The 56,793-nt window shown below is 60.3% G+C and carries 52 protein-coding genes (1 of these 52 only partly in view); 28 read left to right on the forward strand and 24 right to left on the reverse strand.

Annotated elements, in window-relative coordinates; genetic code table 11:
• Positions 1-520 precede the first annotated feature (520 nt).
• Positions 521-2,776, forward strand: coding sequence for a M9 family metallopeptidase (locus AACQ95_RS00915; protein ID WP_241280266.1), 2,256 nt, complete (start codon positions 521-523; stop codon positions 2,774-2,776).
• A 30-nt stretch (positions 2,777-2,806) separates the two neighbouring features.
• On the opposite strand, the gene AACQ95_RS00920 is transcribed toward AACQ95_RS00915, so the two are convergent.
• Together AACQ95_RS00920 and dsdC are read right to left on the reverse strand one after the other, a co-directional pair.
• Positions 2,807-3,625 (reverse strand): AraC family transcriptional regulator, encoded by an 819-nt coding sequence (locus tag AACQ95_RS00920; RefSeq protein ID WP_241280268.1) that lies wholly within the window; start codon positions 3,623-3,625, stop codon positions 2,807-2,809.
• Positions 3,626-4,855: 1,230 nt separating this feature from the next.
• A complete protein-coding gene (gene dsdC / locus AACQ95_RS00925) occupies positions 4,856-5,800 on the reverse strand; it encodes a DNA-binding transcriptional regulator DsdC (RefSeq protein WP_241280270.1) in 945 nt (314 codons plus the stop codon).
• 255 nt (positions 5,801-6,055) lie between these two features.
• Here dsdC and dsdX point away from each other — a divergent pair, with 255 nt between their 5' ends.
• The 3 genes from dsdX (at position 6,056) to AACQ95_RS00940 (ending at position 9,259) form a co-directional block, all read left to right on the forward strand.
• Positions 6,056-7,393 (forward strand): D-serine transporter DsdX, encoded by a 1,338-nt coding sequence (gene dsdX, locus AACQ95_RS00930; RefSeq protein WP_241280272.1) that lies wholly within the window; start codon positions 6,056-6,058, stop codon positions 7,391-7,393.
• A 17-nt stretch (positions 7,394-7,410) separates the two neighbouring features.
• On the forward strand, positions 7,411-8,742 hold the full coding sequence (locus AACQ95_RS00935) for a D-serine ammonia-lyase (RefSeq protein WP_241280273.1): 1,332 nt from the start codon (positions 7,411-7,413) through the stop codon (positions 8,740-8,742).
• A 340-nt stretch (positions 8,743-9,082) separates the two neighbouring features.
• Entirely contained in the window at positions 9,083-9,259 is a 177-nt protein-coding gene (locus tag AACQ95_RS00940; protein ID WP_005328937.1) for a hypothetical protein, read from the forward strand.
• 86 nt (positions 9,260-9,345) lie between these two features.
• Here the strand turns inward: AACQ95_RS00940 and icd are convergent, their stop codons facing one another.
• Positions 9,346-10,599 (reverse strand): NADP-dependent isocitrate dehydrogenase, encoded by a 1,254-nt coding sequence (icd, locus tag AACQ95_RS00945; RefSeq protein ID WP_241280274.1) that lies wholly within the window; start codon positions 10,597-10,599, stop codon positions 9,346-9,348.
• 201 nt (positions 10,600-10,800) lie between these two features.
• Positions 10,801-11,676 (reverse strand): helix-turn-helix transcriptional regulator, encoded by an 876-nt coding sequence (locus AACQ95_RS00950; protein ID WP_241280276.1) that lies wholly within the window; start codon positions 11,674-11,676, stop codon positions 10,801-10,803.
• 129 nt (positions 11,677-11,805) lie between these two features.
• Here AACQ95_RS00950 and manA point away from each other — a divergent pair, with 129 nt between their 5' ends.
• Entirely contained in the window at positions 11,806-13,005 is a 1,200-nt protein-coding gene (manA, locus tag AACQ95_RS00955) for a mannose-6-phosphate isomerase, class I (protein ID WP_241280277.1), read from the forward strand.
• A gap of 223 nt (positions 13,006-13,228) precedes the next feature.
• On the opposite strand, the gene AACQ95_RS00960 is transcribed toward manA, so the two are convergent.
• Positions 13,229-13,384 carry a hypothetical protein gene (locus tag AACQ95_RS00960; protein WP_167336119.1) on the reverse strand — a complete coding sequence of 52 codons (156 nt, stop codon included), beginning with the start codon at positions 13,382-13,384 and terminating at the stop codon, positions 13,229-13,231.
• A gap of 693 nt (positions 13,385-14,077) precedes the next feature.
• Here AACQ95_RS00960 and AACQ95_RS00965 point away from each other — a divergent pair.
• The 3 genes from AACQ95_RS00965 to AACQ95_RS00975 all read left to right on the forward strand — a co-directional run bounded on the left by AACQ95_RS00965 (position 14,078) and on the right by AACQ95_RS00975 (position 17,306).
• A complete protein-coding gene (locus tag AACQ95_RS00965) occupies positions 14,078-15,985 on the forward strand; it encodes a PTS fructose transporter subunit EIIC (protein ID WP_241280279.1) in 1,908 nt (635 codons plus the stop codon).
• 214 nt (positions 15,986-16,199) lie between these two features.
• On the forward strand, positions 16,200-16,487 hold the full coding sequence (locus tag AACQ95_RS00970) for a hypothetical protein (RefSeq protein ID WP_241280281.1): 288 nt from the start codon (positions 16,200-16,202) through the stop codon (positions 16,485-16,487).
• Between the two features lie 39 nt (positions 16,488-16,526).
• Positions 16,527-17,306 carry a hypothetical protein gene (locus AACQ95_RS00975; RefSeq protein ID WP_240485574.1) on the forward strand — a complete coding sequence of 260 codons (780 nt, stop codon included), beginning with the start codon at positions 16,527-16,529 and terminating at the stop codon, positions 17,304-17,306.
• A 27-nt stretch (positions 17,307-17,333) separates the two neighbouring features.
• On the opposite strand, the gene AACQ95_RS00980 is transcribed toward AACQ95_RS00975, so the two are convergent.
• Entirely contained in the window at positions 17,334-18,536 is a 1,203-nt protein-coding gene (locus AACQ95_RS00980) for a MalY/PatB family protein (protein ID WP_241280283.1), read from the reverse strand.
• 82 nt (positions 18,537-18,618) lie between these two features.
• A complete protein-coding gene (gene malX, locus AACQ95_RS00985) occupies positions 18,619-20,190 on the reverse strand; it encodes a maltose/glucose-specific PTS transporter subunit IIBC (RefSeq protein WP_241280284.1) in 1,572 nt (523 codons plus the stop codon).
• Between the two features lie 35 nt (positions 20,191-20,225).
• Between malX and AACQ95_RS00990 the strand changes: the two genes are divergently transcribed.
• The 18 genes from AACQ95_RS00990 to AACQ95_RS01075 all read left to right on the forward strand — a co-directional run bounded on the left by AACQ95_RS00990 (position 20,226) and on the right by AACQ95_RS01075 (position 36,971).
• The gene (locus AACQ95_RS00990) at positions 20,226-20,402 is read left to right on the forward strand and encodes a hypothetical protein (protein ID WP_241280285.1); all 177 of its coding nucleotides are present in this window, start codon (positions 20,226-20,228) and stop codon (positions 20,400-20,402) included.
• A gap of 104 nt (positions 20,403-20,506) precedes the next feature.
• A complete protein-coding gene (locus AACQ95_RS00995; RefSeq protein ID WP_241280377.1) occupies positions 20,507-21,544 on the forward strand; it encodes a Mal regulon transcriptional regulator MalI in 1,038 nt (345 codons plus the stop codon).
• Positions 21,545-21,699: 155 nt separating this feature from the next.
• A complete protein-coding gene (locus tag AACQ95_RS01000) occupies positions 21,700-21,963 on the forward strand; it encodes a hypothetical protein (RefSeq protein WP_041217726.1) in 264 nt (87 codons plus the stop codon).
• Between the two features lie 63 nt (positions 21,964-22,026).
• Positions 22,027-22,485, forward strand: coding sequence for a GNAT family N-acetyltransferase (locus AACQ95_RS01005; RefSeq protein WP_241280286.1), 459 nt, complete (start codon positions 22,027-22,029; stop codon positions 22,483-22,485).
• A 135-nt stretch (positions 22,486-22,620) separates the two neighbouring features.
• Positions 22,621-23,079, forward strand: a complete 459-nt coding sequence (locus AACQ95_RS01010) for a GNAT family N-acetyltransferase (protein WP_241280287.1) — start codon at positions 22,621-22,623, stop codon at positions 23,077-23,079.
• A 206-nt stretch (positions 23,080-23,285) separates the two neighbouring features.
• On the forward strand, positions 23,286-23,585 hold the full coding sequence (locus AACQ95_RS01015; RefSeq protein ID WP_241280289.1) for a hypothetical protein: 300 nt from the start codon (positions 23,286-23,288) through the stop codon (positions 23,583-23,585).
• A gap of 11 nt (positions 23,586-23,596) precedes the next feature.
• The gene (locus tag AACQ95_RS01020) at positions 23,597-24,373 is read left to right on the forward strand and encodes a phosphotransferase (RefSeq protein WP_241280291.1); all 777 of its coding nucleotides are present in this window, start codon (positions 23,597-23,599) and stop codon (positions 24,371-24,373) included.
• Between the two features lie 466 nt (positions 24,374-24,839).
• Positions 24,840-26,744, forward strand: a complete 1,905-nt coding sequence (locus AACQ95_RS01025; protein WP_241280293.1) for a fructose-specific PTS transporter subunit EIIC — start codon at positions 24,840-24,842, stop codon at positions 26,742-26,744.
• Between the two features lie 465 nt (positions 26,745-27,209).
• Positions 27,210-28,616 carry a hexose-6-phosphate:phosphate antiporter gene (gene uhpT / locus AACQ95_RS01030; RefSeq protein WP_241280294.1) on the forward strand — a complete coding sequence of 469 codons (1,407 nt, stop codon included), beginning with the start codon at positions 27,210-27,212 and terminating at the stop codon, positions 28,614-28,616.
• A 214-nt stretch (positions 28,617-28,830) separates the two neighbouring features.
• Positions 28,831-29,136 (forward strand): PTS fructose transporter subunit IIB, encoded by a 306-nt coding sequence (locus AACQ95_RS01035; protein WP_241280296.1) that lies wholly within the window; start codon positions 28,831-28,833, stop codon positions 29,134-29,136.
• Positions 29,137-29,904: a PTS sugar transporter subunit IIA gene (locus AACQ95_RS01040; protein ID WP_043134731.1), complete on the forward strand. Its 768-nt coding sequence runs from the start codon at positions 29,137-29,139 to the stop codon at positions 29,902-29,904.
• A 137-nt stretch (positions 29,905-30,041) separates the two neighbouring features.
• Entirely contained in the window at positions 30,042-30,986 is a 945-nt protein-coding gene (locus AACQ95_RS01045; protein WP_445290525.1) for a pseudouridine synthase, read from the forward strand.
• Positions 30,986-31,465 (forward strand): NUDIX hydrolase, encoded by a 480-nt coding sequence (locus AACQ95_RS01050; protein WP_172955383.1) that lies wholly within the window; start codon positions 30,986-30,988, stop codon positions 31,463-31,465. The genes AACQ95_RS01045 and AACQ95_RS01050 overlap by 1 nt, the downstream gene beginning before the upstream one ends.
• 157 nt (positions 31,466-31,622) lie before the next feature.
• Entirely contained in the window at positions 31,623-32,729 is a 1,107-nt protein-coding gene (gene mnmA / locus AACQ95_RS01055; RefSeq protein WP_043134726.1) for a tRNA 2-thiouridine(34) synthase MnmA, read from the forward strand.
• A 174-nt stretch (positions 32,730-32,903) separates the two neighbouring features.
• Entirely contained in the window at positions 32,904-33,515 is a 612-nt protein-coding gene (gene hflD, locus AACQ95_RS01060; protein WP_241280300.1) for a high frequency lysogenization protein HflD, read from the forward strand.
• 190 nt (positions 33,516-33,705) lie between these two features.
• Positions 33,706-35,076, forward strand: coding sequence for an adenylosuccinate lyase (gene purB, locus AACQ95_RS01065; RefSeq protein ID WP_241280302.1), 1,371 nt, complete (start codon positions 33,706-33,708; stop codon positions 35,074-35,076).
• Positions 35,077-35,241: 165 nt separating this feature from the next.
• Positions 35,242-36,372: a ribosomal protein uL16 3-hydroxylase gene (locus AACQ95_RS01070; protein WP_241280304.1), complete on the forward strand. Its 1,131-nt coding sequence runs from the start codon at positions 35,242-35,244 to the stop codon at positions 36,370-36,372.
• Between the two features lie 185 nt (positions 36,373-36,557).
• Positions 36,558-36,971, forward strand: a complete 414-nt coding sequence (locus tag AACQ95_RS01075; protein WP_103472006.1) for a hypothetical protein — start codon at positions 36,558-36,560, stop codon at positions 36,969-36,971.
• Between the two features lie 149 nt (positions 36,972-37,120).
• On the opposite strand, the gene AACQ95_RS01080 is transcribed toward AACQ95_RS01075, so the two are convergent.
• The 7 genes from AACQ95_RS01080 to AACQ95_RS01110 all read right to left on the reverse strand — a co-directional run bounded on the left by AACQ95_RS01080 (position 37,121) and on the right by AACQ95_RS01110 (position 46,539).
• Positions 37,121-39,988: a hypothetical protein gene (locus tag AACQ95_RS01080; protein ID WP_241280306.1), complete on the reverse strand. Its 2,868-nt coding sequence runs from the start codon at positions 39,986-39,988 to the stop codon at positions 37,121-37,123.
• 621 nt (positions 39,989-40,609) lie between these two features.
• Positions 40,610-41,119, reverse strand: coding sequence for a GNAT family N-acetyltransferase (locus AACQ95_RS01085; RefSeq protein ID WP_016350073.1), 510 nt, complete (start codon positions 41,117-41,119; stop codon positions 40,610-40,612).
• A 32-nt stretch (positions 41,120-41,151) separates the two neighbouring features.
• Entirely contained in the window at positions 41,152-42,786 is a 1,635-nt protein-coding gene (locus AACQ95_RS01090) for a GNAT family N-acetyltransferase (protein ID WP_241280308.1), read from the reverse strand.
• Complete coding sequence (locus AACQ95_RS01095) at positions 42,786-43,400, reverse strand: glutathione S-transferase family protein (RefSeq protein WP_241280310.1); 615 nt, start codon at positions 43,398-43,400, stop codon at positions 42,786-42,788. Before AACQ95_RS01095 ends, AACQ95_RS01090 begins: the two co-directional genes overlap by 1 nt.
• Before the next feature lie 44 nt (positions 43,401-43,444).
• Entirely contained in the window at positions 43,445-44,083 is a 639-nt protein-coding gene (gene pdxH / locus AACQ95_RS01100) for a pyridoxamine 5'-phosphate oxidase (protein WP_043134720.1), read from the reverse strand.
• Positions 44,084-44,242: 159 nt separating this feature from the next.
• Positions 44,243-44,566: a hypothetical protein gene (locus AACQ95_RS01105; RefSeq protein WP_043134719.1), complete on the reverse strand. Its 324-nt coding sequence runs from the start codon at positions 44,564-44,566 to the stop codon at positions 44,243-44,245.
• The gene (locus AACQ95_RS01110; protein WP_241280312.1) at positions 44,563-46,539 is read right to left on the reverse strand and encodes a reprolysin-like metallopeptidase; all 1,977 of its coding nucleotides are present in this window, start codon (positions 46,537-46,539) and stop codon (positions 44,563-44,565) included. Before AACQ95_RS01110 ends, AACQ95_RS01105 begins: the two co-directional genes overlap by 4 nt.
• 209 nt (positions 46,540-46,748) lie before the next feature.
• Between AACQ95_RS01110 and AACQ95_RS01115 the strand changes: the two genes are divergently transcribed.
• A complete protein-coding gene (locus AACQ95_RS01115) occupies positions 46,749-47,960 on the forward strand; it encodes an RsmB/NOP family class I SAM-dependent RNA methyltransferase (RefSeq protein ID WP_241280314.1) in 1,212 nt (403 codons plus the stop codon).
• 65 nt (positions 47,961-48,025) lie between these two features.
• On the opposite strand, the gene AACQ95_RS01120 is transcribed toward AACQ95_RS01115, so the two are convergent.
• Complete coding sequence (locus tag AACQ95_RS01120) at positions 48,026-48,370, reverse strand: Grx4 family monothiol glutaredoxin (RefSeq protein WP_043134716.1); 345 nt, start codon at positions 48,368-48,370, stop codon at positions 48,026-48,028.
• A 286-nt stretch (positions 48,371-48,656) separates the two neighbouring features.
• Between AACQ95_RS01120 and sodB the strand changes: the two genes are divergently transcribed.
• Positions 48,657-49,241, forward strand: coding sequence for a superoxide dismutase [Fe] (sodB, locus tag AACQ95_RS01125; protein ID WP_005319233.1), 585 nt, complete (start codon positions 48,657-48,659; stop codon positions 49,239-49,241).
• Between the two features lie 114 nt (positions 49,242-49,355).
• Here the strand turns inward: sodB and AACQ95_RS01130 are convergent, their stop codons facing one another.
• The 9 genes from AACQ95_RS01130 to ccmB form a co-directional block, all read right to left on the reverse strand.
• Positions 49,356-50,168: an MlaA family lipoprotein gene (locus tag AACQ95_RS01130; protein ID WP_241280315.1), complete on the reverse strand. Its 813-nt coding sequence runs from the start codon at positions 50,166-50,168 to the stop codon at positions 49,356-49,358.
• Positions 50,169-50,248: 80 nt separating this feature from the next.
• Positions 50,249-51,529, reverse strand: coding sequence for a c-type cytochrome biogenesis protein CcmI (gene ccmI / locus AACQ95_RS01135; protein WP_241280317.1), 1,281 nt, complete (start codon positions 51,527-51,529; stop codon positions 50,249-50,251).
• A complete protein-coding gene (locus AACQ95_RS01140; protein WP_241280319.1) occupies positions 51,526-52,005 on the reverse strand; it encodes a cytochrome c-type biogenesis protein in 480 nt (159 codons plus the stop codon). Before AACQ95_RS01140 ends, ccmI begins: the two co-directional genes overlap by 4 nt.
• An 11-nt stretch (positions 52,006-52,016) precedes the next feature.
• The gene (locus AACQ95_RS01145) at positions 52,017-52,547 is read right to left on the reverse strand and encodes a DsbE family thiol:disulfide interchange protein (RefSeq protein WP_241280321.1); all 531 of its coding nucleotides are present in this window, start codon (positions 52,545-52,547) and stop codon (positions 52,017-52,019) included.
• Complete coding sequence (locus AACQ95_RS01150; protein WP_098984597.1) at positions 52,544-54,499, reverse strand: heme lyase CcmF/NrfE family subunit; 1,956 nt, start codon at positions 54,497-54,499, stop codon at positions 52,544-52,546. Before AACQ95_RS01150 ends, AACQ95_RS01145 begins: the two co-directional genes overlap by 4 nt.
• Positions 54,500-54,581: 82 nt before the next feature.
• Positions 54,582-55,073, reverse strand: a complete 492-nt coding sequence (ccmE, locus tag AACQ95_RS01155; protein ID WP_042872036.1) for a cytochrome c maturation protein CcmE — start codon at positions 55,071-55,073, stop codon at positions 54,582-54,584.
• The gene (ccmD, locus tag AACQ95_RS01160) at positions 55,070-55,276 is read right to left on the reverse strand and encodes a heme exporter protein CcmD (protein ID WP_042872035.1); all 207 of its coding nucleotides are present in this window, start codon (positions 55,274-55,276) and stop codon (positions 55,070-55,072) included. The genes ccmE and ccmD overlap by 4 nt, the downstream gene beginning before the upstream one ends.
• Positions 55,277-55,278: 2 nt before the next feature.
• Complete coding sequence (locus AACQ95_RS01165) at positions 55,279-56,019, reverse strand: heme ABC transporter permease (protein ID WP_043134710.1); 741 nt, start codon at positions 56,017-56,019, stop codon at positions 55,279-55,281.
• A gap of 162 nt (positions 56,020-56,181) precedes the next feature.
• Positions 56,182-56,793: the 3' portion of a heme exporter protein CcmB gene (gene ccmB, locus AACQ95_RS01170; RefSeq protein ID WP_042034081.1), read on the reverse strand. Its footprint extends 57 nt past the window's final position; the window shows 612 of its 669 coding nt (coding positions 58-669); the start codon falls outside the window, past its right edge — the gene reads right to left on this strand; its stop codon occupies positions 56,182-56,184.

The following is a 56,793-nucleotide window of genomic DNA, read 5'->3' on the forward strand; positions in this document are numbered from 1 at the left end:
GCTCAGTCACCTGCTTGACGGCGGCCAGTTTAAATTCTTCCGTGTAACGTTGCTGCTTGCTCATAACACCTCCTGAATGACCTCAGTTTGAGGCTCTTGAGGTGTCTAGGAAAGTAGGGGCGATTCACAAACCGTATCGAGTCTCATCTTGTGGTGCAAAACGATGCATTGCCAGGCTGATGCATTGCCAGGCTAATGGTGCGCATCAAGTTGAACTGGGAGATAGGTTTGGTAGCTCTGTTATGAACAATGCCTGTCCATGCTATTTCCTGATGGTGAAGGGGCGCCCAAATCGTCCTGCATCTGCGGATCCCAATGAGGGGGTGCTACCTGCCCACACCAGATGGCGAAGGCATGCCCGGGCGAAGCGTTTTTGGCAAATTGCGCCGTCAAGGCGCAGGGATATGCCAATACGGGCGGGGGGACTCTCTGCCACATTAGGTGTCCCGGACCGGCGCAGGGAGGCGCCAGCAGCGTGACTACACCGGCACGGGCATCTACCCCAACCATGGAGAGTCCTATGCTTGCACTAAAACCCCTGGCGTGTCTGTTGTTGGCTGGCTGGGCCACCGCCCTGGCCGCTACCGAGGCCCCCGTCTCCCTGCCCTCGCCCGCCATGGTGCCGGCAGATCTGGCCGGCGCCGAGCACGGCCAGTCCCTCACAACCCTGCCGGCGCCGCGGCTGCACCGCCTGCTGCCGCCGCCCGCCGCCCCCGAGCTGGCGCAAGATCCCCACGTCCAGCGCGACCGGGAGCCCGACTGGCGCGCTCAGGCCCAGAGCCTGCTGGCCGAGGGGGGCGATTGTCGCGATCCGGCCGGCTTCCTCGACAAATCCGGTGCTGCACTGGCCGACTACCTGGAGGGCCTGCCCGAGGTGTCGTGCACCTATGGCCTCTTCTCTCTCACGGCGGACGACGGCGCCCGCATCTATGACACCGCCAACCTGCTGGCGGTGGCCGAACGGTTGCAGGCGCGCGCCGCCGACTATCAGGGCAGTGGCCGTGGCCTCGCCAATCTGGTGCTCTATCTGCGCGCCGGCTATTACAATGCCATCGCCCGCGATCTCTATCCGGAGCCACCGCTTACGGTACGCGACGCGATCCGGGTCGGCCTCGATCGGCTGCTGGACAACCCGGCCCTGTTCATCCCCAATCCGGACGCGGGCAGCACGATCGGGGAGAGCTTCACCCTGATGACCAATCTCCGTGATGAGGCCTATTACATGCCGCGCCTCAAGCCCCTCATCGCTCGCTTCACCAATCGAGACGGACAGCCGAATGCCGCCGATGCCCTCAAGCACTGGGAGGTGGGGTCAGGTTACACCGGCCTGCTGACCGTCCTGTTCATGTCCCATTACCGCGCTGAGGGGCGCGCCCTGGCCGAGCAAGACGGCAGCTACGCCGAGGCCCTGTTCGCCTTCGTGCAGGGCAACCAGGCCGCTCTGCTCGGCACCAGCTACGCCTACCAGCTCACCGACAGCCTGAACGAGGCCCTGCGCTACATGCAGTATCCGGCCCACTTCGCCGCGTCTCGGGCCAGGATCGAGCAGATCCTGGAAAAGAGCAGTCTGGATGGCCCCGGCGCCGATCTCTGGTTAGCGGCCGCCAGTGCCGTGAAATACTATGACAATGCCCGCTGCGCCGAGTACGGCACCTGTGACTTCGAGCAGCGGCTGGCCGACATAGTGCTGCCGATCCGCCACGAGTGCGGGTCGACCCTGCGCATCCGAGCCCAGGATATGACAGAGCAGCAACTGACCGAGAGTTGCGCCGCCTTGGCCAACGAGGAGCAATACTTCCACCGCATGCTGAAGACCCAGAACCGGCCACTGCCGGGCGACGTCAACGACGCGCTGGAGGTGGTGGTGTTCGACGACTACGCCAACTACAGCCGCTATGCTGGCGTCATCTACGGCATCGCCACCGACAACGGCGGCATGTATCTGGAAGGGGATCCCGACCAACCCGGCAACCAGGCGCGTTTCATCGCCCACGAGGCTTCCTGGCTACGCCCCCGGTTCTCGGTGTGGAACCTGGAGCACGAGTATGTGCACTATCTGGATGGCCGTTTCAACATGGCCGGCGACTTCGCCCGAGCCATCAGCCAGCCCACCGTCTGGTGGATAGAAGGTCTGGCCGAGTATCTGTCCCTTGGCAACGACAACGCCAAGGCGATCGAGGCGGCCCAGGCCGGCACCTATCCCCTGTCGACCATCTTCGGCAACACCTATGACATGAACGACTATGGGACCCGCGCCTACCGCTGGGGCTATATGGCGGTGCGCTACATGTTCGAACACCACAGGGACAGGGTGGACGATACCGTGACCAGATTTCGCGCCGACGACTATGACGGCTACTGGTCGACCATGCAGGATCTGGCCTATGACGACGACTTCGCCGCCTGGGTGCAGACGGCCACCACGGCCGGCCAGCCGCCCGAGCCGGACTGCGGCTATCCCGACGATCAGGTCATCGACGCGACCTGTGCCCGCACCGGTATCGCGTCGGACGACATCCGCTACTTCTACGTCTTCGTGCCCCAGGGAACGACGCGGCTGACGGTGCAGACCCGAGGTGGCAGTGGCGACGCCAACCTCTATGTCATGCACCAGGGCTGGCCGAACCGGGGCAGCTACGATCAGGGCTCGGCCAATGGCGGTAACGATGAGGCAGTCACCATCCAGGCCCCCGAGGGCGGCACCTACTACCACATAGCGGTGGACGCCGGTGCACCCTACCGGGATCTGAGCCTCAGTGTGGGGCTGGCTCAATAGGTGAGTACGACGCGCCGCACCGGCGGCGCGTCAATTCCCCCGGCGCAGCAACTGCCGGTACTGGCGTGGAGACAGGCCTGTCAGGGCTCGAAACTGCCGCGACAGGGCGCTCTGATCGCAAAAACCGCACCGCAATGCGATGTCGGCAATGGCCATATCGCTGCCCTTTAGCCAGTTGATCGCGATGTCGATGCGAGTCTTGGTGATGAACTGACCGGCGGAGAGCTGGAAGATCCGCCTCATGCGCCGCTCAAACTGGGCGACTGATACCCCGGCCCGTCTTGCCAGCGATTCAATGCGCAAGGGGGTGGGATAATGAGTCAGGATGTGATCGACCGCCTCGACGAAGCGATCGTCGATGAAGCCGGCCCGGCTCGGCTCGTGCAGATCGCGTGACATGCATACCAGGCCTACAATGGCGCCACCGGCATCGCGCAGCGGCTCCTTGTTGGTCAGGCACCAGCCGGGGCTGCGGTCGTTAAACAGGGTCAGATCGAGATTGTCCACTACGGGCTCACCGGTGCCAAACAGACGATCGTCCTGGGCCTGGTAGCGCGCTGCCATGTGGGGTGGGAAGATCTCGTGGGCCGTCTTGCCGATGGCATCATGCCGGCTCGCCAGGCCACAGCGCTCAGTACAGGCCTCGCTGATGCTCACATAGCGGCCAGCCCTGTCCTTGATGGAGAAGACAATGTCCGGAGCCCGATCGAACAGGGCCTCGAAGCACCGCGCGTCGGGCAGCGCCCGAAAAAACTGCTGCCGCCAGGAATCCAGATCGGCGCGCAGATGCCCCGGACTGGGGGGTTGGGGGGGCAGCCACGCCGCGAGGGCGCAGGGAATCTCTCTCATCATCAACTTCCTTGTTGGTGTGTCCGTACGAATCTCTTCCGCCAGTGTAGCAGCCTCCGGTATGGGCTGTTCTGCCCTGTGCCATATCCGGCTCGCACACTCAGTTGCCACCGTCGTCCACGCTCTGTGGCATAGCAATCCACCCTGCGGCCCGAACGGGCCCACCGAGTGGGCGACCACGCCGTCGCCTGACCCGGTTAGGTCAAGGGTCAGCGGCTAGGCTCCACCCAAGGGGCTCAACATCACGGGCTTGGCAGTAAGCGTCAGGCCAGTACCGATGGCAAACTGGTGACCGAGTCATTCAAGGATGACACCCGTAAGACCCTGCTCAAGGAGTGTTCTACCCTTGATGCCTTCACTAGACGCTGCTGGTAGGCCGTTGAGCGCAAGCAGGCCATCATGGATGAGCTGGCCCGGGCTGGGGTGCAGTGAGACGTCCTAAGCGCCGAAGTGGGCCGATAACGTCAAAAAACACATGCTTTGCTCAACAGCATATCTGTGGCCAAGTTACGACTATGAGTCGCTCCCCCAATTGGCCAGTATCAAGTCATCTCAATCGTGCGCATTCGTGATTGCTCCATGGTAGAACGAGTTCTGTATGACCATCACTGGCACAGCGCACTACAAACTGCACAAAAACGAAACGCAACAAGTGGCCCAGTATTGGATGCTTCAGGTGTGGCAAAAGTTAAAGAGGAGGCTTGGATAGTGCGCAATTGCGCAGCCCTGTGAAAAACGAAATACATCGGCGCGAAGAACAACACGCTGAGTATGAATCGTAGGATCCGGGTCATAGGGATTTGAACCCGCATCCCGAGAAGTGCGTCGCGATCGCTCGAAGTAGCCGGCAACCTGACTGGCTTTTTCGCGGGGTAGACAGGTACGCCTCAATGGCAAAATGTGTGGTGGCTTATTTGCCAGTAACACCTAAGCTCTTTTCACTAAAAAAATTATATATAATCAATAACATGAGTTATTTATTCAGACTCACCCAGCCACGTTTGGAAGGGGCCACTTCGCAAGAAGTGGCCTTTTTTATTTGTGTCCGGTTTCCATCCTATGTCGAACGATTGAGCCTTTACTGACGGTGTATTCGTCTAACTCGCTCGGATGTCAGACGAATTCCCCGCTCTCCGGCGCCGCTCCTACCGTCTGCACCGCTTTTTGCCGGGTATTCGCCCTCCATCCTGCACCCCAGACGGGGAATAACACGGTGCTTGGCCCTGCCGCTTATTGTGTCTCCCCTGCCTGGGCGCAGATCCAGTCGACAAAGGCCTGGATCTTGGGGCACTGACGGTTGGGCAAGGTCGCTATGTAGTAACGCTGCTCGCAGCGCACCTCCATGCCAGGGAAGGGGGCCACCAGCTCATTTCTGACCAGCCGCTTGCTCACCAGGTTCTTGCGGCCCATGGCGACCCCGGCGTGGTTCATGGCGGCTATGATGGCGAGATCGGAGCGATCGAACCCCATGTTCGACTGGCAGGCGTCGAGAGAGATGCCGCACTGGCGGGCCCAGCTGCTCCACTCGTCGCTGTCCGAGTCATGGCCCCAGGCCTGCCTGTCGTGCAGCAGACGACAGCGAGACAAGTGGTCTGGATTGTCCAGCAACCCATGCTGCTCGGCATATTCGGGGCTGCAAACCGGCACCATGTACTCATCCATCAGCGGGTGGATGGCGAGCCGCTCCGGGGTCTTGTCATCGAAATAGATAGTCAGGTCTATGCCATAGCCGTGCAGATTGATGTTCTCGTTGCCTGTCATGACGTTGAGATCGATCTGGGGATGCAGGCGAGAAAAATCCGCGAGTCTGGGCACCAGCCAGCACTGGGCGATGGAGGGGCGGGAGTAGACGGTCAGGGAACCGGACAGTTCCTGATGCCTGATCTCCAGGATTTCCTGGTTGATGAACTCCAGCGAGGACTTGAGCGCCCAGAAGACTCTTTGCCCCTCTGCGGTCAGCATCACCTTGCGGTGAAAGCGCTGAAACAGCTTGAAACCGAGCTCCTCTTCCAGCGCACTGATCCTGTGGCTCACCGCACTCGGGCTGAGCGCCAGCTCATCCGCCGCCAGGGCAAAGGAGCTGTGACGGGCCGCCGCCTCGAAGGTATGCAACTTGGAGAGCTGATAACCGTTCAGCAGTTTGTTTCTCGATACGTAGTTGTCTTCGGTATACATCTGGCACGCCTCTTCGCCCCAAAAAACGCACAGATGATAGCCAGAAAACCGGCCTTTGGATGCAACCAAACAACCCAAATCCCATCAAATCCCATCAAATCCCATCAAATCCCATCAAATCCGATAAATGTGATGGATGTGGCACCTTTGCATCAACACAGATCATCCAAGACGCCATTTTCATCATTTGTCAGCCGCCCGTCATTTTCATTCAATAGGCGCCTAATCATCACTCATGACACATAGAGGCGCAGTATGAATTCTGAAGTGTGGGTCGTCGGTACCTTGCTGACTAGCATCATTCTGATTGTCTTCACCATAGTGAAGGGCAAGGTGCATCCTTTCCTGGCTTTGCTGCTGGCGAGCTTCTATGTGGGCACCATGATGGGGATGAACCCGGTCAAGATGGTCAACGCCATGGAGGAAGGCATAGGCGGCACCCTGGGCTTTCTGGCCGCCGTCATCGGCCTTGGCACCATACTCGGCAAGATGATGGAGGTATCGGGCGCGGCAGAGCGCATAGGTCTCGCCCTGCAGAAATGCCGCTGGCTCTCGCCTCAGGTGATCATGGTGCTGGTCGGTCTGGTGTGCGGCATCACGTTGTTTGTCGAAGTGGGAGTCGTGCTGCTCATTCCGCTGGCCTTCTCCATCGCCCGCAAGACCAGGACCTCGCTGCTGACCCTGGCCATCCCGCTCTGCACCGCCCTGATGGCCGTGCACTGCATAGTGCCGCCCCACCCGGCCGCGCTCTACGTCACCAATCAGCTGGGTGCCGACATAGGTTCCGTCATCGTCTATGGCCTCGCGGTCGGGCTGTTTGCCTCCCTGGTGGGCGGCCCGCTGTTTCTGAAGCTGCTGGGCAAGCGGGTGCCGTTCAAGGAGGTGCCTGCCGCCTTTGCGAATATAGAGGCGCGCGACGAGGCAAGCCTTCCAACCTTGAGCGCTTCGCTGTTCACCGTGCTGCTGCCCATACTGCTGATGCTGGCCAAGACGGTGGCCGAGCTCAACATGGATCACGCAAGCGGTCTCTATACCCTGCTGGAGTTCATCGGCAACCCCATCACCGCCATGTTCATCGCCGCCTTCACCGCCTACTACGTGCTGGGGATCCGTCAGCGCATGAAGATGGAAGGGCTGCTGAACCAGACCGAGCAGTGCTTCTCCTCCATTGCCAACATATTGCTGATCATAGGGGCAGGCGGCGCCTTCAACGGCGTGCTCAAGGCGAGCGGCCTGGGGGACAGCCTGGCGACCATTCTCTCCCAGCTGGACATGCATCCCATACTGCTGGCCTGGCTGGTGGCCATAGTGCTGCATGCGGCCGTCGGCTCCGCCACCGTCGCCATGATGGGTGCCACCGCCATCGTCTCCCCCATCATGGTGCACTACCCGAACATCAGCCCCGAGATCATGACGCTGGCCATCGGCTCCGGCGCCATCGGTTGCACCATGGTGACCGACTCCCTGTTCTGGCTGGTCAAGCAGTATTGCGGCGCAACCCTGAACGAAACGCTCAAGTACTACACTACCGCCACCTTTGTCGCCTCCCTGATGGCGCTGGCCGGTACTTTCCTGCTCTCCTATATCGTGTAACAAGACCGAGACATCCCATGAAAAACATCGACGTCCAACAACTCATTACCCAATTCCCACTGGTGCAATCCCTGATCGCACTCGAGCCCGTGACCTGGTTCAACCCCAAGGCCAGCACGCTGGCGGTTGGCCTGCCCCATGTGGGGCTGGATGGCAGCGATGTGGCGGATGCCTCCGCCCGGCTTGCCCGCTTCGCCCCCTACATGTGCGACGCCTTCCCCGAGACCCGTGCCAGCAAGGGCATTCTGGAGTCCGAGATCGCCGCCATCCCGGCCATGCAGACAACGCTCAATGCGCGTTACGGCGTCGAGGTAACCGGCAAGTTGCTGCTGAAAAAAGACAGCCATCTGCCCATCTCCGGCTCCATCAAGGCGCGCGGCGGCATCTACGAGGTGCTGACCCATGCCGAACGGCTGGCGATCAAGGCAGGGTTGCTCCGCGAGGAAGATGACTATCGCAAGCTGTTCACGGACGAGTTTCGCCAGTTCTTCGGCCAGTACAGCATTGCCGTGGGCTCGACCGGCAACCTCGGCATGTCCATCGGCATCATGAGCGCCAAGCTCGGTTTCACCGTCACAGTCCACATGTCCGCCGATGCGCGGGAGTGGAAGAAGCGCAAGTTGCGTGAACACGGGGTCATAGTCGTGGAATACGCCGAAGATTACGGTGTCGCAGTGGAGCAAGGGCGCAAGGAGGCCGAGCGCGATCCCAACTGCTTCTTCATCGATGACGAGAACTCCCGCACCCTGTTCCTCGGCTACTCGGTAGCGGGCGAGCGGGTGAAAAAGCAGTTCGATGATATGGGCATCAAGGTGGATGCCGAGCACCCGCTGTTCGTCTATCTGCCTTGCGGTGTCGGCGGCGGCCCCGGCGGCGTGGCCTTTGGCCTGAAACTCGCGTTCGGGGATAACGTCCACTGCCTGTTTGCCGAACCCACCCACTCCCCCTGCATGCTGCTGGGGGTCCACACCGGCCTGCACGACGGGATAGCGGTGCAGGATCTGGGGATAGACAACCTCACCGCCGCCGACGGTCTGGCGGTGGGGCGCGCCTCCGGCTTCGTCGGCCGCGCCATGGAGCGACTGCTCGATGGCTTCTTCACCCTGAGCGATCAGGAGATGTATGACCTGCTGGGGCTGCTGGCACGGGATGAGCAGATCAAACTCGAACCCTCGGCGCTGGCCGGCATGCCGGGTCCGTGGCGGGTCAGTGCCGATGGAGAGTGGCAGGCATCGCGCGGTCTGACTGCCCAACACATGGCACAGAGCACCCACCTGGTATGGGCCACCGGCGGCGGCATGGTGCCCGCCGAGGAGATGGAAAAATACCTGGCCACCGCCAAAATTTGATCTTTTTTCACCCAATAAACCCGCCACCCTGGCGGGTTTTTCTCTTCATGGATCAGCAAGATGGCACACCCTTTGCCCTGAGCGTGAGCACCTCACCTCTCCTCCTTCGGCCGCCAATCCCCCCAAGTTGGTTATTTTGTGATAGGATAGGGACCGTTTTTTGACATCTGCGCCCCGTTAGCGCCGTTATCCGGCGAGATCGCTACCCAATCCGGCGATAACAACGAACAGAGGTGCGCAGGAAAACAGTGACCTGGTTGAGTCAGGTCTGGCAGCGGTCGAGAGGCTTGTCTGCCAAACGGGCAACCACCAAGGGCACCTTAGATAAGGAGATCGGGCAATGAAACAATATCAAAGCTGGCTGGGACAATATCTGATGAGTCGCCGCGATGGAGATCACGCCATGGCATCCGAGCTCGCCAACTCCATCTGCGAGTTCTGGCAGACGCAGGGCGATGAAGCCGAAAGCAGCAAGTGGCAACAGCTCTATCAACAGCACGTGGAAAAGACCACCTGATCACAGGTGCACCTTCAGGCCAGCGGCCTGTAACCCATAAAAAAACCGGCGCTCATGGCGCCGGTTTTGCATTTCAGTCTCACCGCTTACATCTGATCAACCATGTCCTGGGCGAACTGGGAGCAGGAGCGCAGGGTGGCGCCTTCCATCAGTCGCTCGAAGTCATAAGTCACGGTCTTGTTGGCGATGGCCGCTTCCATGCCCTTGATGATGAGATCGGCCGCCTCGGTCCAACCCATGTGGCGCAGCATCATCTCGGCGGAGAGGATCAGCGAACCCGGGTTGACCTTGTCCTGACCGGCGTACTTGGGCGCGGTGCCATGAGTCGCCTCGAACAGGGCCACGCCGTCACCTATGTTGGCACCGGGCGCGATACCGATGCCACCCACCTGGGCGGCCAGGGCGTCGGAGATGTAGTCACCGTTGAGGTTCATACAGGCGATGACGTCGTACTCGGCCGGACGCAGCAGTATCTGTTGCAGGAAGGCGTCGGCGATGACGTCCTTGACCACGATGGTCTTGCCGGTTTTCGGGTTCTTGAAGGAGCACCAGGGGCCGCCGTCGATGAGCTGGGCATCGTACTCTTTCTGGGCCAGGGCATAGCCCCAATCCTTGAAGGCACCCTCGGTGAACTTCATGATGTTGCCCTTGTGCACCAGGGTCACGGAGTCGCGATCGTTGTCGATGGCATACTCGATGGCGGCACGTACCAGACGCTCGGTACCGGCCTTGGACATGGGCTTGATGCCGATGCCGCAGGACTCGGGGAAGCGAATTTTCTTAACGCCCATCTCGTTTTGCAGGAAGGCGATGACCTTCTTGGCTTCGTCGCTGTCCGCCTTCCACTCGATACCGGCGTAGATGTCTTCGGCGTTCTCGCGGAAGATCACCATGTCGGTCAGGTCAGGACGCTTGACCGGGCTCGGGGTGCCTTCGTAGTAACGGACCGGGCGCAGGCAGATGTAGAGATCCAGCTCCTGACGCAGGGCCACGTTGAGGGAGCGAATACCGCCACCGACCGGGGTGGTCAGCGGGCCCTTGATGGCCACGCAGTATTCACGAATGAAATCCAGGGTTTCGGCCGGCAGCCAGGCACCTTCGCCATAGATATGAGTCGACTTCTCGCCGGTATAGATCTCCATCCAGGCGATCTTGCGCTCGCCTTTGTAGGCTTTCTCGACCGCGGCATTGACCACATTCAACATGGCCGGGGTCACGTCCACACCTATGCCATCCCCTTCAATAAACGGAATGATCGGATGGTTGGGAACCTGCAGCTTGCCGTTGGCATCGACTGTGATTTTCTGGCCCTGGGTCGGGATAACTACTTTGCTTTCCATCGGCATCTCCTAACTTCCGTTTGTTATCAATCTGTAAGTTGCGCGCGGCCATCTTAGCCCATTCGTTTTCATAATCAAATGGCGAGCACGCATGTCAGACCATAGTCGAGTACTGGATCACAATGCGTCCAGCCTGCCCGCCCCGGATCCACAGCGGCCCAGCCAACGCCTGACTCTCGCAGGTTCCAGCGGCATCCCTGCTTATCCCACCAGCCCCTCGCCCTGCCCCTGTGGCTGGCTCAGGGAGCGGTACTGTGAAGGGGTCAGCCCGGTCTTTTGCTTGAACACCCGGCAAAAATAGTTCACATCGCCGTAACCGCAGCGGCTCGCCACCTCTTCCAGCCGAAACCGGTACTTTTTCAGCATGAACTTGGCCCTGTCGATCCGCACCCAGCTGATGTAATCGGCCAGGCGCATGTGGCCCTGCTCGCGAAACAGGTGGGAGAGATGGCTGGCCGAGACGTTGAAGCGGTGGGCGATGGAGTCGCGGGTGATGGGGCGGTGAAAATTCTCCTGGATATAGATGCAGATCCCGTGAAACAGGTCCGCCCCTCTTGGCCGCTCGGCGGCGGACTCCGCCAGCAGCTGGCGCACGCTGGTGAGCAGCGCCTGCAGCAGGTGATTGTCGGTGGGGGAGCGAGCGGGATCCTCGGTCAGCACGTTGAGCGCCGCCAATATGTGTTCGTTCACATGGCCGGCCCGGGCCATGATGCTGTGCTTTTGCACGTCAAAGAAATCGGGGTCTTCCCGCCGCTTGCTCACCAGACTGAAGCCCAGCTGACGCTTGCCGAACAGCAGGCTCAACACCGAGCAGTCGGTGGTCCAGAGCGGCTTGTTCCAGCCGTTGGGGGGGATGTAGAGCGCCTGCCCCGGGGCGATGCAGATTTCCTGGCAGCCCTGCTCCCTGTCCCAGATCTGGTTGCGATACTCGCCGCTGAACACCAGCTCGAGGCGGGGAAAGTTGACCTGATAGCTGAAACCGGGCGGCACCCCCTGATCCTGGGCAAACCAGATCTGGTCGAAGGGGGCCTGCTCGTGGAGGGCGCCATCGAGCAACTGGCTGAAGACAAGAGACATGCTGATCCTGATCAAGAGAGAGGCAAGCGGTTGCGGTGCCCGCGACCGCCCATGTTATAGTCCGGTCCACGGCAGCAATGCCACCCTTTTCTGCACCCGATTTTCTGCACACCAAATGAGGCATCCCTTATGAGCAGTCGCGATCTGCCCTCTTTTTTGTCAATGCAAAATCCGATTCAAGGCTACGACTGGGGCAGCCATGACGCCCTCACCACCCTGTTCGGCATCCCCAATCCGGCGGGCAAGCCCCAGGCCGAACTGTGGATGGGTGCCCACCCCAATGGCTGCTCCGAGGTAGTGCTGGCCGGGCAGGCGCAAAAGCTCTCAACCCTGATAGAGAGCGCCCCCGCCGCCGTGCTGGGCGAGGCCACCCAGGCCCGTTTCGGCAGCCTGCCGTTCCTGTTCAAGGTGCTGTGCGCCGAGAAGGCCCTCTCCATTCAGGTGCACCCGAGCAAGGCGCAGGCCGAAGCGGGCTTTGCCAAAGAAGAGGCCGCCGGCATTTCGCCCAAGGCCGCCAATCGCAACTACAAGGATCCCAACCACAAGCCCGAGCTGGTGTTTGCCCTCACCCCCTATCAGGCGATGAACGGCTTTCGCGCCATCCCGGCCATCCTGGCGCTATTCGAGCGGGTCAAGCTGCCCGCCATCGCCGATCTGGTCGCGGCCCTTGCCGCCAACCAGCAGGAAGCGGGCCTGCAGCACTTCTTCCATCAGCTGCTGATTTTACAAGGGGCGCGCAAGGAAGACGCCCTGGCGGGCCTGCTGGCCTATGCCACCGCGCACCAGGATGAGGAGACTTTTGCGCTGATCACCAGTCTGGCCGCCCAGTACCCTGGGGATGTGGGACTCTTCTCGCCGCTGCTCTTGAACGTGGTGACCCTGCAACCGGGTCAGGCCATGTTCCTCGATGCCTGCACCCCCCACGCCTATGTGCGCGGCACCGGCCTCGAGATCATGGCCAACTCGGACAACGTGCTGCGCGCGGGTCTCACCCCCAAATACATAGACGTGGCCGAGCTGCTGGACTGCACCCGCTGCCTACCCAAGCCGGACGACCAGATCCTGCTGGCCCCCCGCGTAGAGGGTGCGGTGCAGCACTTCGACGTGCCGGTGCCGGACTTCACCTTCAGCGTCTATCCGGCGGGCGAGCATACGCTCACCACCGCCAGCGCCGAGATCCTGTTTGCCATCGATGGCACTGTGACGCTCAAGCAGGGCGACGAGACGCTGCGCCTCGAGAAGGGCCAGTCCGCCTTTGTCCCTGCCGCCACCGGCCACTACCAGCTGCTGGCCGAAGGCCGGGTCGCCCGCGCCGGCAACCGCTGCTAAGGCGTGAACCCGGCACGGGTTCAATGACCTAATAAACGAGCAAGGGCCATCACTGATGGCCCTTGTTGTTCCCTGGCTGCGCCTTCGTTCGTCAGTCTGCGCCGCATGACGCCTTCAAGGGCGCCATCGCCCGGCCAATAAAAATCCCCACCTCCCTTGCGGGCCGTGGGGGTTTTTATTATCTGCTTGACCGATGGCCATCACGATAGTGGCCGTCGGCGGGCTAGTGTTCTGCCGCTTCCGGCTGGGGCGCTTCTGAACGCTCCCGTTCCCGTTGCAGTTCATCGACCCTGGCTTGCCATTTGTCGTGGGCCTGTTTCTGGCCTTGTGACTCAAACTCCTGGCGCATGGTGTCGATCTCTTGGTCAAGTTTTTCCATCAGGATGTCTCCTTACATCATAGGGTTACACACTGGCTGACGGCACTGTTGGCCAACCTGCTCCCTGATTGGACACCGATCCCGCCTGGATTGTCCAACTAAATAAACGATTGATTATGCAAAAGCTAATCTAAAAAGCAGCTAAAAGCCTCTTATGAAACCACGTTAAATCATCCGAAGCCGGCGTGATGAAATCATAAATTTCCTTTTATTATCAGCAAATTGAAATCAATTACACCGACTTTCACACCGCCATCATCGAGGGCTGCTGGTTATGCACATTTTTTTCACGCGGCTCGGCCAGGCCGGCCTATCTCCCCTTGCTGATGCGCACTTTGGCTCCCGGGCCGCACTTTTGCCAAGCGGCTCACATTTCAAGAGATGGCAAGGGCGCACAAATCTCCATCCATGCTTGCCGGTTCAGGGGGCTAATGTCCCGCCTTCTCTTTATTCTCATTTAGCTTCCAAACCCAACCATATGTTTTTAAACAGCTTTAATCAAACATTGGCCAATACCATGGCATAAACAAAAATGCGAACCGGCTCACAGGGTGAGGGGACTGACACAAAAATCCAGTAAAGGGCACATATATCCGATTTCGGTGACATGGCTTGGGAGAAACAATAGGCAGGTCAATCGTTTGCTCCATTCGTTACTCATATCACCAGGGCTCGCAGAGCCAGGAGACACCTATGCTCACCACCTTGATAGATGAAGGACTGATCTGCCTCGACATAGCGGCCAACGACAAGCAGGGACTGTTTGTCGAACTGGCCGCCCAGCTCAAAGCCTGCGGCAAGATAGGCAATCAGGATCAGTTCGTGCGCGACCTCTGGGCACGGGAAAACCTCGACAACACGGGTTTTGAACAGGGGGTTGCCCTGCCCCACGCCAAGAGCGAGACCGTGCTGCAGCCCGCCATCGTCATCGGTATCAGCCGCCAGGGGATCGACTACGGCGCCGAAGATGGACTGCCCTCCAAACTGTTCTTCATGATTGCCTCCCCGGCAGGCGGCGCCAACCACCATATCGAGGTGCTGGCCGAGCTCTCCACCAAGCTGCTGGAACCCGGCTTTATCCCCCGGATGCAGGCGGCCACCAGCAAGGCCGAAGTGCTCAAGCTGCTGGCAGCCACGGCGCCTGTCGGCCTAGCCGGCAAGCAGCCGGTGCGCGCCGAGGCAGCAGCTCAACCGAAAGCCAGTGCACCTGAACCCCAGGATCGCAGCATCAAGGCCCAGCTCAATACCCTCAAGCAACACCTGCTGTTTGGCACCTCCCACATGATCCCCTTCATAGTGGCAGGGGGCGTCTTGCTGTCGCTCTCCGTGATGATGAGCGGCAAGGGCGCCGTGCCCGAGGCGGGCGTGCTCAAGGACATGGCCGACATGGGGATAGCAGGGCTCACCCTGTTTACCGCCGTGCTCGGCGGCTATATCGCCTACTCAATGGCGGACAAACCGGGGCTGGCGCCCGGCATGATCGGCTCCTGGATAGCGGTGCAGCAGTTTCACACAGGTTTTCTCGGCGCCATCCTGGTGGGCTTTATCGCCGGGCTTATCGTCAATCAGCTCAAGCGAATAAAACTCCCGGATTCCATGAGTTCGCTCGGCTCCATCTTCATCTATCCGCTGATCGGCACCTTCCTGGTGTGCGGTATCGTCATGTGGGTGATAGGGGCGCCCATCGCCGCCATGATGGAGGGGATGAACCACTGGCTCTCCAGCATGGCGGGCTCCGGCAAGGTAATGCTGGGCGCCATCCTGGGTGGCATGACCGCCTTTGACATGGGCGGCCCGGTCAACAAGGTGGCGACCCTGTTCGCCCAGACCCAGGTCAACACCCAGCCCTGGCTGATGGGCGGGGTCGGCATCGCCATCTGCGTGCCACCGCTCGGCATGGCGCTGGCAACTTTGCTCTCACCACGTCGCTACAAGAAGGAAGAGCGTGAAGCGGGCAAGGCGGCCGCCATCATGGGCATGATCGGCATCAGCGAGGGGGCCATTCCCTTTGCCGCCGCCGATCCGGTGCGCGTCATTCCGGCAATCGTCGCGGGTGGGATCGTCGGCAACATCACCGGCTTCATGATGCACAGCATCAACCATGCCCCCTGGGGCGGCTGGATAGTGCTGCCTGTGGTGGAAGGCAAGATGGGTTATATCCTGGGAACCGTACTCGGCGCCCTGACCACGGCCCTTATCGTCAACCTGCTGAAAAAGCCGGTGACCGAGGATGAGACAGTGACGGCCGACGATAACGGCTATCAGATCATCGAAGCGGAAGGGGAAGCGGACGTGCTCGCCATCACCGCCTGCCCGTCCGGCGTGGCCCACACCTTCCTCGCCGCCAAGAGCCTGCAAAAGGCAGCTGCCAAGGCCGGGATCAAGCTGAAAGTGGAGACCCAAGGCGCCAACGGCATCATCAACCGCATCAGCGCCAAGGACGTAGCCAACGCTCGCTGTGTCATCCTGGCCCACGATGTGGCCATCAAGAACCGGGAGCGCTTCGCCAATATCGAGGTCATCGATGTGAAGACCAGGGAGGCCATCCACAACCCGGAAGGGCTGCTGGCCCGCACTCTGACGGGCAGCAAGGTAGCCTGACGAGGGCGTTTGATCCGATGTGCAACAGGAGGGGCCGAGGGCCCCTCCGTTTATTTCAACACCAGCTAAAGAGAGCAGAGCCAATCCGCCAGCCGTACCGGCCACCCAGGCGGGGATAACACACTCAGCCCACGGAAATATAAGATAGGAGCCATATTGTGCCTTCGCCTGCCAGCCGGCCTTGCGACCGCACATGGACGGAGCCTTGCACAACATGGAATTGACGGACGTACTGCTCACCCTGGCGGGTCTGGTGACCGCCGGCATCATCCTCAAGAACCGCTCTGTCACTCAGCCCGACTGGGACAAATTGCCCACCCTGCCTGAGTACCTCAACCTGCATCCCGAATGCGCCACCGAGGATGACGAGAACGCCAGCTGCTACGCCTGCGGTTCCCACAAGGTACTGTTCAGCCCGCTGACTGGCGCCGGGGATTACCGTCTGCGTCACACCTGTCTTGCCTGCGGCAAGGTACTGTTTCGCAGCCGCGCCATTCTCTGACAGATTCATATATCAACTAGATGAATGAAGGGCCGCCCAGTGAGTGACCAAACAGCCGCCGCCCGTTGGCGCTGGCTTCGCCAACATATAAAAAGATTGCGCAATTCTGAGCTGGAACCCGAAGAAAAGGAGACGACTTGGCGCTTTGCGGGATTGGTCGTGGCGGCCATTCCTGCCCTGACAGCAGCGACCTACCTCTTGGGTATGGCCTATCACTATGGCTATACCCTGGCGTTTGGGCTCGACTATGCCGAGTTTTCTCCGCCGGCAGATTATCTTCTGGCCTTTGGCCTCCTCTCTACTCTCAATATGCTTAAACCCTGGATGTGGCCTGTATTGGGTAGCATATTCACAATTTTTTCAGTGGCCATCGCCCTTATCATCTGCCCCCGCTGGCGAATTCATCTCACATGGCTGTGGCAAAGCTCAATGTTCTATCGTTGGCTGATCAAAAGAGCGAAAAAAATTGGGCGCTACCCAGCACCCTTTCTTTTCCGAACACTTGTCCGGCTAGGAAACAACTACAACAAGTTCGCCTTCCTGTTTTTAGCAGTGCTGTTGCCTATTTGGCTAGCTCTGGCCTTTTTCCTTCGAGGTGCCTCAGAAGCACAAAGCCAAATCACCCGCCTCGAACAAGGCAAGTGGCCGCAGACTGAGGCCCATAGTCAATCTCCCCTGCTGGGGGATGAGCCCCATATTCGCATCGCGTGCAACGCTTCCCACTGCGCCTATCGCCTCAAGGGGGGCGATACCCTGATCCTGCGCTTCGATCAGATAGAGCAGACCCGTTACAAACCTGAAAAGGCGGCCTCGAAATAACAACCGCCGCCCGAGGGCGGCGGTTCTCTATCCGGCAAGCAGCTCCTGCAGCGCCCCAATCAGGGCATCGAGGCCTTTATCTACTTTCGAGCGAGGGCAGCCGACATTAAGGCGGATATAGCCTTTGCCTTCGGGGCCGTAGGTATCGCCGCGCATGATGGCGACCCGGTATTTCTCCACCAGCAAGACTTGCAGCGCATCCATCCGCTCGGTGGAGTCGATGCCAAGGCCGCGCAGATCAATCCAGGCCAGATAGGTCCCCTCGGGCACCCGATAGTCGATGGCGGGGAAGGCGGCGTTGAGCCGCGCCGCCACCTGGGCGAGGTTGCCGTGCAGATAAGCTTTCAGGGCGTCGAGCCAGGCGCCGCCGTCCCGATAGGCGCTGATATGGGCCAGCACCCCGAGAATGGGTGGCGATGACAGGCCATGGGCCGCCTTGAGCCGCTGCAGATAGGCGGCCCGCGCATCCGCGTTGGCGATAAAGGCGTAGGCACCGCCAAGGGCCGGGATATTGAAGGATTTCGAGCCCGAGCTGACCAGTGCCCAGCCATCATCCACCGCCACCTCACTCCAGGGCAGGTAGGGGGCGAAGCTTATATCCATATGGATGTCGTCCGAGATCACCTTGACCCCGTGGCGTTGGCAGATGGCGGCCATCCGGCTCAATTCATCCCGCGTCCAGACCCGGCCTGTGGGGTTGTGGGGGCTGCACAGCAGCAGGATGCGGCAATCGGGGCGAGCAGCTTGTTGCTCGAAGCAAGCCCAGTCGATCTGGTAACTCCCCTGCGCCTTTATTAGCGGGCATGGCAACAGCCCCCTGCCATTGGCAGCCAGCATATTGCCGAAGGCGTCGTAGGCGGGGGTATGCACCAGCACCCCCTCGCCGGGGGCCGACCAGAGGCTCACCAGCTGGGCGATCACATAGATGACAGAAGGGCCGTAGACCAGAGTCTCGGGGTCGAGCTTGGCCCCGTAGCGGCGGGCAAACCAGTCGCTGACCGCCCCCTTGAAGTCGCCGTGATTCCAGCGGCTGTAGCCAAAGACCCCGTGCTCGAGGCGTGTTGCCAGGGTCTGGCGAATGCAGGGGGCTGTCTCGAAATCCATGTCGGAGATGGTAAAGGGGAGCAGGTCGGCGTGGCCGAAGCGGTCGGCCACATAGTCCCACTGGGTACAGTAGGTGCCGTGGCGATCGACCCGGCGGTCAAAATCAAACAATTCTGTGTTGGGCATCTCTTTTTCTCTCGCCAGCAAAAGCACGGATGAACAAGGGGGCATGGCGCCCCCGTAGGATCAAGGCAACAGGCGGGCCGGATCAGGCCCCCATCAGGCTCTGCAGCTGGTTTTTCACCAGATGCACCTGAGGGCCTATCACCACCTGCAGGTTGTGCTCGTCGAGCTTGATCACCCCGATGGCGCCGTTCGCCTTCAATACCTTGTCATCGACCCGGCTCATGTCCTGCACCGACATCCGCAGGCGGGTGATGCAGTTGTCCAGCGCCAGTATGTTGTCGGCACCGCCCAAGGCGTTAAGGATCACCTCACCGTTGTAACCGCTGTTGCCCGCCTTCTTGCCGACAACTTGGGCGGTCTCGCTCGTCTCAATCTCCCGACCCGGAGTTTTCAGGTTGAAGCGCACTATGGCGAAGCGGAACACGCCGTAGTAAATGGCAAACCAGATGGCCGCCGCCACCGGCACCAGATACCACTTGGTGGCGGTGCCTTGCAGCACGCCGAACACCAGAAAATCGATGAGGTTGCCGTCTGTGTTGCCTATGGTAACGCCGAGCAGCCCCATGGTCATGAAGCCCAGACCGGTCAGGATGGCGTGGATGACATAGAGCACGGGTGCCACGAACAGGAACAGAAACTCAAGCGGCTCAGTGATGCCGCCGATGACGCAGGCCACCACGCCGGAGACCAGCAGCGCCTTGATCTTGCCGCGATTTTCCGGACGGGCACAGTGATACATGGCGAGCGCCGCCCCCGGCAGGCCGCCGAGGAAGGCGGGCATCTTGCCCTGAGAGAGGAAGGAGGTGGCCGACACCGAGAACTGGGTAGTGTCGGCGCAGGATAGCTCGGCATAGAAGATATTGAGAGCGCCGCTTACCTCATTGCCGCACACAAGCGACGTGCCGCCCGCCTCGGTGAAGCGGATGAGCGCCACCAGAATGTGGTGCAGGCCGAGCGGCAGCAGCAGCCGCTCGCCGGTACCAAACAGGAAGGGGCCGAAGGGACCGGCGTGGGAGATAAGCGTACCTATGCCGTTGATGCCGGCCGCAAACCAGGGCCAGACCAGGGGCACCACCAGGCCGACTACTCCCAGCACCAGCGCCGTGATGATGGGCACGAAGCGGGCGCCGCCGAAGAAGGCCAGCGCATCCGGCATCTTGTAGGTGTAAAAACGGGCGTGCAGTTTGGCGACTATCACCCCGACTATGATGGCCCCCAGAATGCCGGTGTCGATGGAGCTGATGCCGAGGATGGATTTTACCCCGTAGGCCTTCTCCTGCGCCCCGTCACCGATGACGTTGGCCACGGTGAGGTAGAAGTTGATGGAGAGGTTGAGCGCCGCATAGCCGACGAAACCGGCAAAGGCGGCCACCCCCTTCTCTTCACGGGCCAGCCCCAGCGGAATGGCGACCGCAAACATCACCGGCAGGTAGATAAAGGCCACCAGCCCCACCTTGGTCATCCAGAGGAAGAGCAGTTGCAGCACCATGTTGTCGAGGAAGGGCATGCTCTGCTTGACCGCATCGCTGGTGAGCGAACTGCCAACACCGAGCAGGATACCGGAGAAAGCCAGCAGGGCGACCGGCAGCATAAAGGTCTTGCCGAGGCTCTGCAGAAACTCCCATATCGTGGATTTGGCGGGGGACTTGGCCATGTGTCTGATCCTTGTGAAGTGAAGGTCGCGTCTCGATGCCGATCTCCCGCACTGCGCTCGGCGAGGGCAAACAGCGGAGAGAGCCTGCATCAGGTTTTTCGGATGATAAAACGTTTTATCAACTCGCAAGTGCCGACAGGATCACAGAATGGCTGGCCCGAATGGCAAGAGGATCAAAATCTGTGAGCCAGATCGGCGCCGCCGTGATGTAACGTTTCACTTGGGTATACGAGGGGGTATGCTGTGGTTCTCCGGTCTCTTTGCCCATGGCTGCAGCACTCGCCCTATGTCGTCACAACCCATGCCGTCCAAACCTATGTCGCCCAAACCGCTTGTACCGAAAAACGCCAAGATCACCGATGTCGCCCAGCTGGCGGGGGTCTCGGTCACTACCGTCTCCATGGTATTGCGCGGCAAGGGACGCATCTCGCCGGCCACCGCCGAGCGGGTGCAGCAGGCGATCAAACAGCTCGATTACGTGCCCAACAGCGCCGCCGCCAACCTGCGCAGCCAGCAGTCCAACCTGGTGGGCCTGATCCTGCGGGACATCACGGATCCCTTCTATACCGAGGTCACGGCAGGGGTGAGCGAGGTGCTGGAGCAGCAGGGCTATCTGCTGTTTCTGACCCAGTGCGGCCACAGCCCGGAGCGGTTGCAGCAGAGCATACAGTCGCTGTCGCGGCAGGGGGTGGCAGGCATCATCTTCAATCCGGTGCGCGGCGCGGCGGCCAAAACCCTGGAGACCCTGCTGGGCTCACAGCTGCCGGTGGTGTGTGCCGCCCGCTCCTACTACCGCGATGACGTGGACTTTATCGGCCCCGACAACACCCATGCCGCCCAGCAGGCCACCACCTATCTCATCGAGCAGGGCCACCGCCATATCGCCTACGTCGGCGGGCGGGCCGATTCCCTCACCCGCGCCGAGCGCATCGGCGGCTACTGCGCCAGCCTGCTGCAATACGGCCTCCCCTTCAAACCCGAGTGGGTGCTCGAGTGCGAACGCACCCAGCGCAGCGCAGCCGACACAATCGCCCAGTTGCTGCACCAGCACCCCAAGGTGACCGCAGTGCTCTGCCACTACCCGGAGGTGGCCCTTGGCGCCATCTACGGCGTCGAGGCGAGCGGGCGCAGCGTAGGCAAGGACAACTACGTCGGCCAGCAAGTTGCCCTGCTCGGCTTTGACGATGTGGCGGAAGCCGAGCTCACCTCCCCCGCCCTCACCTTCGTCAGCTCACCGGCCCGCGAAATTGGCCGCCAGGCCGCCCAGCGGCTGCTGACCCGGATGCAGCAACCGGAACTTGCCCCCAAGCGCCATATCATCACCCCCAATCTGCAAAAACGAGAGTCGGCCTGAGGCGCCCTGTTGCGGCGCCAGGCAAGCGACAGTTGTGGTCAAGCAGAAAAGCGCGAGCGCCAAAACGTGAGCCTGCTCACTGCGTTGGCAAGGAGAGATTGAGAGCCAAGTGGAGAGGAATATGATGGGCGCCCACTCTCTTCACGAGCCCCTTTATGAGCAACCCGCACGACCAGAACCCGCCGAGTGAAATCCATCGCTGTGACAAATGCCGGGAGCGCACCCGCCATATCGTGGTGCTGGTCGCCCGCGATCACACTCAGGACATCATGCCCAAGGATCCGCGCAAAGCCTTCTGGCAAGCCTTTACTTCCAGCAGCATCACCAACTGGGCGTTTGGCGAAACGCTGGCTTACCAGACCACCCATGTAAAGCACCTGATCTGCGAGCGCTGCGGGGAGAAGTTTCTGGAGTATTGAGGCCCAGAGGACGGCGCGCCCCGGATAATCACTAACACAGAGCAAGATAAAAGCGAGATAAAGATGACGTTTGTCGAGATGGACCCCGGTCAACTGCCGCTGGCGCTGCTGCTGGAGGCGGATCCCGCTGAGCAGCGCATTGCCGCCTATCTGCCCGGATCCTGGGGCTTTGCCGCCCTGGCGGGCAACAATGGCAACGAGGTAGTGGGAGCCTGCGTGGCCGGTCTGGTGGGGGAGCAAACGGCCGAAATCTTCAATATCGCCGTTGCCCCCAACCGCCAGCAGCAAGGCATCGGCTCCGGCCTGCTGCGCTTCGTACTGACGAGCCTGGCCGAGAAAGGGGTATGCCGCGTCGAGCTCGGTACCGGCAGCTTCGGCCACCAGCTCACCTACTACCAACGCCACGGCTTTCGCGTCGATACCGTCGTAAAAAATCACTTCCTTATCCACTACCCGGAACCCTTGATGGAGCACGGCATCCAGCACAAGGATATGCTGCGACTCTACCTTGAACTGGGCTAGGCTATCCCTACCCTCAGCAGCCTGTAGCGCCCTGGGGATAAATGGTGGGGGGATCAATTCAGCGTCGCCACATCTCATCGAAAGCAACGAGAGCCATATCGATCGCCATGACACTGGTAAAGGGATGAATGCAGGATGCAGACAAGAAAAGCCAGCCCAGATGAACTGAATGCCATCTTCTGGATGGGCTTTGATGCTTGGGGCGAAGGACTGTCACCGACTGAATATCTGGCGAGCTGCCACGCCAGTCAAAAATACCGCTCCGGTGTGTGGTATGTCCTTATTGTGGACAATCAGCCTGTCTCTTCCCTTATCGTCTATCGGGACCGATTTGGCCTTGGCCAGGGCTGTTTTGGCATAGGTTCACTGGCAACGACACCTGCGATGAGGGGGCAAGGATTTGGCACCCATCTGCTACGTGGGGTGACAGGCATGCTGCTGGGTAGTCCCGATGCCGTCGCCACCTTCCTCCATGCAGATATCGACCATCACTTCTACGAGAGGCTGGGGTATAGGCGCATTCCGGGGGGTGATTGCATGTATTTCTCTCATAGGCGGCCACGCTATGTCGGCGAACCGCCAACCTACTTTTAATCCACTCTCAGCGTCATCACCTCTACTTTCCAGCCTCCAGATATCTGTTCCAGAAAAGAGCGGTTAAATATCCGCGAGGTCAATCTGGACACTCTTGTCTGGCAGCCAGGCGGCTTTAACCAAAAACGACCCAGCATGAGATTGACTTTGCCATTCAAACACTTGCCCAAGAGCCCTCATGGGTGGTCGAAGGGATATTTGGTGCCTTGGCCGAACAGCTGCTTGATACCGCCGATACCTTGCTATTTCTGGATCTCGACTGGTCTGTATGCCGTGATTCACTGATATCGCGCGGCTCGGAAAACACCAAGCAACGGGATGCAATGGCAGCCGAAGATAACTTTCACAAACTGCTGGTGTGGGCATCGGAATATGGGCAGCGAGCCAGCAAAAGCTCCCGCCAATTCCATCGCGAGCTATTTGAACGATGCCAAAGTGATAAGCGCCATTTCACGACTCGCGCAGAGGTAAATAGCTATCTCACTCAACTGGCCATTCATAGCTAACGGGGGACTGGATGACGCAACACGAGCTGGCAAAGATGGGGAGTGCCTCCGTAAATATCCAGATGCTGGATGGCACTCCTTGCATCAGAAAAAGCGGAGCATCACCGGTCGAGCGCCATTTTTACCAACGCGCAGCTCCCCATTTGCGCGGGGTCAACACCCCGGCTCTGCTCAGAGTCGAGGGGGAGGCCCTGTTCCTTGAGCAGATCCCCAATCCGGTCACCCTCACGCAACTGCACCACAGCGAGCAGACCTTTGTTCAGCTGGCCAGTCTGCACAACAGTCGCTATCAACCCGATTTTGCGCTGAAAGTGCACAGCTGGTCGCTCGCCGATACCGACGCGGCGCTCTCTGTGCTCTGTCTGCCGGAATCAGCCAGTGAGACAATTCACCATATTCAGCAGCTTGGCCACGAGCTGTTTGCGGAGCCTTGTCTCATCTCGGGGGATAGCAATGAGGGTAACTGGGGCACCCGCGACAATGGTGAGCTGGTGTTGTTTGACTGGGAGCGATTTGGTTATGGCAGCCCGGCCATCGATCTGGCTCCGTTGGTGCCACAGGTGGGTTCACTGGCGGAGTATGAAGCCATCATTGAACACTACCTGCGCCACAGTTCGCTTCTCTCTGGCGACCGGTTGCTGCGCCATCTCATCATGGCGAAGTGCTGGCTGATTATTGAGGTCACCAATCTGCTGACCAGAAGAGAGAAACCGCAAGCGCAGCGCTATCTGGACTGGTATCGGCAACGGGTTCCGCACTGGCTCGATTCGGTCGCGCATATGATATAACCGCCTCGCAAAGTGAGCTTTCGCTCCCCTCTCCTGCCAAACCCATTTCTCCAGTTTTTCCTCCCGTGATCTCTTCTCATCTTCCCCAATCACTGCCATTTGTGTGCGTTGGTTCACATACCACCACAGTTTTTCACCTCACAAATTTATAGAAAGAAATAACCTCTCGCTCGAGCAAACACTCGGAGAACAGCCAGAGCACCTCATCACAGAAAAGAATAAAAGCATGATTTATAAAAAAAATAAAATAACAGGCGATTCAATCCATCCCCATCCCTCTTGTCTCCCCGCTTTGCGATCGGGGTCACACTCGAGGTGATGGCGCACAAAAATCCAGTATTCCGCAGCTTTGTCCGATAGGTGTGCTGCCCTGCGGGCGGGATAATAGTGAGGTCAATTTTGTCTGCATGCCGTGCCAGCACGGGTGGCATGCCAACAGGCTCCATCGAGGAGCGGGGAGAACACCATGATCACCACCCTTATCAACGAGCAGCTGATCGCGCTCGATTTAAAGGCCACCCGCAAGGAAGAGGTCTTCAGCGAGATGGCCCGCTTGCTGGTCGCGCAGGGCAAGGTCAGCGATGAGCAACAGTTCATCAAGGATCTGTGGGCCCGGGAAGCGCTGGACAACACCGGCTTCGAGGAGGGCGTTGCCCTGCCCCACGCCAAGAGCGCAGCGGTGAGCACCCCGGCGGTGGCCATCGGCATCAGCCGTGCCGGCATAGACTACGGCGCCGAGGATGGCAAGCCATCCAAATTGTTCTTCATGATTGCCTCCCCGGCCGGTGGCGCCAACCACCATATCGAGGTGCTGGCCGAGCTCTCCGCCAAGCTTATCGAAGAAGGTTTCATTGCCAAACTGCTGGCCGCCAAGACCCCGGCCGCCGCGCTGGCCCTGCTGCTCGAGAAGAAAGAAGAGCAAGCCGCCCCTGTTGCCGACAAAGGCTTCATCATAGGTGTCACCGGCTGCCCGGCCGGTATCGCCCACACCTATCTGGCGGCGGAGTCCCTTGAGCGCGCTGCCAAGGAGCTGGGCTTTGAGGTGAAGGTGGAGACCAACGGCTCCATCGGCGTCAAGAACAGCCCGACCGCGGCCGAGATCGCCCGCGCCAGCGCCATAGTCGTGGCCTGTGACAAACAGGTGGACATGGCCCGCTTCAACGGCAAGCCGCTCATCAAGACAGGCGTCAAGGCCCCCATCAAGGATGGCAAGGGGCTGATTGAGCAGGCGTTAAAGGCCCCCGCCTATGTGGCGGACAAGGATGAGCGCAAGAGCGAAGAGAAGAGCTCAGGCGGCAGCTCGGATCTCTACCGCTACCTGATGAACGGCGTTTCTCACATGATCCCGTTCGTGGTGACCGGCGGTCTCTTGATTGCGCTGGCGCTGGCCATCGGCGGCAACCCGACCCCGAGCGGCATGCAGATCCCGGAAGGGAGCATGTGGAACCAGATACTCAACGTGGGCGTGGCCGCCTTCACCCTGATGATCCCCATTCTAGCGGGCTACATCGCCTACGCCATCGGTGATCGCCCGGCCCTGGCCCCGGGCTTTATCGGCGGCTGGATCGCCAACAACGGCAGCTTCTACGGCGCCGACGCCGGTACCGGCTTTATCGGTGCCATCATAGCGGGCCTGCTGGTCGGTTATCTGGTGCGCTGGATCGCCACCCGTCACTACCACAAGATGGTGCAGCCGCTGGTGCCTATCCTGATCGCGCCCATCGTCGGATCGCTGTTTATCGCCGCCGTCTTCATCTTCATCATAGGTGCGCCCATCGCCGACATGATGACGGGTCTGAACGCCATGCTGCTCTCCATGAGCGGCGGCAGCCTGGTGCTGCTGGGCATAGTGCTGGGGGGTATGGCTGGCTTTGATATGGGCGGCCCGGTCAACAAGGTGGCCTTCCTGTTCTCAGTGGGCATGATAGCCTCCGGCCAGACCCAGTTCATGGGTGCCATGGCCTGCGCCATCCCTGCCGCGCCGCTCGGCATGTCGCTGGCAACCGTGCTCGGTCGCAAGCTGGGTATCTTCGATGCCTCTGAAATCGAGGCAGGCAAAGCCGCCGGTGCCATGGGTCTGGTGGGGATTTCGGAGGGTGCGATCCCGTTCGCCGCCCGTGATCCGCTCGCCGTCATTCCGGCCAACGTGCTGGGCAGCATGACAGCCGCAGTGATGGCTTTCCTGTTCGGCATCACCAACAGCGTGGCCCACGGTGGCCCCATCGTTGCCCTGCTGGGTGCGGTCAACAAGCCGCTGCTGGCGCTGCTCTGCATGATCTGTGGCGCCATCGTCACCGGCGTGGTGGCGGTTGCCCTGAAAAAACTGCGGGTGAAGAAAACCAACGAGGTGGAACTGGCCAAGGCGGCCTGATCCCCTTCTCGCGCTCATACGACAAGAGGCCACCTGCGGGTGGCCTCTTTCATTGCACCTGATATTGCGCCGGTACGGCCGTTGCTCTGCCGGGCCAGCCCACTTTTTGCTCCCCGCCCCTATTCTCCTGCGCGCCAGATCGCCACCACAACCAGGCCGCCGTGGGCCGCAACCTTGTGATCCCCTTCACGCTTCATGGCCGGATCCCGCCAAACTAGGAAATTTTCCTAATGCCCCTAGGGATGGCTCTCACGCCATTTGCGCCGCGCCTCATTAAAGTCACGCTACCTGATGTAGTTACCCGACCCTCGCAGTGGCGCAGGGAGTGGGCATGGGTTCAATCGACAGGAGAGCGAGGCGCGCAGTCCAACCTCTTGCTGTTGTCCTTTCCGTGGCGCGACCTCTAACACCAACCAAAAAGTGAGGGGCGTGGCGGAAATACCGACTATCTCGCAGAGGATGAATATGTTGGATTTTCTCAAGCAGGTGCGGGTCCCGACCCTGGACTTGCCGGTCGCAGCCCGGCGCAAACTCTGGTTCAAGCCCTTTATGCAATCCTATCTGGTTGTATTTATTGGCTATCTGACCATGTATCTGATCCGCAAGAACTTCAACATTGCGCAGAATGACATGATCCAGGAGTACGGTCTCTCCATGACCGAGCTCGGCATGATTGGCCTTGGCTTCTCCATCACCTACGGGGTGGGCAAGACCGTCGTCTCCTACTACGCCGATGGCAAGAACACCAAGCAGTTCCTGCCGCTGATGCTGATCCTCTCCGCCCTGTGCATGCTGGGCTTCAGTGCCAGCATGGGCGGCACGGGTTTCAGCCTCTACTTCATGATCTTCTTCTATGCGCTGAGCGGCTTCTTCCAGAGCTGCGGCGGCTCCTGCAGCTACTCCACCATCACCAAGTGGACCCCCCGCAACAAGCGCGGCACCTATCTCGGCATGTGGAACCTCTCCCACAACGTGGGCGGGGCCGGTGCGGCCGGGGTGGCGCTGTTCGGTGCCAACTACCTGTTCGATGGCAACGTGCTCGGCATGTTCATTTTCCCGTCCCTCATCGCCCTGGTGGTCGGTTTTGTCGGCCTGCGTTTTGGCAGCGATTCACCGGAAGCCTATGGCCTGGGCAAGGTGGAAGAGCTGTTTGACGAGGTGGCCAGCGAAGAGGATATCGCCACCGAAGAGCAGAAGCTGAGCAAGGGCCAGATCTTCGTCAAGTACGTGCTGATGAACAAGGTGATCTGGCTGCTCTGCTTTGCCAACATCTTCCTCTACGTGGTGCGCATCGGCATCGACCAGTGGTCCACCGTGTACGCTCACCAGGAGCTGGGCTTCTCCAAGGAGATCGCCATCCAGGGCTTCACCTTCTTCGAAGTGGGCGCCCTGGTCGGCACCCTGATGTGGGGCTACCTCTCTGATCTGGCGAACGGCCGTCGCGGTCTGGTGGCTTGCGTGGCACTGGCGCTGATCATCGCGACCCTGGGTCTCTACCAGCATGCCACCACCCAGTTCATGTTCCTGGGTTCCCTGTTCACCCTGGGCTTCCTGGTGTTTGGTCCGCAACTGCTGATCGGCGTGGCCGCCGTAGGCTTCGTACCCAAGCAGGGCATAAGCGTGGCCGATGGCGTCAAGGGCACCTTCGCCTATCTCATAGGTGACAGCTTCGCCAAGCTGGGTCTGGGCATGATCGCCGATGGCACCCCCATCTTCGGTCTGACCGGCTGGGCCGGCACCTTCGCGGCGCTGGACATGGCAGCCGCCGCCTGTCTGGTGCTGATGGCCTGCGTGGCCGTGGCCGAGGAGCGCAAGATCCGCCGAATCAAACGGGAATTGAAAGCCGCCACTTTGGCTACCCAATCCGTCTGAATCCGCGTTAACTGAATGCAACCGGCTCCGCCTTCTGGCGGGGCCGGTTTTTTATTGTCGCTCCCATCGTCAGCAGATGAATCCAGGCCCTTGCCATCCCCTGTGCACGCAGGCACCACTGGGCTGCCAAGATCCCATTTTTGCCACGCAGCTTTGGCAAAATCCGCCCCTTGGCGCTATCTTGTTGGCCCACCTCTCTTTGCTTCGAGAACCGATGAAGATCCTCGCCGTCACCGCCTGCCCCACCGGCATAGCCCACACCTACATGGCCGCCGAGGCGCTGCAAAAAGCCGCCGACAAGCTGGGGCTGAAGATCAAGGTTGAAACCCAGGGCGCCATGGGACTGGAGAACATTCTCACCGCGCGGGACATCGCCTGCGCCGATCTGGTGCTGATCGCCTCCGACATCGAGATTGAGCAGAAGGATCGCTTCCTCGGCTGCCGGGTTCGCCAGGTATCGCTGGAATCCGTGCTGCTGGACGCCAACGCCGTGCTCAAAACCGCCACCGTCGACGCCTGAATGCTCACCCGCGAGCTCACCTTCTTCTGCCAGCTGGGATTGACCATCACCCAGGCCAAGCAGCTGAGCCGGCTGGCCGGACTGTTCAAGTCCCATATCCAGTTCATCAACGTCAGCCGCCGCCAGACGGTGGAGGCGACCAACCAGCTCTCCCTGCTCACCCTGGCCACCCAGCCCGGCGATCTCTGTCTGCTGCTCATCGAAGGACTGGATGCCGAGCTGGCCCACATGGCCTTTACCTGCTGGTGCGTGGAGCTGGGCCAGCCCCTTGGCCGCCCCGCCACCGCCTCCCAGGCTGAGCAGCGCCTTGGCCTCGCCCAGCCCGACTACTGTTTTTCCCTCGCCCAGCTGGGGCACGCGACGGCATCGCTGGACAAATCCCTGGCCCTGAGGGTGCTGGTCGATCTCTTGCCCGCCGAGCTGGTGCGCGACAGGCCCATGCTTGAGCAGGCCATCGCCACGCGCGAGCAGATCGCCGCCACCATCATCCGGCCCGGCCTCGCCATGCCCCACGTGATCTGCCCTGCCATTCGCCAGCCCGCCCTCTCGCTACTCAGTTGCGCCGAGCCCATCGAGTGGGGATCGGCGCTAGGCCCGGTGCAGACCATCATATTGCTGGCGATCCCGGCCGGGCTCGCCCCCGAGCAGTTGCGCCCCCTCACCCGGCTGGCCCGCGCCATGATGGACGAGGTGGTCAGCACGGCGCTGCTGCACGCAGGCTCGGCCCCCGCCCGTCAGGCCATCGTCATCGAAGGACTGCTGAGCTGAGATGCACTGAATCGGGTGCAATTCACCCCGTTCATTGCCCTCAGGGCGTTGGCCTGCCGGGTGAGCGCATCCCCATGCCCCATCCACTCGGCCCCCTGTGATACACTGCGCCATCCCCTGTTTTTGGTATGCATGCGATGAAATCTGCCCGCCCCCGTCTCTCCCTCCAAGGCCGCACGACCGCCTCCGGCCGCACCGCACAGGATGACGCCAACCGGCCCGGTCTTGCCCGCTCGCGGGCCGGCACCCGGCACGCACACGAGGCTGAACAGGCCGGGCAGAAACCGCAGGTGGACCCCGCCGATCGCAAGTTGCTGCTGCTGAACAAGCCCTACATGGTGCTGTGCCAGTTCACCGACGAGGCGGAGCGGGAGACCCTCAAGGATTACATCAAGGAGCCCGGCATCTATGCCGCGGGCCGGCTGGACAGAGACAGCGAGGGGCTCTTGCTGCTCACCAACGACGGCAAGCTGCAGGCGCGCCTCACCCAGCCGGGGGAGAAGACCCCCAAGACCTATTGGGTGCAGGTGGAAGGGATTCCGAGCGAGGAGGCGCTGGCCGCCCTGCGCGCCGGAGTCGAGCTCAACGACGGCATGACCCTGCCCGCCGGGGCACGCATCATGGATGAGCCCGATGTGTGGCCGCGCACTCCGCCCATTCGCGAGCGCAAGGAGATCCCCACCCGCTGGCTCGAGATCAAAATCATCGAGGGGCGCAACCGTCAGGTGCGACGCATGACGGCCCATATCGGCCACCCCACCCTGCGCCTGATCCGCTACGCCATCGGCGACTGGAACTTGGGTAACTGGCAAGAAGACGGGCTGGCCCCCGGGCAGAGCCTCAGCCTGCCCGCCCCCGAGCTGGCGCCAGCCCAGCGCCAGCGCAAACCCTCATCACCCCGCTCGGGTGGCAGCGCAGCCAAACCGGCAGGCGAGGCGCCACGGCGGGCAAACCAACCGAGACGGGATCAACGGCCCCGCAGCACCGCATCGACCACTAGCCCGACCGGCGGCAAGCCCCGCAGCAGCGGTCGCGGCACGGCCCGCCGTCCTGCCCGTCACACCACAGACAAGGAGTCATGATGATCAAGCACCCGCCGATGGAAGAGAGAATGCAAGCCAGATTGACGGTTGCCGCCCTGGTGCACTGGCAGGGCCGCTTCTTGCTGGTGGAGGAGGAGATCAAGGGCCAGCGCCGCTTCAACCAACCCGCCGGCCATGTGGAACCGGGCGAAAACCTGATTGAAGCGGCCTGCCGCGAGCTGAAAGAGGAGACGGGTCTGACCGCCGCCCCCAGCGCCTGGCTCGGCACCTATCTGTTCAAACCGGCCGACAGCGAGGCCACCTTTGTGCGCACCGCCGTCATCTTCGACCTTGAAAAGGCGCCGGGTCAGCACCATCCAGAGGATCCCGACGGCGACGTGCTGGCTTGCCACTGGCTCACCCTGGAGGAGATAGCCGAGTGCAAACCGGCGCTGCGCAGCCCGCTGGTGTGGCAGTGCATCCAGGATTATCTGGGGGGCACCCGCTTGCCTCTGTCGGCCCTCAAGGCCTTTATTTGAGGCCATTTGACGCTCTTTTTTGGCCTCAATGGCCAGCAGCAGAAAAACGATTTCCTGCCGCTGCGCGCCCGATGGGAGCCAGGGCATGGATATGTGACCGGGGGCGCGAAATTCTGGTAGAATACGCCCCGTTTAAACGAACTGGTAACTTCGACTAATGACAGACAACAGCCAAATCAAGGTGATCGTCGGCATGTCCGGCGGCGTGGATTCTTCCGTCTCGGCCTACCTGCTGCAGCAGCAGGGTTATCAGGTCGAAGGCTTGTTCATGAAGAACTGGGAAGAAGACGACACGGACGAGTACTGCTCTGCCTCCCAGGATTTGGCTGATGCCAAGGCCGTCTGCGACAAGCTGGGTATGAAGCTGCATACCATCAATTTCGCCGCCGAGTACTGGGACAATGTGTTCGAGCACTTCCTCGAAGAGTACAAGGCAGGCCGTACGCCGAACCCGGATATCCTGTGCAACAAGGAGATCAAGTTCAAGGCGTTCCTCGAATTTGCCGCCGAAGAGCTGGGCGCCACCTACATAGCCACCGGCCACTACGTGCGCCGTGACGACAGCACGGGCCACCCGCGCCTGCTGCGCGGTCTGGATAGCAACAAGGATCAGAGCTACTTCCTCTACACCCTGAGCGAGAAGCAAGTGGGTCAGAGCCTGTTCCCGGTCGGGGATCTGGAGAAGCCGGAGGTGCGCCGCATCGCCGAGCAGCTGGATCTCATCACCGCCAAGAAGAAAGACTCCACCGGTATCTGCTTTATCGGTGAGCGCAAATTCAAGGACTTCCTGGCCAAGTTCCTGCCCGCCCAGCCCGGCCCCATCGAAACCGTGGACGGCAAGGTGATCGGCGAGCACCAGGGGCTGATGTATCACACCCTGGGTCAGCGCAAGGGGCTCGGCATCGGTGGTCGCAAAGACGCCACCGAAGAGGCCTGGTACGTGGTCGACAAAGAGGTCGAGCGCAACGTGCTGGTGGTGGCGCAGGGCGAGCATCCCCGCCTCTACTCCGATGGCCTGATCGCCAGCCAATTGCACTGGGTGGATCGCACCCCAATCCGCGCCCCGCGCCGCTGCACCGTCAAGACCCGCTATCGCCAGCAGGATATTCCCTGCCTCATTCAGCCGATCGACGATGAAACCATCAGGGTCATCTTCGACGAGAAGCAGGCCGCGGTGACCCCGGGCCAGTCCGCCGTCTTCTATGACGGGGAAGTGTGCCTGGGCGGCGGCATCATAGAACAGCGTTTCAGCCACCCGGTATAAATGAACAACGAGGGCCGCAACGCGCGGCCCTTTGCAGACCGCATTCGGCCAGCGGGCTTGAATGTGTTTTGAATAATTAACAGAAGGCCGCGAACGTGAGCGACAAATTCCAGGGCCGGATCATGGCCTGCGGCGGCATCAGCCGGTGAACGAACAAGACAGGGCCGTGAACATATGACTGACAAATTCCAAGACAGAACCATGGCCTTTGCCGGCATCTGCCAGGCAGCCTATCTGGTACAGAAAGTGGCCCGCGACGGCAGTTGCGACGAGGCCTCGCTGCGCGAGAGCCTGCAAAGCGTGCTGGTGACCGACCCCAAGCAGCCGCTGGAGGTGTTCGGCAACCACCTGGCCATTCGTGATGGCTATCGCGCCCTGGTCGAACAGCTGGGCGCCGACGGCAGCCAGAAGAACGCCGAGCTGACCCGCTACGTGGTCAGCCTGATCGCGCTGGAGCGCAAGCTGGCCAAGCGCAAGGACATACTCAACATGCTGGGGGAGCGGATCGGTCAGATCGGCCGCCAGCAACAGCATTTCGATCTGCTCGACGAGCAGATCCTGGCCAACATGGCGAGCATCTACAGCGATCTTATCAGCCCGATTGGCCCCAGGATCCAGGTGGCGGGCACTCCGCTGTTCCTGCAGCAGCCACTGGTACAGCACAAGGTGCGCGCCCTGCTGCTGGCGGGCATACGTGCCTGCGTGCTGTGGCGCCAGCTCGGCGGCAGCCGCACCCAGATCATCTTCGCTCGCAAGAAGATGGTGGAATTGGCCAAACGTTTTTAAGAATCGGCTCGGGCTCCGTCGTGAGAGGCCGGAAGCAAGGTGAAGCGCAGCGCAGGTACCGGAGTTTATGTCGATAAATAAGAACTCTCGGTTACCAACAAGCGAGCAGCACATGAGCCTTGATAACGGCCTCGCAACAGGCGCGCGAGTTGATGAGAATCCCCCACACCAAACATCAGGAGTTCACCCCATGGAGCTGTCCGCGCTGACTGCTGTTTCCCCGATTGACGGTCGTTATGGCGACAAGGCCGATGCCCTGCGCCCTATCTTCTCCGAATTCGGCCTGCTGCGTTTTCGCGTCGAAGTTGAGGTGCGCTGGTTGCAGAAACTGGCCAGCCACGCCGGGATCCCGGAAGTCCCTGCCCTGAGCGCGGCCGCCAACGCCCTGCTCGACGGCATAGTCCTCAACTTCAACGAGAGTGACGCCGCCCGCATCAAACAGATAGAGCGCACCACCAACCATGATGTGAAAGCGGTGGAGTACTTCCTCAAAGAGAAAGTCGAAGTGAACCCCGAGCTGGCCGCCGTCAGCGAGTTCATCCACTTCGCCTGCACCTCGGAAGACATCAACAACAACTCCCACGGTCTGATGCTGAAAACCGCCCGTGACGAGGTCATCAAGCCTTACTGCGAGAAGCTCATCAGCGAGCTCAAGCGTCTGGCCCACGAGTACCGTGACATGCCGCTGCTGTCGCGCACCCACGGCCAGCCGGCGACCCCGAGCACCATGGGCAAGGAGATGGCCAACGTCGCCTATCGCCTGGAGCGCCAGTTCAAGCAGATCATGGCGGTGGAGATCCTCGGCAAGATCAACGGTGCGGTCGGCAACTACAACGCCCACGTCAGCGCCTATCCGGAAGTGGACTGGCACCAGTTCTCCGAGGAGTTCGTCACTTCGCTCGGCCTGAACTGGAACCCCTACACCACCCAGATCGAGCCGCACGACTACATCGCCGAGCTGTTCGACGCCATGGCCCGCTTCAACACCATCCTCATCGACTTCGATCGGGACGTGTGGGGCTATATCTCGCTGGGTCACTTCAAGCAGCGCACTGTGGCGGGCGAAATCGGCTCCTCCACCATGCCGCACAAGGTCAACCCCATCGACTTCGAGAATTCCGAAGGCAACCTGGGTCTGGCCAACGCCGTGTTCCAGCACCTGGCCTCCAAGCTGCCCATCTCCCGCTGGCAGCGTGATCTCACCGATTCGACCGTGCTGCGCAACCTGGGTGTGGCGGTCGGTTACTCCTTGATTGCCTATCAGGCGACCCTCAAGGGCATCTCCAAGCTGGAAGCCAATGCCGGTGCCATGGCCGCCGATCTGGATGCCAACTGGGAAGTGCTGGCCGAGCCGATCCAGACAGTCATGCGCCGCTACGGCATCGAGAAGCCCTACGAGAAGCTCAAAGAGCTGACCCGTGGCCGCCGCGTCGATGCCGAAGGCATGCATACCTTCATCGACACCCTCGAACTGCCGGAAGCGGTCAAGGTCGAGCTGAAGAAACTGACCCCGGCCAACTATATCGGTCAGGCTCAGCGTCTGGTTGATCTGCTGAAATAAGCGGATAAATGACGTTACCGGGGCCCTGTGCATGATCTGCAACAGGGCCCCGGTTATTTAATGTGACACCCTATACACAGTCTGCAAGAGGGCTTGCCCGAGGCCGGCAGCCGCCTCTGGCAAGACCTCTCTTGACCTTTGTCGAACCCTTTGACGAGAAGACCTATGTACGAACTCAATCTGGATATCGCTCACTTCCTCGAGCATTACTGGCAGAAGCGCCCGCTCCTTATCAAGGGCGGCTTCAAGAATTTTCAGGATCCCATCAGCCCGGACGAGCTGGCGGGTCTGGCCATGGAAGAGGTTATCGAATCCCGTCTGGTGACCCGCTTCGACAGCAAGTGGGAAGCGGCCCACGGCCCCTTCGAATCTTACGATCACCTGGGGGAGGAGAACTGGACCATACTGGTGCAGGCCTGCAACCACTGGGCCCCGGAGGTCAACGAGCTGGCACTGCCGTTCCAGTTCATTCCGGGCTGGCGCTTTGACGATGTGATGGTGAGCTTCTCCACCCCCCATGCGGGTGTCGGTCCCCACATCGACAACTACGATGTGTTCATCACCCAGGGCCTGGGCAAGCGTCACTGGCGCGTCGGCGATGCCAAGCCTCTCAACGAGTTTGCCGCCCACGCCGCGCTGCTGCACTGCGAACCGTTCGAGGCGATCATCGACGTCATCATGGAGCCGGGCGACATCCTCTACATTCCGCCTGGATTCCCCCACGAAGGCTACGCCATCGAGCCTTCCATGAACTTCTCCGTGGGCTTCCGGGCGCCGGATGCCAAGGCGCTCATCTCCTCCTTTGCCGATCACCTGATCGACAACGAGGTGCGCACCGAGCGTTACGGCGATGGGGATCTCAAGCCCCGCACCCGCCACGGCGAGATCCTGCCCCATGAGATGCACCGTCTGCGCGAGCTGATGCAGCAGGCCCTCGATGACGAGACTCTGTTCAAGGAGTGGTTCGGCACCATGATCTCCGAGGCCAAGCACGACCTGGACGTCAATCCGGTCGAGCCTGACTACAGTGCCGAGGAAGTGGCCGACCTGCTGACCCAGGGCGAGCCCGCCATCAAGGTGCCTGGCCTGCGAACCGTCTGGTTCAGCGGCGACAGTCAGCAGTGCTATATCGACGGCGAAGCCTGGACCCTGGCAAGCGAAGATGCAGCCGCCATCTCCCTGCTGTGTGACAAGGACATCATCACTCAGGCCGACATGGTTACGCTTACCGATCAGGCCGGTTTCCTGCAACTGCTGACCCGTCTGGTCAACCGTGGTTACTGGTTCTTCAGCTGATTTGGCTGACTGACAGAAACGACAAAGGCGCCTTGATGGCGCCTTTTTTGTTACCCCGCGGCAGTGCAATTAACAATCGATTCGCGAAGCTGAACCCACTCTTGACGAACAAACAGATGGTGCTTTCTTGAGCGAAACCGGACCAGTATCATGCGTCCGTTCCTGTTCAGAAGAGAAGCGTCACCATGCAGATCCGCTCCCGGCCCATGCCGCTGCCCGATTACAGCAAGTATCCCTCCTACCCCGACGTAACGCCGGAGCAGATCAATCAGGCCCGCAACCAGGCACTGGACAAGAAGGATGAGGTGCAGGCGCAGAGCGAGGAGAAGGCAAGCGCCCGCAGAACCATGGCAGTCTCCTATGCCGCCCACCAGCAGGATAAAGCCGTGGTGGAGCGTTACCTGCAAGCAAGCGGGCAGGAGAGCAGTGAAACAACCTCCCCCAACGCCACCGACATCTATCGGATGGAGAATCGCTACCAGCGCCAGCAGGTGCGCATCGACTACCTGCAATACCGGCAGAGCCCGCTTGGAAAACAGCTGGAGGGCATGACGGGTGCCGAGGATCGCAAGGGTAACCTGCTCGATACCAGCGCCTGAGCAAGACCCAGTGCAGAGCGTGGGATGACATAAAAAAGCCCTCGCTGAGGGCTTTTGAGTTTTGCCGATAAGGGCGCTGCTTATTTGCGGCACTGTCACGCTCAATACGGGCCCTTCATGGCCCAGGGATTGAGAGGGTACTGGCTGCGTTATTTAGGAATAAATGCATTCTTGTAGAAGGATCTGAATCCATTATCCGGCACCTGAAACTCAACCCCATTGTGCAATGACAATGAGGCATCGCCAGTCTTATTCATAATTGCGCCATAGCGCGCATAACCACTTTTGCCATCGTGATACATAAAGTCCATCCGCGAAACCAGATTGTTGGTTTTCTTGAACAACCGGCCAACAATCGGCGAGTCTGAGGACAGGGGATTATTGATGGTCCGCAGTAGTTTCATACTGGTATAGTCACCATTGTCATCCCGGGTCAGCAGATAATGGTAGCGGGTCTCGGGAGCCTGCAGACCATTTAACCGATAGATCAAATTCACGTTGGTACCGAGTGCCAGTGCATTCAGACCATAGGTTATCGGTGCATCGCGCTGACCGACAAAGTCAGATATTATCCTGCGCGCTACACCACCTTTCACCTTATAGATGTGTCGGGTAGTAAAGATAAGGAACATGGTCTCATCAAGGCCATTGATGGCAACCACATCCAGCGGATATTCTTGCCACTCCAGATTTAATTGACTCGTCAGCTCATTGCTACTTGTAGGGGCATCTTCCAAGTGAGACGTTAAGAAGGCGCGTGAAAAGCTTGAGCCGTTGCCCAGCACCACGAATATTGCAGCGCGATTATTATTGCTTGCCTGACTCTCAACGGCATGCCAGCAGGTCTGCAAATCACTCCCCGGCCGCCAGTTACTGATTGCTGTTGTGGCTCCCGCTGTGAAGAAATTCGATATATTTCCGTAACCTGGCTTCTGAATATTGGCAAAGTTATAAATCTTGCCATTTCTTGGGGAGGTTACCAATGCCCCTGGCTGAGTATAAATCGGGTTATCATGATCAGCGATACTTGGGACGTAATCCCAATCGGTATTCATGGTCCTTGCATCGAATGCGCATACCAGAGTACGCTTCCAGTAACTGGATACCCGGCAAATATATGCACCAAGGTCTTCATACTCAAGCCCCCGAGGTTTAATATATTCGTTGGTATATCTCGCGATTGGGGTAGGTTTGATCTCTTCTTTCTTGAGTAACGAGTAGATCCACTGGGCGATGGCCACCACTATGCCTATCACCGCAATAATAATACCCAAGGGGCCGGCAATGGCAAACCCCATAAAAGAGGCAATGGCGACGCCCAACGCCACAGTGGCGACCAACATATTTATTGCAGCAAATATAATATCCCCAACATCCCCGCCCTCGACAGCCTGATATAGGTTATACGCGGCCAGGGCCGCTCCCAGCGCCGCCAATCCAATAAAACATATATTGATAACCCGAGCAATATTTTGAGTGGCGAGAAACATCTTGCTGGCTATCTGCCGCTCTAGCACATTCGTGAGATGCTGGCCTTTGGCTGTAAGGTTGCTCAAGAATTGACTGAATTTCCCCATATTAATGGCTATGCTATTTATGATGCCTTCACCATTGCCATAAATAAACATGGTCACTTTATCAAGGAAGCGACCGAGCTGGATCAGATTCAATGTCACATCAAAAAGGGCCGCCCCCAACTCCATCAAAGGAACAGGGTTGCTCCATTCCTCCCGATCGGTCGCCGTCAACCAGGTAAAGTTGCCCACCCCCAGCAACAAGGTGAACACGGAAAGGAATGAATCTATGGAGAAGGCAGCGGGAGCCACACCGGAGAAGGCTTTGGGAGCCATACTGCCCGTCGCCCCTGCCAGAGCAGGGTATCTTTGAAGAATACGCTGCCGGGCATCCCCATCCTGCAAGGTGCTCGTTCTCAAGCTCATATTATTCAGTTCATTCCAGAAGCTATCCGGGCTATTTTGGTTGAAGAAATTGTTCCAGAAGGTGCGCTGAGTACCGCTTTCAGTTTTCAGCAAGGTCACCACATCATCGAAATTTCTCCTGTTGGCCAGGACTGTGTATTTCTCGCTTTGGTGACCCCAGCTCATGTTCATGGCAAACCCGCTGTAAACAGAACCTGCCATGGTGCGTTCAAATTTTTTCAGCTCATCACTGGAGATGTGACTACCGGATGAGATATTGAGCGCTCTTACTTTATTGATGGTGTTATATACTTTCCACATCGCCTTTTCAAACGATGAGCCTGACCCCAGATACTCCTGAACTTTAAAAGAACTGATGAGTTCGTCTAACACCTCATTCTTGGAGTAGTGCCCGATAAGTTGACGAGCCCAGTTTTCTCCCCCTGCTTTGTAGGCGGTTAACTTTCCACTTTGACAATAATGGGTGGCGACAGAGTATAGCTGATCGATAATCTCTTTAAATTGCGCTCCCTTTTCTGCTTGCTTGATATTCGCATTTACCTTCACCATATCCCAAGAGTTATACAGCTTCCGGTCAGCCACTGTGACATCTTTTTGTTTGCTATATGAGTGCTGCAACAAGCCACTCACATATTCGACCATATTATCGGTAAAATAGCGTCGATTGCTGGTGAAAATAGCATTTACCGAGTTGATGCCATCACTCATTGTCAGCACATTATTATTAGGCTTCATGCCAGGGCCTAACGCTTCGCTTAATGAACTGTTCTGATACTGGAATTCGAACTTCATCAACTCTTGAAACATCACCTGGGCAAGATATTGAGCCTCATCAGTTTCTTGTACAAAGTTGACCCGATTTGAATCAACGGCGGGCTGGTTAGACGCCATCACGTAAAAGTCGATCGCATCCAGTTCAGCGAAAGTGCCACTATTCAGGATAGAAATGGCGGCCTTCACCGGGGCAGGAAAAACGCTGCTCGCCGCCAAGCCAAGCAATGACATGGAAGAGAAAGTGAGGAAATCGCGACGACCCTGTGAAACTTCACGATGGATTATTTCTGAAAGTTTTTTCATATAATATATCCCTATCAGTGCTCAATGGTTTTTCCAGATTGATCGATATTTTCAGGCAATAGCCGGGCAGGCCATATCATCATGACCGAGCATATGGTTGTTGTTTTTCGGTGAGAAAATAAAATAGGTTACCGCATTAGAACGATTGATACGCATATGACAGCAACGCTACTAATATATATAAGACAAGGGCAGGTATGAACAATTAAAGCCATGGCAATCGCACTAGGCCTCCTTGTTTATATATTCAACAACCTACCTTTACATCCTCATTTGAGTCAAACATCAATAATGAGGTCAAACCAGAAAGTGTTACCCGTTAGACAAAAACAGATCTTGCTGAGAGAAAAATTGTAACAAGATATTGCAACGAAACACGTCCGGAAAAATGCAACGACGTGCAATCAGACAGCGAGTCAGCACCGTCATATTCAGAGATATGGCGACTTGCTCCGTATATCCCGATACGGGGCCAAGATGCGTTGCATGGTCGCGGGTACTGCCCAGGATGATCAAGCGGGGGAGAACAGCGACTCATCGGCTATTCGAGGGGAGAAAGGCAGAGCGCTTGCTGCTCATTCAGATAACAAAACGGCAGCCAAAGGGCTGCCGTTGCTTTGCTCATTGTTCTTCGGGAAGCTCGTCAAACAACGGATGGTAGAGCACCTCACCGGCCATGCCGGCCAGACCCCCTTCCTGCAGCTCCATCGCCAGAAAACAGTCGGCGGGCACCTCGTAGATGCAGTGCAGGCCGAACTCGCTGGCGGGACGAAAACCGAAGCGGCCGTAATAGGTCGGGTCGCCGAGCACCACCACCGCCTTCCAGTCCATCTCCAGCGCCGTATCCAGCCCTTCACGCACCAGATCCGAGCCTATGCCCTGCCCCTGCCAATCCGGATGCACGGCCACCGGCGCCAGTCCGAGCCAGGGCCCTTCCAGGCCGTTAATGGTGATCGGGCTCAGCATCAGGTGCCCCATGAACTCGTACTCTTCCTCTTCGACCATGGTCACCACGGCGGCGCCACACTCGCGCAGGCGGTTGACCAGTTCGGCCTCATCGGAACGGCCAAAGGCGGCGCTCACCAGTTCATAGACCGGCAACATGTCGCCGGGGCGCTCGGTTCTCAGCATACAGCGTTACTCCTCGTACAGCAGAGCGGGCATTATTCCACAAAGTGCCGGTCAGCCTGAGCACCTTTGTCCAGAAATGGGAGGGTGGACTCAGGAAAACGAGCCGCAAGTTGCCGCAGCAACCCCAGCAAGGCCGCCGGCGTCAGGGTGTCAATGGCCTCGCGGTAGGCCGCAAACAGCTCGGCATCCTCTCGCTCAAGCCGTGCCAACGCCAGCTCGGGCCCCTGATGCCAATGCCCGGCCAGCTCATCGATGAGGGCAGGCAGCTCCACCAGCAGCCAGAGCTGGCGATAGCGCCCGGCCACCGCCTCCCCGGCACTGGCCCCGGTCGCAGGCAGGCCGGTGCGTTGCGCCATCTTGCCAATCCAGCCGAGCCGCTGCTGTCGCTGTGCGCGGGTGAGCAGGACGGGCCCCTGACGCCGCAGGCTGGCCAGTTGCAGCAGGCAGGCAAGCCCCTGCTCATCCCTGTCCTTGAGCAGCACACCACCCAGCAGAGGCAGCTGCTCGGGTTCGGCCAGATCCAGCTCACTGAGCGGATAGCAGATGACATCGAGCCAGGCCCCATCATCAGAGGCGCCCCCCGGCGAGTCGGGATCATAGCCCTGCTCATCCAGAAACAGGGTGAGCTGCCACGGGCGGCCATGGTCCAACCCTGTCTGTGCATCGGCACCCTGCAGGATAGCCACGGCCACCCGCTCGTCCGCCAGCCAGGGCGCCAGTTGCCGGGTCATTGGCTCGGGCAGGCTGATGGCCCTGTCCAGTCGCCAATAACTCACCTCGCAAGGCTGCTGGGCGGTTCGGCCGCGCAGCCCGCGATAGTGCATGCCGAGCTTGGCCATCACCCGGCCGGAGGCGAGGTTGCCCGGCATGTGGCGCGCAGTCAGCGCCGGCAGCTGCAAGGTGTCGAATGCAAAGGACTTGACCCCTTGCGCCGCCCGGGTGGCCAACCCCTGATTCTGCCAGGGGACGCCGACCCACCAGGCCAGCTCGCCGTTCCAGTGCAGCGAGATCACCCCGACCAGCGGGGCCACTTCCTCCCCCAGTGGCAGCGTCATGGCCCAGCTCCAGCCCAGCCCCAGTGCCGCCTTGCGCCAGCTGCTGACGAGCCAGTCACGGGCCCCCTCCGGCGGGTAGGGGTGGGGAATGTTGAGGGTATAACGGGAGAGCGCCTCGTCACCGCAGTAGCGCACCACTGCGGCCTCGTCGTCGGCCAGCAGCGGCCGCAGCACCAGCGCAGCCGAGGAGGACGCAGCAACGGGCTCGCGCAGCAGGGGCACGGTCAAACGGCGGGCGAGCAGGCGGTTGAGCACGGCGCCCATGTCGTCGTCCGCGGTCAGCACCAGATCGGCCCCGAGCGGACCCAGGGTGAGCAGACCGCTCTCCTTGGCCAGGGTCAGCAGGGAAGCAGAGGCGCTGATGAGGATCTGGCGGCTGGGGTCCGCCTGAACATCCGCGATCAGATCGCCGTCGAGCCAGGCTGCCAGCAGCGAAGTGGCCGAGAGGAGGCCGTCGGGTCGGCAGGTGGACCAGAGATCCTCCTCCTCAGCCAGCTGGGACTCGGCCTCCTTGCTGAGCAGCAGTTGCCAGTGATGGCCCTGCCGCTGCCAGGCCTGCAGCACTTGGGCCCAATGGGGTTGCCACAGCGCCCGTTCGATCAGCAGCTCCATCAGGCGGCCTGACAGGCCGCAGGCAGGCTCAGGTGGCGGGGGTGGGCTTCCATGCGGGCGATCCAGGCCTGGATGGCGGGCCAGCCCTGCAGCGAGAAGATCCCCTCCTCCGCCACATGGGTGTAGGCATAGAGGGCGATATCGGCGATGGTCGGTGCCTCGCCGCACAGATAGGGGGTACGCTTGAGCTGCTGCTCCATCACCGCCAGCGCCCGCTCGCCACCGGCCTTGAGGCCGTCGAGTCGCGCCTCCTGGGACTCGGGGCGGCCCAGATAGTGAACGATAAAGCGCGCCACCGCTATGTAGGGCTCGTGGCTGTACTGCTCGAAGAACAGCCACTTGAGCACCTCGGCCTGCTGACGCGGCTCCGCCGGCCAGAGCGCCGAGCCCTGCGCCAGATAGAAGAGGATGGCGTTGGATTCCGCCAGGGTATCGCCGGGGGCCAGCTCCAGCACCGGGATCTTGCCGTTGGGATTCATGGCCAGAAAGGCCGGGGTTTGGGTGTCACCGGCCTGGATATCCACAGAGACCCAGTCGAGAGGCAATGCCAGCCAGCGGGCCAGCAGCCAGCCCTTGTAGCAGTTGCCGGATCTCAGATCGCCATACAGACGCATACAGACTCCTTGTCAGCACAGGATTGCAGAGGATAAGCGGGGGATCAGGGGGCCAGCCGCTCTATGTGCCAGCCTTCCCCTTCACGGCTGTAGTAGAAACGGTCGTGCAGCCGGTGCTCACCACCCTGCCAGAATTCGACCGTGTCGATGACCACTCGGAAGCCGCCCCAGAAACTCGGCAAGGGCACCTCGCCCTTGGCAAATTTCTGTTTGAGTTCGAGGAATTTGGCCTCCAGCACGCCGCGGGCCGAGATGCGGGTCGACTGCTGGGAAACCCAGGCGGCTATCTGGCTGTCCTTGGGGCGGCTGTGGAAGTACTTCATCACCTCGAAGGTGCTCATCTTCTCCACCCGGCCGGTCACATGCACCTGGCGGTCCAGGGTATGCCATGGGAAGAGCAGGCTGATGCGGGGGTTGCCCTCCAGCTGGCGCGCCTTGCGGCTGCCCATGTTGGTGTAGAACACCATGCCCTCGGCGTCGTAGTGCTTGAGCAGCACGGTGCGCTGCCAGGGTTGCCCCTCGGCATCCACGGTCGCCACCACCATGGCGGTGGGATCGGTCAACTTGGCCTCGCAGGCCTGGGCCAGCCACTTCTCGAACAGTGCCAGGGGGTCGGCCGGCAGATCGGCCCGGTGCAATCCGCCCCGGGTGTATTCACGGCGCAGATCAGCCACATCCATCATCTTGATTTTCCTTCTCTCTTGCCGCCGATGCGGCCATGCGTGCTGGCATTGTGCGACGAGCACGCCATGGGTACAAGCCTCAGGGCGGCCAAATGCCAGCGCCCAAAAAAGAAAGGGAGGCTTGCGCCTCCCCTTTTCTGCCCACACCCGGCTGCGGGCTTATTGCTTGCCGGCGGCCGGTGGACAATGGGCCAGCATGCGCTGGTTATATTCGGCCGCATAGGCCCTCAACCTGGCCTGAGCCTCTTTCTGATCGGGCTTGATGACATCCCCCAAGCCCTCCAGATAACGCACGCCACAGCGCGCCTTGGCCGCTTCCTGCTCACCGGTCGCAATGCCGGGCGCCACTTCGCCACGCCCGGCCCGCACTATCAGCCGGTAATCCTGCCTGGCAAGGCTGGCGCTGACCGCCTGCTCCAGGGTGTCGGCATCCGCCTGACAACCCCCTAGCAGCGTGAGCAGCAGCAAGCCGGTGACTCTCATGCCCGCCTCCGTTGCCAGCCGAGCAGGGCCAGCGCCAGGGTCCAGAAACCGAGCGTACCGCCACCACCACCGCCCGAGTTGCCGCCACTTTGCACCACAGGCAACTTGAGCGGGCTGATAGTGAAGAAGATGTTGTCGCTGCAGGCCACTTTCAACCTGACGCTGCTGGTGAGCTTGGCCGGCAGGGTGACGGTGGCCGAGCCGCTATTGGGCTGGCCGGTGGCCAGGGTCGCCCAGTTTGCGCCCTCATCCTGAGTCACGGACAGGTCTACCTTGCTGCAGTTGATCGGGGCTGCGCTGGTGCCCGCCACATCCCAGCCGACCGCCTGGCTGGCGCCCGGCGTCACCATAACGCCAAGGGGGCTGGTCAGGCGGAAGGCGCTGCCGGTGTTGACCACCTGCACCTTCATGTCATCGCTGGCGACGCCGCCCTTGCCGTCACGCACAGTGAGCCGGAAGTTGAGATCCCGGTTGGTGGTGGGCCAGGCCTCGCCCTTGGCCAGCGAGCCGGAGAGCAGGGATGGCAGGCTCGGCAGGATCCGCTCCGGCGAGCTGGTCGGCGACACGAAGCGGAACAACGGACGGGAGCCGTCATCGATCATGTCGAGGGCGCTGCTGGACGGGTTGCCCAGATCAATCTGCTCCCAGGTGTAGGTCAGGGGATCCGTGTCCAGATCAGCCCCGGCCCCCTTGAGCACAAACGGGGTATTGGCGGGAATGATATGGCTGGCCCCGGCAGCCGCCTGGGGAGCATTGTTGGCAAGGGGCAGCGTGGTGCCGCAGGTCGGCACGGTCGCCATGTGCGCCCGCATCTGCTCGATGGATTTGCTGTGGAAATAGGGGTCACTGTGGGGCTGGATGTTCTCGTCACCACAGATACCGGCATAGGCCATGATGGAAGTGCCACTGCCCGGCTCCCAGGCCTGTGCCGCCTCACGGTTGTCACTGCCACAACTGCCAGTGGTGCCGTTGAAGGTGTGATCGGCACCGAACTGGTGGCCGATTTCGTGGGCCACATAGTCGATAAAGAAGGCATCCCCAACCGGGGGGGATGAACCCGTCATGCCGTCCGACTTGGTGGCCGTACAGAGCACACCCAATCCGGCCAGACCGCCACCGCCAGTGTTGACCACATGGCCTATGTCGAATGGTCCCAGCGCCCCACTGGGCAAGGTCTGCGCATTGGCCTGCACCGCGCCGTTGACATCGACATCCGTGTCGTCATTGCTGAACGGATCGCTCGCCGGATCGGTAAAGATGATGGCGTCATTGCCGCTGGCCAGCTGGAACTCGGCCCCCACATCGCGCTGATATACCTCGTTCACCCGGTTGAGCAGGGTGGCGAGGGCGCCCATGGTCAGCACCTTGGACCCCCCGTGGAACTGGGTGTACTCCCCGGCCGCCGAGATGGCGATGACGTAGCGCTTGCGCTCGTTGCCATCCACTTGCACCTTGCGGGCCAGGGCTTTGGCGTCAGCCCCGATCACCTTATCGGCCTCCTCTTCCAGCCGGCTGTAGGCATCCTGCTGATAATAGACGGCATAGCCTTCGGCATTGCGCAGCGGGTCGACGAACACCGTCTTGCCCTGGTGGGTGAACATGGCGTGGAAACCTTGCGGGCCCAGGTCGAAGCGACCCGTCTCCACCGGCGCCGCCGGGTTATGGCCCTTGAAGGTCAGGATCTCGGGATACTTGGCGGCGAGATCGGCGGGCAGCAGGTCATAGGCCTGCAGGGTGAAGCTCACCTCACCCCCGTCCGGCAGTGGCAGGGTCAGCTGACGCGCCCCGGCCTGCAGCCCGGCAAAGTAATCGAGGGGCACCTTGGCCACCCGGAACTGGTTGGCCCGCACTTCATAGCCGTCCGCCGCCGTGGCGCGCGCCGCTACCGTGTTCCACTCCTTGGCCGCGAGGCCACCCGAGCTCATCAGGCTGGCCACGACCAGCGCCAAGGGAGAATATTTCATTAACTGCATCTTTTTAGTCCTTTTAAATGCACTCACCTGAACTGCAACCGGCATCATTTTCCTGCTGGTCTGATTAGTCCAGCGCCATCGTCTGTATATTCCCCGAATGGGGAGTGTTGCACCAACCCTGTCTAGCCCCTATCATTGCGCGGATTTATCAGTTTTAGAGCTGCGTCACCATGACGACAGTTCGTCTTTATCTGACCAAGGTTAATCTCATGCTCAAATCCCCACTGTTGCCCCGTTTCGGGGACCTGATCGTTGCCATTGTTGACGATGTGCTGGGCCAGGGTCTCACTCTGGACCGCGCCTATGCCCGTCACTTCTCCGGCATCGAACTCAAACCGCAAGAACAGGCAAGGATTGCTCTGGTCACTGGCGATCTGCTGCGTCGCCTCAGCCTCTATTGCGCCCTGACCGGCATTCAGGTACGTCAGGCCGAGAAGAATGTCTGGCCTCTGCTGCACAGCTGGCACGCTTTTCACAAGATAGCTCAACCCAACCATCCGACCCTGGATCGTTTCAATGAGGAGGCATTCCGTCGCCGCCTGACCGAAGCGAAGAAGAACCCCGTGCTGATGGACGGTTGCCCCAGCTGGCTGGAAAAACTGGGCAGCGAGCAGCTCGGCGAGGCCTGGCCTGCCGAGCGCGCCGCCCTGGCCTGGATGCCCAAGCGTTACCTGCGGGTCAACACCCTCAAGTGCACCCGTGAAGAGCTGCAGGCCATCCTGGCCAAAGAGCATGTCACCACAATTCCCGTTGATGGTGTTGAGACAGCACTGCAGGTCACCTCGGACGCCGCCCTGTTCCGCACCAAGGCCTTTGCCGATGGCTGCTTCGAGCAGCAGGATGCGGGCTCCCAGCTGGTGGCTGCCGCGCTGGAAGTGACGCCTGGCATGCGCGTCATAGACGCCTGCGCCGGCGCTGGCGGCAAGACGCTGCACATCGCCGCCATGATGAACGGCAAGGGCCGTCTGCTGGCGATGGATGTGGAAGAGTGGAAGCTGGAAAACCTCAAGCAGCGCGCCCGCCGCGCCGGTGCCCACAACGTGGAAACCCGCGTCATCGAGAGCAGCAAGACTGTCAAGCGCCTCAAAGGCACCGCCGATCGCGTGCTGCTGGACGTGCCCTGCTCGGGCCTGGGCGTGCTCAAGCGCAACCCGGATGCCAAGTGGCGCGATACCGCCGAGCGGCTGCCTGTGCTGGTCGCCCTGCAGGAAGAGATACTGCAGCGCTACAGTCAGATGGTGAAGGTCGGCGGCCTGCTGGTCTATGCAACCTGCTCCATCCTGCCCCAGGAGAACCGCCAGCAGGTGGACAAGTTCCTGGCTGCCAACGACAACTATAGTCTGCGGGATGACCACACCGTCAGCCCGTCCGCGACCGGTTTTGACGGCTTCTACATGGCACGGATCGAACGCATCAGCTGATGCCTGTCGTGGAATAAAAAAAGGGGAGCCATTGGCTCCCCTTTTTGCATGATGCAGATGCGACCTTATTCGGCGGCAGCGTCATCCTGCTTGTGCTTGGCGGCCGTTTCCTTGATCAGGGTCTGCAGCTCGCCGGCCTGGAACATCTCGATCAGGATATCGCAGCCACCGACCAGCTCACCCTCGACCCACAGCTGCGGGAAGGTGGGCCAGTTGGCAAACTTCGGCAACTCGGCACGGATGTCCGGGTTTTGCAGTATGTCGACGTAAGCAAACGGCTCGCCACAGGACATCAGAGCCTGGGAGGCCTGGGCAGAGAAACCGCAGCTGGGTAGCTTGGGGGAACCCTTCATGTAAAGGATGATGGGATTGTCAGCCAGCTGCTGTTTGATCTTTTCAATAGTTTCCATAGGTGCCTCACTAGAGCGATTTCGGCGGCCATTCTACTGCAATCCGGGCAGACCACAAACTGACAAACCGTCCCGAATGCAAGAAGTGATGAATCAATACGCCGCAGCTTGATCCAAGTCATGGCGAGAATCAAGAGTTGTTAGCCCATCTTTGATGCTGGTACAATCGATGGGCTTTGGGCCGTTTGGCCCCATCATTTCAAGAACAATTCTTTTCAAAATAGAAAAGAGTACGCAATGTCTTGCAACCGTCGCCTTCGCACGGCCAGCCAATGGAGAGTAGAAAATGGCATTCGAACTTCCCGCTCTGCCCTATGCAATCAATGCTCTGGAACCGCACATCTCCCAGGAAACTCTGGAATACCACCACGGCAAGCACCACAACACCTATGTGGTCAACTTGAACAACCTGGTGCCGGGTACCGAGTTTGAAGGCAAGTCCCTGGAAGAGATCATCAAGACCTCCACTGGCGGCATCTTCAACAACGCCGCCCAGATCTGGAACCACACCTTCTACTGGCACTGCCTCTCCCCAAACGGCGGCAACGAGCCGACCGGCGCCCTGGCTGATGCCATCAACAAGGCGTTCGGCTCCTTTGCCGAGTTCAAGGATGCGTTCACCAAGTCTGCCATCGGCAACTTCGGTTCCAGCTGGACTTGGTTGGTGAAGAAAGCCGACGGCTCCCTGGCCATCGTCAACACCTCCAACGCCGGCTGCCCGCTGACCGAAGCCGGGACTACCCCGCTGCTGACCGTCGACCTGTGGGAGCACGCCTACTACATCGATTTCCGCAACCTGCGTCCGAAGTACATGGAAACCTTCTGGACCCTGGTCAACTGGGAATTCGTGGCCAAGAACCTGGCTGCCTGATAGCCGCTTCTTGCCAAAACGCCCCGCACTGCGGGGCGTTTTTTTATGGGCGGCATCCGCGGCACCAAGATGAAAAAGGCGCCCACAGGCGCCTTTGTTGCACAACCAGTGGCATCACTGATCGATTTCATCCAGGTATTCATCCAGATTGGTGTCGTCCACCTTCTCCTTCTGCTCCTGCTTGATCTCGGTCTGGCGACCCGTCACCTTGTTCTGGTTGTATTGCAGATAGAAGTCCTTGGTCAGGGCATAAGGATCGAGCGCGTTGTCGATGATCCGCTCCTGATCGATCAGCTTGGAGCGCGTGCCCAGGCCATCCAGCGCCCAGTGCGTTACTTTCAACGGGAAAGTCAGCAAGGCATAGGGGAAGTAAATGGTATCGATGGTGTCCCCCACCAGCTTGCGGGTGGTGGTCGGGCCGTAGACGGGCACCATCAGGTAGGCGCCATCGCCGATGTCGGCACGCCCCAGCACAGTATCGAGCTCCAGCTTGTTGCGCTCGAGCCCTGTGTGCCTGGCCACATCGAAGATCCCCAGCAGCCCTACGGTCGTGTTGAGGGTAAAACGGCCCAGGTTGGTCCCCGCCCCCTTCAGATCCCCCGTGATCAGGTGGTTGACCATGCTGCTCGGCTCGTTGAAGTTCTCGACCAGGTTCTCGATGCCGTCCTTCATCCCTTGCGGGATGTAGCGGGCATAGCCGTGCACCACGGGGCGGGCCACATAGGGCTCAAGCACATCGTAGTTGACCGCCCACATGGCCCGGTTGGCCTCCTGGAACGGGTCACGGCCATCGCTGGCCGTGCTGGTCGCCTCTGGTCGACTCGGGGTCTCCTTGAGATCAAGGCTGTCGGGACCCGGCTTGGGCGGGCCACCTGCACAGCCACCCAGCAACAAGGCCACCATCAATGCCCCTAAACGCACATGCATATGGAAGTCCTAGCTTTTTATTGTGATTAATCTGAATTATAGGCAGCCCGGCCCCATCGAGGGGCCGGGCCAAAGGAGTATTAGAGGGCGTGATCGATGCGGATGTCAATCGGTGCTGACGGAATGGCACCCGTCGGGATCGGAGCCGATACCCCTTCAAACGCCCCTTCCTTGTTCATGACGTTGCCACCGCGGGAGAGCCGCGCCTTGAACTGCAACTGCGGGTAGGCGGCGAGCTTGCTGCCCTCCATCATGGCATCGCCATCCCCCAGTGACAGGGTCAGCGGGAACTGGGGACCCGGGATGCGCTTGACCGCGATGGGCATGGGCGGACCGTTGGGGATCACCGCAAACACGAACAGATGGGCATCCTCCGGCAACTGGATGCCGGGAGCCAGGGTGACGTGCAGCGGGAACTCACCGGCATTCACCTCCAGCACCTGGGTAGGCGCCTGAGTCTGAGCCTGTTCGCCTTGGGTCGCCGGCACGCCTGGCGCCGCCATGCCACGCTGCTTCAGCTGCTGCTCGGCATAGTCGATGGAGCGCTCCACCATGGCGTAGCGGGTCGAGCCCTTCTCCATCAGCGGCAACATCTCGCGCCAGCGCAGCAGCGCCGTCTTGAAGTCCTCTTTTTGCAGCGCCATGAAGGCATAGACGGAGCGCGCCTCTATGTTGGCTGGATCCAGCGCGATGGCGCTACGCAGCAGCTCATCGGCCTGGGCGTCATCCCCTGTCATCATCAGCGCCTGGGCATAGGGCACGGCCACCATGGCCTTCTGTGGTGCCAGCGCATAGGCCCGCTCCAGCGCCTCACGGGCCATCTCGGGATCATTGCCATCCAGCGACAGGCGACCCAACAGCAGCCAGCCGCGATAATCGTTCGGTTCGTCTTTCAGACGGGTGCGCAAACCCAGCATGAAGTCCATCAGATCCTGCTCGGTCACCTGGGCATCCCGCTCCACCAGGATGCGGTTGCTCAGCTCGCCGAGCCGGCTGTTGGCATCCTGCCAGCGCTGAACTTCCCGCCAGGAGCCGAGCTGGTAATAGAGTCCCAGACTCACCACCACCAGCACCAGCACGCCCGGGATCCAGATCAGACTCTTGCCACCACGGGCGGTCTGCTCCACGTCGGGAATGTCGTCCAGCAGGCTGCGTTGCAGCTCGACCAGGGAGTCCGGCTCCTCCGCCAATATGCCCTGTTCACGCTCTTCGCCAATCTCCAGCAGACGCTGGCGATAGAGCTGCTTGTTGAGGGCCGAACGGCTGATGCTCTGCTTGCCCTCGCCGCGCCACAGCGGCAGTACCAGCGCCAGACTCACCAGCACCAGCAGGGCCGCGATCACTATCCAAAATGCGGTCATTGTTTCTCTTCCTCTTTGAGCAGGGCAGTCAGACGACGCTGCTCCTCCGCGCTCAGGGCGCTATCCGTCGGCCTGGCCACCGCGGGACGACGACGGCTGCGCACCACCACAGTGACGACACCTATGACGATGACCAGCAGCGGGCCCAGCCAGAGGATCAGGGTCGACGCCATCAGCGGCGGGTTATACAGAATGAAGTTGCCGTAGCGGGCGACCATGTAGTCCACCACTTCCTGCTTCTCCTTGCCCTCGCGCACCATCTGATAGGTCTTGTCGCGCAGATCCTTGGCCAGCCCGGCGTTGGAATCGGCTATGTCCTGGTTCTGACACTTGGGGCAACGCAGCTCCTTGGTCAGCTCTCGAAAGGTCTGCTCCTGGGCATCGTTGTCGAAGGTGTAGACATCGATGGCGGCCAGCGCCTGACCGGCGCCACCCAATCCTGCCAGCAACAGCAGGGATGCAATCAATACTCTCATCAGGCTCTCCCTCACTTCATGGCATCAAAGATGGGTTTGAGGGTCGATGCCCAGACTTCGGGGTTGACGTCCCCCACGTGGCGATAGCGGATGATGCCCTGGCTGTCGATGAAGAAGGTCTCGGGCGCACCGTAGACCCCCAGATCCAGCCCCAGCATGCCATCCGGATCATACAGGTTGATCTGGTAGGGATTGCCGAGCTCCGCCAGCCAGTTGATGGCCTTGGCGCGCTCGTCCTTGTAGTTCATGCCGACTATGTAAATCCCCTGCCCCGCCAGCTGCTTGAGGTAGGTATGCTCCCCATAGCAGGTCGGGCACCAGGTGGCCCAGACGTTGAGCAGCATGGGGCGTCCCTTGAGGATGCTCCTGTCATGCTGCTTGTTCAGGTTATAAATGTCCTGCAGGGTGAACACCGGCACCTCCTTGCCCACCATCACGGATTCGAGCTTGGTGGGGTCTGAGTAGAGCCCGCGAAACAGGAAGACGGCCCCCAGCAGAAAGATGATGAAGGGGATCAGAAACAACCAGGTCTTCTTGCTCATGCCTTGGCCTCCTCGTCACGACGACCGAAACGGTAACGCTTGTCCAGCATCGCCAGCACGCCGCCGATGGCCATGAAGACGCCGCCAAACCAGATCCAGCGCACGAAGGGTTTGTAGTAGATCCGCACCGCCCAGGCACCGTTGTCGAGCTGCTCGCCGAGCGCCGCATAGAGATCCCGGGTGAAGCCTGCGTCTATGGCAGCTTCCGTCATCGGCATCCGGCTCACCTTGTACATGCGTTTCTCGGGTTTAAGCAGGGCTATCTGCTTGCCATCCTTGTGCACTTCCAGCACGCCCTTGAAGCCGTCGTAGTTGGGGCCGTTCTTCTCCTTGATACCGGTGAAGACGAACTCGTAGTCGGCAAAGTGCACCCGATCGCCGGCCTGCATGCGCAGATCCTTTTCGATGCTGTAGTTCTGGGTACAGGCGATGCCTATGATGCTGACCGCGAGCCCCACGTGGCCCAGGATCATGGCCCAGTGGCTGTTGCCAAGCCGGCGCACGCCGACGGCAAAGCTGTGTTTGTGGGTGGCGCGCACCCAGGTCTCCTGGATGCTGGTAACTATGATCCAAGTGCCAAGACCAATGCCGAGCGCGGCCCAGGGTTTGAACTCCTCGGCCAGCAGCAGCGGCAGCAGGAAGGCGGCGGCCAGGCTCAATACCAACGCGAGGATCACCTTGCCTTTGAGCTCACCCAGATCCTGACGGCGCCAGCGGAACAGCGGGCCCATCCCCAGCAGCAGGGCAAACGGAATGATCAGCCAGCTGTAGATGTGGTTGAAGAAAGGGGTGCCGATGGAGATGCTGCCAAGCCCCAGCTCCTTGTGCACCAGCGGCAACAGGGTGCCGAGCAGCACGGTCAGCAGACCCGCCACCAGCATGATGTTGTTGCACAGCAACAGGGTCTCGCGGCTCCACAGCTCATGCTTACCGTGGCTCTTCACCTGGGAGCCCTTGAAGGCGAACAGCAAGAGCGAGCTGCCGATCACCGCCAGCAGGAAGCCCAGAATGAACAGGCCGCGGGTCGGGTCGGAGGCAAACGCATGCACCGACACCAGCACGCCGGAGCGCACCAGGAAGGTGCCGAGCAGGCTCAGGGAGAAGGCGGAGAGCGCCAGCAGCACTGTCCAGGCCTTGAAGGTGGCTCGCTTCTCGCTCACCGCCAGCGAGTGCAGCAGGGCAGTGCCCGCCAGCCAGGGCATGAAGGAGGCGTTTTCCACCGGATCCCAGAACCACCAGCCACCCCAACCAAGCTCGTAATAGGCCCACCAGGAGCCCAGCACGATACCGAGAGTCAGAAAGACCCAGGCCGCCATGGTCCAGGGACGGGACCAGCGCGCCCAGGTGGCGTCGAGGCGCCCCGTCATCAGGGAGGCGATGGCGAAGGCGAAGGCGACCGAGAAGCCCACATAGCCCATGTAGAGCATGGGCGGGTGGAAGATGAGGCCGGGATCCTGCAACAGCGGGTTGAGGTCGCGTCCATCCACCGGGAAGTAAGGCAGAGTGCGAGTGAAAGGATCCGAGGTGAACAGCACGAAGGCGGTGAAACCGACCGAGATCAGCCCCAGCACACCGAGTACCCGCGCCACCGCATCGAGCGGCAGGCTGCGGCTGAACAGCGCCACAGCCGCGGTCCAGCCACCCAGGGTCAGTACCCAGAGCAGCAGTGAGCCCTCATGGGCGCCCCAGACGGCGGAGATCCGATACGCCAGCGGCAACAGGGTATTGGAGTTGGTGGCCACATACTGCACGGTAAAGTCATTGTCGATGAAGGCCCAGGTCAGGCACAGGAAGGACAGCAACAGCAGCAGGAACTGGGCATAGGCCAGCGGACGGGCCGCCGACATCATGCCGAGCCGCCCCCACTGGGCACCGAGCAAGGGATAGACGCCCAGCAGCAGGGCGGTGGCAAAGGCCAGGATCAGTGAAAACTGTCCTAATTCCGGGATCATGGCTGAACTCCTTTCAAATGAGCCGCAGCACGAACCTGTAAACCGGCTTGAAATGGTGAAAGCGGTGCGAATGCTGTCGGGATCATTGCTTGGCTCCCTTCAACTGCGCCTCTGTATATTCCGGCTTGAAGTGCATGCCATTGGTGGCATCGGCCACTTCCGGCGGCATGTAGTTCTCATCGTGCTTGGCCAGCACCTCGAACGCCTCCACCGTAGTGGCGTTCTTGAGGGTACCCTGGGCCACTATGCCCTGCCCTTCGCGAAACAGGTCGGGCAGTATGCCGTCAAACTCGACGGTCACCAGATGGCCGCCGTTGTCCACCAGCTTGAAGGCCACCTTGAGGCTCTGCTGATCCCGCTGCACCGAGCCCGGCACCACCAGGCCACCGATGCGCAGGCGCTGCCCCTCTTCCGGCTTGATCTTGTCCGGTCCCTTGCCCTCCACCAGCTCGCTCGGGGTATAGAAGAGATCGATATTCTGGCTGAGGGCATAGAGCACCAGGCCTATCACGGCGGCGAGGCCAAGACTTATCGCCAATATGATGGTGAGGCGTTTCTTGCGTCTCGGATTCATAGGGTGTTCTCCATCTGCTGGGCCGCCTTGCGGCGGGTCTCGCGGGCCTGCTTGCTGCGCAATTCGCCGAGCAGGCTGCGGGTCTTCAACCGGGTGGAAATGACGATGCCGACCAGGCAGATCAGGGTCAGACCGAAGGAGAGCCAGACGTAGAAGGCGTAGCCGCCCATCGCCATGAAGTCACTGAAAGAGGCAAAGTGCATGCTTACTTCTCCTGCTCGGCAATCTCTTTGACCCAGGGGCGATGCCACTCCCGCATCAAGAGCTCGTTGCGAAAACGCATCAGGGAGAGGGCCCCGAGGAAGGTGGCAAAGGCCAGTATCATGATGAGCAGCGGCCACAGCATCTCGGGGGAGATGGAGGGCTTGTCAAACTTGGTGATGCTGGCGCCCTGATGCAGGGTGTTCCACCACTCCACCGAGTAGTGAATGATGGGCAGGTTGATCACCCCCACCAGAGCCAGAATGCCGGCGGCGCGACCGGCCAGCACCTTGTCGCTGAAGGCGTTGTAGAGCGCGATCACCCCCAGATAGAGGAACAGCAGAATAAGCTCGGAGGTGAGACGGGCATCCCATACCCACCAGGTGCCCCACATGGGTTTGCCCCAGGCGGCGCCGGTAAACAGCGCGATGAAGGTGAACACGGCACCGACCGGCGCAACGGCGGCCACCGTCATGTCGGCCATCCGCAGTTGCCACACCAGCCCGATGAAGGCGGCCACCGCCATGGTGGAATAAGCCCCCATGGAGAGGATGGCGGCCGGCACATGGATGTAGATGATCCGGAAGGAGTCACCCTGCTGATAATCAGCGGGTGCAAAAGCCAGGCCCCAGAGGGTGCCAATGATGAACGCCAGCAGGCTTGTCACGGCAAACCAGGGCAGCAAGGTCCCTGCCAGCTGATAGGCGCGCTCGGGTTTAGCGTAAGGGTGCAACCATTTCCACATAGCTCACAAAACCTTTCTGTTATTAATATAGTGGCGAGGCCTACCATACCCACTGCCGGAAAACATCACATCCCCCGAAAGCAATAAGCAGCCATCCTCTTGATCTATCTCAAGTATATTTTTTATAACAGCCCATCCCGAGCCGCCTTACCACAGCTTTCATCAGTTCACGCTGACCCGCAGCGCCGCCGAGACCGCCAAGGGGGTCAGGGTCAGCGCACCGGCCAGCATGGCCCCCAAAATCGCGAGCTGGCCCGAATAGGGCAGCCCCATGCCCGCCGCATCGATGGCGGACGTGGCAAAAATCAGTACCGGAATATAGAGCGGCAGGATCAGCAAGCTGAGCAGTACGCCCCCCTTGCGCAACCCGACCGTCAGGGCGACGCCAACCGCCCCGAGCAGGCTCAGCACGGGCGTCCCCAGCGCCAGGGTGGCGACCACCGCCAGATAGGTGTTCATGTCCAGCGACAACAGGATGGCGAGCAGCGGGGAGATCAGCAGCAGCGGCAGGCCGGTCAACAGCCAGTGAGCGATCACTTTGGCCAGAGCCAGCAAGCCCAGCGGATGAGGCATCAGCATCATCTGCTCCAGCGCACCGTCGCTGAAGTCATCGCGAAACAGCCGCTCCAGCGAGAGCATGGCCGCCAGCAGGGCCGCCACCCAGATGATGCCGGGGGCGATACGGGCCAGCAGCTTGGGCTCGGGGCCTATGCCAAGGGGAAACAAGGTGATGACGATGAGGAAGAACCAGAGCGGGTTGAGTATGTCGGAGCG

This window comes from Aeromonas sp. MR19 (genome assembly GCF_963899305.1).
Classification (GTDB): domain Bacteria; phylum Pseudomonadota; class Gammaproteobacteria; order Enterobacterales; family Aeromonadaceae; genus Aeromonas; species Aeromonas bestiarum.

Bases quoted from the DNA above. Each gene is read 5' to 3' on its own strand.
- AACQ95_RS01165 (WP_043134710.1), bottom strand. From the start codon at position 56,019: ATGTGGAAATGGTTGCACCCTTACGCTAAACCCGAGCGCGCCTATCAG.
- AACQ95_RS00920 (WP_241280268.1), bottom strand. From the start codon at position 3,625: ATGAGAGAGATTCCCTGCGCCCTCGCGGCGTGGCTGCCCCCCCAACCC.
- AACQ95_RS01105 (WP_043134719.1), bottom strand. From the start codon at position 44,566: ATGAGAGTCACCGGCTTGCTGCTGCTCACGCTGCTAGGGGGTTGTCAG.
- AACQ95_RS00995 (WP_241280377.1), top strand. From the start codon at position 20,507: ATGTCGCCCAAACCGCTTGTACCGAAAAACGCCAAGATCACCGATGTC.
- manA (WP_241280277.1), top strand. From the start codon at position 11,806: ATGAGCAGTCGCGATCTGCCCTCTTTTTTGTCAATGCAAAATCCGATT.
- AACQ95_RS01005 (WP_241280286.1), top strand. From the start codon at position 22,027: ATGACGTTTGTCGAGATGGACCCCGGTCAACTGCCGCTGGCGCTGCTG.
- AACQ95_RS01000 (WP_041217726.1), top strand. From the start codon at position 21,700: ATGAGCAACCCGCACGACCAGAACCCGCCGAGTGAAATCCATCGCTGT.
- AACQ95_RS00935 (WP_241280273.1), top strand. From the start codon at position 7,411: ATGAAAAACATCGACGTCCAACAACTCATTACCCAATTCCCACTGGTG.
- purB (WP_241280302.1), top strand. From the start codon at position 33,706: ATGGAGCTGTCCGCGCTGACTGCTGTTTCCCCGATTGACGGTCGTTAT.
- AACQ95_RS01040 (WP_043134731.1), top strand. From the start codon at position 29,137: ATGCTCACCCGCGAGCTCACCTTCTTCTGCCAGCTGGGATTGACCATC.
- AACQ95_RS01150 (WP_098984597.1), bottom strand. From the start codon at position 54,499: ATGATCCCGGAATTAGGACAGTTTTCACTGATCCTGGCCTTTGCCACC.
- AACQ95_RS01085 (WP_016350073.1), bottom strand. From the start codon at position 41,119: ATGCTGAGAACCGAGCGCCCCGGCGACATGTTGCCGGTCTATGAACTG.
- AACQ95_RS01035 (WP_241280296.1), top strand. From the start codon at position 28,831: ATGAAGATCCTCGCCGTCACCGCCTGCCCCACCGGCATAGCCCACACC.
- AACQ95_RS01110 (WP_241280312.1), bottom strand. From the start codon at position 46,539: ATGCAGTTAATGAAATATTCTCCCTTGGCGCTGGTCGTGGCCAGCCTG.
- pdxH (WP_043134720.1), bottom strand. From the start codon at position 44,083: ATGATGGATGTGGCTGATCTGCGCCGTGAATACACCCGGGGCGGATTG.
- mnmA (WP_043134726.1), top strand. From the start codon at position 31,623: ATGACAGACAACAGCCAAATCAAGGTGATCGTCGGCATGTCCGGCGGC.
- AACQ95_RS01075 (WP_103472006.1), top strand. From the start codon at position 36,558: ATGCAGATCCGCTCCCGGCCCATGCCGCTGCCCGATTACAGCAAGTAT.
- AACQ95_RS01020 (WP_241280291.1), top strand. From the start codon at position 23,597: ATGACGCAACACGAGCTGGCAAAGATGGGGAGTGCCTCCGTAAATATC.
- uhpT (WP_241280294.1), top strand. From the start codon at position 27,210: ATGTTGGATTTTCTCAAGCAGGTGCGGGTCCCGACCCTGGACTTGCCG.
- dsdC (WP_241280270.1), bottom strand. From the start codon at position 5,800: ATGTATACCGAAGACAACTACGTATCGAGAAACAAACTGCTGAACGGT.
- AACQ95_RS01080 (WP_241280306.1), bottom strand. From the start codon at position 39,988: ATGAAAAAACTTTCAGAAATAATCCATCGTGAAGTTTCACAGGGTCGT.
- dsdX (WP_241280272.1), top strand. From the start codon at position 6,056: ATGAATTCTGAAGTGTGGGTCGTCGGTACCTTGCTGACTAGCATCATT.
- AACQ95_RS00970 (WP_241280281.1), top strand. From the start codon at position 16,200: ATGGAATTGACGGACGTACTGCTCACCCTGGCGGGTCTGGTGACCGCC.
- AACQ95_RS01095 (WP_241280310.1), bottom strand. From the start codon at position 43,400: ATGCGTCTGTATGGCGATCTGAGATCCGGCAACTGCTACAAGGGCTGG.
- AACQ95_RS01130 (WP_241280315.1), bottom strand. From the start codon at position 50,168: ATGCATGTGCGTTTAGGGGCATTGATGGTGGCCTTGTTGCTGGGTGGC.
- AACQ95_RS00940 (WP_005328937.1), top strand. From the start codon at position 9,083: ATGAAACAATATCAAAGCTGGCTGGGACAATATCTGATGAGTCGCCGC.
- AACQ95_RS01010 (WP_241280287.1), top strand. From the start codon at position 22,621: ATGCAGACAAGAAAAGCCAGCCCAGATGAACTGAATGCCATCTTCTGG.
- AACQ95_RS01070 (WP_241280304.1), top strand. From the start codon at position 35,242: ATGTACGAACTCAATCTGGATATCGCTCACTTCCTCGAGCATTACTGG.
- ccmD (WP_042872035.1), bottom strand. From the start codon at position 55,276: ATGCACTTTGCCTCTTTCAGTGACTTCATGGCGATGGGCGGCTACGCC.
- ccmI (WP_241280317.1), bottom strand. From the start codon at position 51,529: ATGACCGCATTTTGGATAGTGATCGCGGCCCTGCTGGTGCTGGTGAGT.
- AACQ95_RS01115 (WP_241280314.1), top strand. From the start codon at position 46,749: ATGCTCAAATCCCCACTGTTGCCCCGTTTCGGGGACCTGATCGTTGCC.
- ccmE (WP_042872036.1), bottom strand. From the start codon at position 55,073: ATGAATCCGAGACGCAAGAAACGCCTCACCATCATATTGGCGATAAGT.
- AACQ95_RS01025 (WP_241280293.1), top strand. From the start codon at position 24,840: ATGATCACCACCCTTATCAACGAGCAGCTGATCGCGCTCGATTTAAAG.
- AACQ95_RS01140 (WP_241280319.1), bottom strand. From the start codon at position 52,005: ATGAGAGTATTGATTGCATCCCTGCTGTTGCTGGCAGGATTGGGTGGC.
- AACQ95_RS01045 (WP_445290525.1), top strand. From the start codon at position 30,042: ATGAAATCTGCCCGCCCCCGTCTCTCCCTCCAAGGCCGCACGACCGCC.
- AACQ95_RS00990 (WP_241280285.1), top strand. From the start codon at position 20,226: ATGCCGATCTCCCGCACTGCGCTCGGCGAGGGCAAACAGCGGAGAGAG.
- AACQ95_RS00965 (WP_241280279.1), top strand. From the start codon at position 14,078: ATGCTCACCACCTTGATAGATGAAGGACTGATCTGCCTCGACATAGCG.
- AACQ95_RS00915 (WP_241280266.1), top strand. From the start codon at position 521: ATGCTTGCACTAAAACCCCTGGCGTGTCTGTTGTTGGCTGGCTGGGCC.
- AACQ95_RS00980 (WP_241280283.1), bottom strand. From the start codon at position 18,536: ATGCCCAACACAGAATTGTTTGATTTTGACCGCCGGGTCGATCGCCAC.
- AACQ95_RS00950 (WP_241280276.1), bottom strand. From the start codon at position 11,676: ATGTCTCTTGTCTTCAGCCAGTTGCTCGATGGCGCCCTCCACGAGCAG.
- AACQ95_RS00960 (WP_167336119.1), bottom strand. From the start codon at position 13,384: ATGGAAAAACTTGACCAAGAGATCGACACCATGCGCCAGGAGTTTGAG.
- AACQ95_RS01145 (WP_241280321.1), bottom strand. From the start codon at position 52,547: ATGAGCAAGAAGACCTGGTTGTTTCTGATCCCCTTCATCATCTTTCTG.
- sodB (WP_005319233.1), top strand. From the start codon at position 48,657: ATGGCATTCGAACTTCCCGCTCTGCCCTATGCAATCAATGCTCTGGAA.
- AACQ95_RS01050 (WP_172955383.1), top strand. From the start codon at position 30,986: ATGATCAAGCACCCGCCGATGGAAGAGAGAATGCAAGCCAGATTGACG.
- hflD (WP_241280300.1), top strand. From the start codon at position 32,904: ATGACTGACAAATTCCAAGACAGAACCATGGCCTTTGCCGGCATCTGC.
- icd (WP_241280274.1), bottom strand. From the start codon at position 10,599: ATGGAAAGCAAAGTAGTTATCCCGACCCAGGGCCAGAAAATCACAGTC.
- malX (WP_241280284.1), bottom strand. From the start codon at position 20,190: ATGGCCAAGTCCCCCGCCAAATCCACGATATGGGAGTTTCTGCAGAGC.
- AACQ95_RS01120 (WP_043134716.1), bottom strand. From the start codon at position 48,370: ATGGAAACTATTGAAAAGATCAAACAGCAGCTGGCTGACAATCCCATC.
- AACQ95_RS01090 (WP_241280308.1), bottom strand. From the start codon at position 42,786: ATGGAGCTGCTGATCGAACGGGCGCTGTGGCAACCCCATTGGGCCCAA.